Annotated in this window: 48 protein-coding genes (1 of these 48 running past the window's edge); 20 read left to right on the forward strand and 28 right to left on the reverse strand. The window is 57.6% G+C overall.

The features are described 5' to 3' along the window. Positions 1-67 precede the first annotated feature (67 nt). Positions 68-916 (reverse strand): archaetidylserine decarboxylase, encoded by an 849-nt coding sequence (asd, locus tag AC0L6S_RS13690; RefSeq protein ID WP_473424566.1) that lies wholly within the window; start codon positions 914-916, stop codon positions 68-70. A gap of 267 nt (positions 917-1,183) precedes the next feature. On the opposite strand from asd, the gene AC0L6S_RS13695 reads away from it, so the two are divergent. Further along, a protein-coding gene (locus AC0L6S_RS13695; RefSeq protein WP_473424568.1) for an IS3 family transposase occupies positions 1,184-2,298 on the forward strand; the annotation gives its coding sequence in 2 pieces (ribosomal slippage) (positions 1,184-1,436 and positions 1,436-2,298; 1,116 coding nt in all). A 71-nt stretch (positions 2,299-2,369) separates the two neighbouring features. Here AC0L6S_RS13695 and AC0L6S_RS13700 read toward each other — a convergent pair. The 3 genes from AC0L6S_RS13700 to AC0L6S_RS13710 all read right to left on the reverse strand — a co-directional run bounded on the left by AC0L6S_RS13700 (position 2,370) and on the right by AC0L6S_RS13710 (position 5,069). Further along, the gene (locus AC0L6S_RS13700) at positions 2,370-2,555 is read right to left on the reverse strand and encodes a hypothetical protein (RefSeq protein WP_473424569.1); all 186 of its coding nucleotides are present in this window, start codon (positions 2,553-2,555) and stop codon (positions 2,370-2,372) included. A 102-nt stretch (positions 2,556-2,657) separates the two neighbouring features. After that, complete coding sequence (locus AC0L6S_RS13705) at positions 2,658-3,662, reverse strand: AraC family transcriptional regulator (RefSeq protein ID WP_473424570.1); 1,005 nt, start codon at positions 3,660-3,662, stop codon at positions 2,658-2,660. A 399-nt stretch (positions 3,663-4,061) separates the two neighbouring features. Beyond that, complete coding sequence (locus AC0L6S_RS13710; protein ID WP_473424571.1) at positions 4,062-5,069, reverse strand: DUF2860 family protein; 1,008 nt, start codon at positions 5,067-5,069, stop codon at positions 4,062-4,064. Positions 5,070-5,327: 258 nt separating this feature from the next. Between AC0L6S_RS13710 and AC0L6S_RS13715 the strand changes: the two genes are divergently transcribed. Both AC0L6S_RS13715 and AC0L6S_RS13720 read left to right on the forward strand, forming a co-directional pair. Then, complete coding sequence (locus tag AC0L6S_RS13715) at positions 5,328-6,707, forward strand: DUF2868 domain-containing protein (protein ID WP_473424572.1); 1,380 nt, start codon at positions 5,328-5,330, stop codon at positions 6,705-6,707. Next, on the forward strand, positions 6,700-8,076 hold the full coding sequence (locus AC0L6S_RS13720) for a DUF3482 domain-containing protein (protein WP_473424573.1): 1,377 nt from the start codon (positions 6,700-6,702) through the stop codon (positions 8,074-8,076). Before AC0L6S_RS13715 ends, AC0L6S_RS13720 begins: the two co-directional genes overlap by 8 nt. A 16-nt stretch (positions 8,077-8,092) precedes the next feature. Here AC0L6S_RS13720 and AC0L6S_RS13725 read toward each other — a convergent pair whose 3' ends face one another. The 9 genes from AC0L6S_RS13725 to AC0L6S_RS13765 form a co-directional block, all read right to left on the reverse strand. Beyond that, positions 8,093-10,849: a hypothetical protein gene (locus tag AC0L6S_RS13725; protein ID WP_473424575.1), complete on the reverse strand. Its 2,757-nt coding sequence runs from the start codon at positions 10,847-10,849 to the stop codon at positions 8,093-8,095. Between the two features lie 238 nt (positions 10,850-11,087). Further along, a complete protein-coding gene (locus AC0L6S_RS13730; protein ID WP_473424576.1) occupies positions 11,088-11,597 on the reverse strand; it encodes a PEP-CTERM sorting domain-containing protein in 510 nt (169 codons plus the stop codon). Positions 11,598-11,791: 194 nt separating this feature from the next. Next, positions 11,792-12,688, reverse strand: a complete 897-nt coding sequence (locus AC0L6S_RS13735) for a PEP-CTERM sorting domain-containing protein (protein ID WP_473424577.1) — start codon at positions 12,686-12,688, stop codon at positions 11,792-11,794. 208 nt (positions 12,689-12,896) lie between these two features. Next, positions 12,897-14,456 (reverse strand): FGGY-family carbohydrate kinase, encoded by a 1,560-nt coding sequence (locus tag AC0L6S_RS13740; protein WP_473424578.1) that lies wholly within the window; start codon positions 14,454-14,456, stop codon positions 12,897-12,899. Between the two features lie 20 nt (positions 14,457-14,476). Beyond that, a complete protein-coding gene (locus AC0L6S_RS13745) occupies positions 14,477-16,078 on the reverse strand; it encodes a glycerol-3-phosphate dehydrogenase/oxidase (protein WP_473424579.1) in 1,602 nt (533 codons plus the stop codon). 28 nt (positions 16,079-16,106) lie between these two features. Beyond that, positions 16,107-17,705 carry an FAD-binding oxidoreductase gene (locus AC0L6S_RS13750; RefSeq protein WP_473424580.1) on the reverse strand — a complete coding sequence of 533 codons (1,599 nt, stop codon included), beginning with the start codon at positions 17,703-17,705 and terminating at the stop codon, positions 16,107-16,109. 186 nt (positions 17,706-17,891) lie between these two features. Continuing rightward, positions 17,892-19,322: a PepSY-associated TM helix domain-containing protein gene (locus tag AC0L6S_RS13755; protein WP_473424581.1), complete on the reverse strand. Its 1,431-nt coding sequence runs from the start codon at positions 19,320-19,322 to the stop codon at positions 17,892-17,894. After that, complete coding sequence (locus tag AC0L6S_RS13760) at positions 19,319-19,864, reverse strand: hypothetical protein (RefSeq protein ID WP_473424582.1); 546 nt, start codon at positions 19,862-19,864, stop codon at positions 19,319-19,321. The genes AC0L6S_RS13755 and AC0L6S_RS13760 overlap by 4 nt, the downstream gene beginning before the upstream one ends. A 16-nt stretch (positions 19,865-19,880) precedes the next feature. Continuing rightward, positions 19,881-22,004 carry a TonB-dependent siderophore receptor gene (locus AC0L6S_RS13765; RefSeq protein ID WP_473424583.1) on the reverse strand — a complete coding sequence of 708 codons (2,124 nt, stop codon included), beginning with the start codon at positions 22,002-22,004 and terminating at the stop codon, positions 19,881-19,883. Positions 22,005-22,159: 155 nt separating this feature from the next. Between AC0L6S_RS13765 and AC0L6S_RS13770 the strand changes: the two genes are divergently transcribed. The 5 genes from AC0L6S_RS13770 to AC0L6S_RS13790 are packed head-to-tail and all read left to right on the forward strand — an operon-like array spanning position 22,160 to position 29,813. Next, complete coding sequence (locus AC0L6S_RS13770; protein ID WP_473428597.1) at positions 22,160-23,503, forward strand: TolC family protein; 1,344 nt, start codon at positions 22,160-22,162, stop codon at positions 23,501-23,503. Continuing rightward, positions 23,500-24,723 carry an efflux RND transporter periplasmic adaptor subunit gene (locus tag AC0L6S_RS13775; protein ID WP_473424584.1) on the forward strand — a complete coding sequence of 408 codons (1,224 nt, stop codon included), beginning with the start codon at positions 23,500-23,502 and terminating at the stop codon, positions 24,721-24,723. Before AC0L6S_RS13770 ends, AC0L6S_RS13775 begins: the two co-directional genes overlap by 4 nt. Next, a complete protein-coding gene (locus tag AC0L6S_RS13780; protein WP_473424585.1) occupies positions 24,716-27,856 on the forward strand; it encodes an efflux RND transporter permease subunit in 3,141 nt (1,046 codons plus the stop codon). The genes AC0L6S_RS13775 and AC0L6S_RS13780 overlap by 8 nt, the downstream gene beginning before the upstream one ends. After that, positions 27,850-28,542: a response regulator transcription factor gene (locus tag AC0L6S_RS13785; RefSeq protein ID WP_473424586.1), complete on the forward strand. Its 693-nt coding sequence runs from the start codon at positions 27,850-27,852 to the stop codon at positions 28,540-28,542. Before AC0L6S_RS13780 ends, AC0L6S_RS13785 begins: the two co-directional genes overlap by 7 nt. Then, on the forward strand, positions 28,542-29,813 hold the full coding sequence (locus AC0L6S_RS13790) for a sensor histidine kinase (RefSeq protein WP_473424587.1): 1,272 nt from the start codon (positions 28,542-28,544) through the stop codon (positions 29,811-29,813). The genes AC0L6S_RS13785 and AC0L6S_RS13790 overlap by 1 nt, the downstream gene beginning before the upstream one ends. Positions 29,814-29,876: 63 nt before the next feature. Here AC0L6S_RS13790 and AC0L6S_RS13795 read toward each other — a convergent pair whose 3' ends face one another. Continuing rightward, the gene (locus AC0L6S_RS13795; RefSeq protein ID WP_473424588.1) at positions 29,877-31,319 is read right to left on the reverse strand and encodes a PhoH family protein; all 1,443 of its coding nucleotides are present in this window, start codon (positions 31,317-31,319) and stop codon (positions 29,877-29,879) included. Positions 31,320-31,832: 513 nt separating this feature from the next. On the opposite strand from AC0L6S_RS13795, the gene AC0L6S_RS13800 reads away from it, so the two are divergent. Then, positions 31,833-34,817, forward strand: a complete 2,985-nt coding sequence (locus AC0L6S_RS13800) for a thrombospondin type 3 repeat-containing protein (RefSeq protein WP_473424589.1) — start codon at positions 31,833-31,835, stop codon at positions 34,815-34,817. A gap of 85 nt (positions 34,818-34,902) precedes the next feature. Here the strand turns inward: AC0L6S_RS13800 and AC0L6S_RS13805 are convergent, their stop codons facing one another. Beyond that, a complete protein-coding gene (locus tag AC0L6S_RS13805) occupies positions 34,903-35,340 on the reverse strand; it encodes a hypothetical protein (protein ID WP_473424590.1) in 438 nt (145 codons plus the stop codon). 174 nt (positions 35,341-35,514) lie between these two features. Here AC0L6S_RS13805 and AC0L6S_RS13810 point away from each other — a divergent pair, with 174 nt between their 5' ends. Next, positions 35,515-37,488, forward strand: a complete 1,974-nt coding sequence (locus AC0L6S_RS13810) for a ribonuclease R family protein (RefSeq protein ID WP_473424591.1) — start codon at positions 35,515-35,517, stop codon at positions 37,486-37,488. Here AC0L6S_RS13810 and AC0L6S_RS13815 read toward each other — a convergent pair. The 3 genes from AC0L6S_RS13815 to AC0L6S_RS13825 form a co-directional block, all read right to left on the reverse strand. After that, positions 37,485-37,796 carry a hypothetical protein gene (locus AC0L6S_RS13815; protein ID WP_473424592.1) on the reverse strand — a complete coding sequence of 104 codons (312 nt, stop codon included), beginning with the start codon at positions 37,794-37,796 and terminating at the stop codon, positions 37,485-37,487. The two genes, AC0L6S_RS13810 and AC0L6S_RS13815, sit on opposite strands and share 4 nt — an antisense overlap. Before the next feature lie 178 nt (positions 37,797-37,974). Beyond that, on the reverse strand, positions 37,975-39,372 hold the full coding sequence (gene asnS / locus AC0L6S_RS13820) for an asparagine--tRNA ligase (protein WP_473424593.1): 1,398 nt from the start codon (positions 39,370-39,372) through the stop codon (positions 37,975-37,977). A 387-nt stretch (positions 39,373-39,759) separates the two neighbouring features. Continuing rightward, positions 39,760-40,704 (reverse strand): SDR family NAD(P)-dependent oxidoreductase, encoded by a 945-nt coding sequence (locus AC0L6S_RS13825; protein WP_473424594.1) that lies wholly within the window; start codon positions 40,702-40,704, stop codon positions 39,760-39,762. A gap of 108 nt (positions 40,705-40,812) precedes the next feature. Between AC0L6S_RS13825 and AC0L6S_RS13830 the strand changes: the two genes are divergently transcribed. Continuing rightward, a complete protein-coding gene (locus AC0L6S_RS13830; RefSeq protein WP_473424595.1) occupies positions 40,813-41,196 on the forward strand; it encodes a PPOX class F420-dependent oxidoreductase in 384 nt (127 codons plus the stop codon). A 171-nt stretch (positions 41,197-41,367) separates the two neighbouring features. Beyond that, entirely contained in the window at positions 41,368-41,499 is a 132-nt protein-coding gene (locus AC0L6S_RS13835) for a hypothetical protein (protein ID WP_473424596.1), read from the forward strand. A 17-nt stretch (positions 41,500-41,516) separates the two neighbouring features. Here the strand turns inward: AC0L6S_RS13835 and AC0L6S_RS13840 are convergent, their stop codons facing one another. The 4 genes from AC0L6S_RS13840 to AC0L6S_RS13855 all read right to left on the reverse strand — a co-directional run bounded on the left by AC0L6S_RS13840 (position 41,517) and on the right by AC0L6S_RS13855 (position 45,029). Continuing rightward, a complete protein-coding gene (locus AC0L6S_RS13840; RefSeq protein WP_473424598.1) occupies positions 41,517-42,143 on the reverse strand; it encodes a phosphoadenosine phosphosulfate reductase domain-containing protein in 627 nt (208 codons plus the stop codon). 156 nt (positions 42,144-42,299) lie between these two features. After that, positions 42,300-43,100 carry a ParA family protein gene (locus tag AC0L6S_RS13845; protein WP_473424599.1) on the reverse strand — a complete coding sequence of 267 codons (801 nt, stop codon included), beginning with the start codon at positions 43,098-43,100 and terminating at the stop codon, positions 42,300-42,302. 134 nt (positions 43,101-43,234) lie between these two features. Then, positions 43,235-44,389, reverse strand: coding sequence for an iron-containing alcohol dehydrogenase (locus tag AC0L6S_RS13850; protein ID WP_473424600.1), 1,155 nt, complete (start codon positions 44,387-44,389; stop codon positions 43,235-43,237). 4 nt (positions 44,390-44,393) lie between these two features. Further along, a complete protein-coding gene (locus tag AC0L6S_RS13855) occupies positions 44,394-45,029 on the reverse strand; it encodes an FKBP-type peptidyl-prolyl cis-trans isomerase (RefSeq protein ID WP_473424601.1) in 636 nt (211 codons plus the stop codon). 74 nt (positions 45,030-45,103) lie between these two features. Here AC0L6S_RS13855 and AC0L6S_RS13860 point away from each other — a divergent pair, with 74 nt between their 5' ends. Together AC0L6S_RS13860 and AC0L6S_RS13865 are read left to right on the forward strand one after the other, a co-directional pair. After that, a complete protein-coding gene (locus AC0L6S_RS13860) occupies positions 45,104-45,697 on the forward strand; it encodes a DUF924 family protein (RefSeq protein WP_473424602.1) in 594 nt (197 codons plus the stop codon). Positions 45,698-45,880: 183 nt separating this feature from the next. Continuing rightward, positions 45,881-46,555, forward strand: coding sequence for a hypothetical protein (locus tag AC0L6S_RS13865; RefSeq protein WP_473424603.1), 675 nt, complete (start codon positions 45,881-45,883; stop codon positions 46,553-46,555). A gap of 44 nt (positions 46,556-46,599) precedes the next feature. Here AC0L6S_RS13865 and AC0L6S_RS13870 read toward each other — a convergent pair whose 3' ends face one another. Then, positions 46,600-48,066, reverse strand: a complete 1,467-nt coding sequence (locus AC0L6S_RS13870; protein ID WP_473424604.1) for a dockerin type I domain-containing protein — start codon at positions 48,064-48,066, stop codon at positions 46,600-46,602. 151 nt (positions 48,067-48,217) lie between these two features. After that, a complete protein-coding gene (locus tag AC0L6S_RS13875; RefSeq protein WP_473424605.1) occupies positions 48,218-48,811 on the reverse strand; it encodes an NUDIX domain-containing protein in 594 nt (197 codons plus the stop codon). Between the two features lie 78 nt (positions 48,812-48,889). On the opposite strand from AC0L6S_RS13875, the gene AC0L6S_RS13880 reads away from it, so the two are divergent. Continuing rightward, entirely contained in the window at positions 48,890-50,176 is a 1,287-nt protein-coding gene (locus AC0L6S_RS13880) for a CinA family nicotinamide mononucleotide deamidase-related protein (RefSeq protein ID WP_473424606.1), read from the forward strand. 25 nt (positions 50,177-50,201) lie between these two features. On the opposite strand, the gene pdxH is transcribed toward AC0L6S_RS13880, so the two are convergent. After that, complete coding sequence (gene pdxH, locus AC0L6S_RS13885; RefSeq protein ID WP_473424607.1) at positions 50,202-50,840, reverse strand: pyridoxamine 5'-phosphate oxidase; 639 nt, start codon at positions 50,838-50,840, stop codon at positions 50,202-50,204. Between the two features lie 71 nt (positions 50,841-50,911). On the opposite strand from pdxH, the gene AC0L6S_RS13890 reads away from it, so the two are divergent. Next, positions 50,912-51,511, forward strand: coding sequence for a GNAT family N-acetyltransferase (locus AC0L6S_RS13890; protein WP_473424608.1), 600 nt, complete (start codon positions 50,912-50,914; stop codon positions 51,509-51,511). 7 nt (positions 51,512-51,518) lie between these two features. Here AC0L6S_RS13890 and AC0L6S_RS13895 read toward each other — a convergent pair whose 3' ends face one another. Next, a complete protein-coding gene (locus AC0L6S_RS13895; RefSeq protein ID WP_473424609.1) occupies positions 51,519-51,818 on the reverse strand; it encodes a hypothetical protein in 300 nt (99 codons plus the stop codon). Between the two features lie 206 nt (positions 51,819-52,024). On the opposite strand from AC0L6S_RS13895, the gene ggt reads away from it, so the two are divergent. Beyond that, a complete protein-coding gene (ggt, locus tag AC0L6S_RS13900; RefSeq protein ID WP_473424610.1) occupies positions 52,025-53,806 on the forward strand; it encodes a gamma-glutamyltransferase in 1,782 nt (593 codons plus the stop codon). Between the two features lie 20 nt (positions 53,807-53,826). On the opposite strand, the gene AC0L6S_RS13905 is transcribed toward ggt, so the two are convergent. Continuing rightward, complete coding sequence (locus AC0L6S_RS13905) at positions 53,827-54,384, reverse strand: methyltransferase domain-containing protein (RefSeq protein ID WP_473424611.1); 558 nt, start codon at positions 54,382-54,384, stop codon at positions 53,827-53,829. 113 nt (positions 54,385-54,497) lie between these two features. Here AC0L6S_RS13905 and AC0L6S_RS13910 point away from each other — a divergent pair, with 113 nt between their 5' ends. Together AC0L6S_RS13910 and AC0L6S_RS13915 are read left to right on the forward strand one after the other, a co-directional pair. Continuing rightward, complete coding sequence (locus tag AC0L6S_RS13910; protein ID WP_473424613.1) at positions 54,498-55,082, forward strand: peptidoglycan-binding domain-containing protein; 585 nt, start codon at positions 54,498-54,500, stop codon at positions 55,080-55,082. Between the two features lie 87 nt (positions 55,083-55,169). Then, positions 55,170-55,589, forward strand: coding sequence for a GNAT family acetyltransferase (locus AC0L6S_RS13915; protein WP_473424614.1), 420 nt, complete (start codon positions 55,170-55,172; stop codon positions 55,587-55,589). 103 nt (positions 55,590-55,692) lie between these two features. On the opposite strand, the gene AC0L6S_RS13920 is transcribed toward AC0L6S_RS13915, so the two are convergent. Continuing rightward, positions 55,693-56,484: a thioesterase family protein gene (locus AC0L6S_RS13920; RefSeq protein ID WP_473424615.1), complete on the reverse strand. Its 792-nt coding sequence runs from the start codon at positions 56,482-56,484 to the stop codon at positions 55,693-55,695. Between the two features lie 153 nt (positions 56,485-56,637). On the opposite strand from AC0L6S_RS13920, the gene AC0L6S_RS13925 reads away from it, so the two are divergent. Further along, positions 56,638-57,671, forward strand: partial view of a tetratricopeptide repeat protein gene (locus AC0L6S_RS13925; RefSeq protein ID WP_473424616.1) — the 5' portion only. 271 nt of this gene lie beyond the right edge of the window; the window shows 1,034 of its 1,305 coding nt (coding positions 1-1,034); it begins with the start codon at positions 56,638-56,640; the stop codon falls past the right edge of the window.

A 57,671-nucleotide genomic window follows, 5' to 3' on the forward strand; every position in this document is an offset into this window, starting at 1 on the left:
AGAAGCATAATCGGTACTCACACCCTGATACCGTGCTATTCAGGTAATTTATGGCGCGCCTAGTCGGCTACTGGTAAGAACCCAAGGCCTCACCCATTCGGGTGGAAGCGCCGGCCAGGTAGCGCTCATCGAAGTTCATCACGCCTTCGGGGAATAACAGGATCACGGTGGAGCCCAGCATGAAGCGCCCCATTTCATCGCCCTTGGCCAACTCTACCGGTTCCGGCAGATTCATATAATCGAGTGACAGCGGTGTCTTTGGCGGCGGCGCCACCTGGCCTGACCAGACGGTTTCGATACCCGCCACCACCATCGCACCAACCAGTATCATCGCCATTGGGCCGGATGCTGTCTCGAAATAGCACACCAACCTCTCATTGCGAGAAAACAGGCGATCGACATTCTCTGCCGTCGTGCCATTCACGGAAAACAGCTGGCCGGGAATATAGCAGGTGCCTGTCAAGCGACCCGCCACTGGCATGTGAACCCGGTGATAATCCTTGGGAGAGAGGTAAATGGTGGCAAACTGCCCACCCTGAAACTGTGCCGCTCTCTGGGCATCCCCCCCCAACAAGTCCTCCGCAGAGAAAAATCGCCCCTTGGCCTGAAACAACAGCCCGTTGGCAATATCGCCCAGCTGACTAATCGCACCATCGGCGGGACACAGGATATCGGCGTCAGCTAGCGGCCGGGCATCCTCGCGCAGTGGGCGGGTAAAAAAGTCGTTGAAGCAGGGGTAGCGGGTATGGTCGGGCTCAGCGGCCTCTGCCATATCCACACCATACTGTCGGATAAATTGTTGGATAAACCAATTCTTCAACCACTCGGGATGGCGCAAGCGGGCCAGAAATCCGGTGCAGCGCGATAGCAGGTGTTGCGGTACGATGTTTTGAAACAGTATGAAAATCTTATCCATGGGGCCTGGTGTCTCGTCTCGTTATCATCAGGTTTAACAATTGCCACTTCTTGGGGCGTGCTACTTTGGGCCGCTGAATCATACCATCAAACGGGGTTGCACCCCCCAGGTCAGACAGCAAGGAAATCGCCGAGAACTTGATCGTGCCGAGGTTGTGGAACCTTGAACGGGGTCGTGCCGCACTGGCTGGGTGCAGGCGTAAGCTTCCCCAACACGAAGACAGGACAAAAGTAGAGCTTTCTGGCATTTTATAGCTAGGAGGTTCACATGAAGAAATCAAGGTTTACCGAGAGTCAGATCGTCCAGATCCTGAAGGAAGCTGATGCCGGAATGCTGGTAAAAGATGTCTGCCGTAAGCATGGCATATCGTCACCAACCTACTACTCGTGGAAATCAAAGTACGGCGGCATGGAGGCCTCCGAACTCAAACGGGTTAAGGAGGTCGAGGCAGAAAATGCCAAGCTAAAGCGAATGTACGCAGACCTGGCCCTGGAAAACGCTGCGATGAAGGAGTTGATCACAAAAAAGCTGTAACACCGGCGGACAAGCGCGCGGCAGCTGACTATCTGGTCGATGAACAGAAGCTGTCAATTGCTCGATCTTGCCGGTGTGTAGGTCTTTCCAGATCAGCCTACTACAAGGTGCCTGAACACTGGACGGTGCGGGATGCGGAGGTCATCGCAGCATTGGCCAGGCTGGTGGAGGGGCGTCCGAGTCGCGGCTTCTGGAAGTGCCACAAGCAGCTGCGGCGACAGGGCCACCCCTGGAATCACAAGCGTACGTACCGGGTATACAAACTGATGCATCTGAACTTACAACGACGTGCCAAGAAGCGCTTACCCAAACGACAGCGGGTAGAGCTATATGTGCCAGAGCTGCCCGATACGGTTTGGTCAGCAGATTTTATGTCAGACTCACTGCATTCGGGTAAGCGATACCGCACGTTCAACGTGACCGACGATTTCAACCGTGAAGCGCTTCATATTGAGATTGATACCTCTATCACGTCCGCGCGCCTTGTCCGCGTGTTTGAGCAGCTTCAACGAGAGCATGGCTTACCCCAGGTTCTGAGGACGGATAACGGTCCTGAGTTCCTAGGGGAAGTCTTCACCGCATGGGCCAAGGAAGCAGGGATGGCGATTCAGTATATACAGCCAGGAAAGCCGAACCAGAACGCTTACATTGAGCGATTCAATCGGACCTATCGTGAGGAGGTGCTGGACCAGTATCTGTTCACATCGCTTGATCATGTCCGAGAGGCGACGTACTGGTGGATGATCGAATACAACGAGGAGCGGCCTCACGATGCCTTGGGCGATATGACACCGCTTGAAGCAAGACAACAATCCGCTGGAAACTCTATTTGTGAACTGTCTACTTGACGGGGAAGCTTACGCAGGTACATACGCCCGTGCCCGCTACGAAACCAGGCATATAACCAGCAACAACCAGACTAAAGATAATCAGCCTCTTGCCGCAAACGCAAAGCCCTCGCGTAACGCCGCTCCGCCTGCTCCACAACTTCCAGTAGTCGAGGCTCGGATACGTCACTACGCATGTCGGCCCACCAAACCGCAAACTCGCGCCAGAAGGATAGCTCCTCCCACGCTGCTTCAAGTTCCGGTTCTGCTAAATCCATTTGTATACACCCACTGTTTGGCAAAGGATGTATTTTATCGATTCGGACACATACCGACGTGACATCTCGCGCCAAATACTTGGCACGAAATGCCAGAGTATCTCAAGCGTACAGTCTGGATCGGTATTCTGCCGGTGGATTTCCCGTCCAGCGCTTGAATGCTCGAGAAAATGATGATGCATCGGAGAAACCGAGCATATAACTGATCTCGGCAAGTGGCATGCTCTTGTCGGCGATGTACTTGACTGCGAGATCGCGGCGCACTTCCAGCAATAGTGCGCGGTAGTTGGTCTCTGCTTCTGCCAACTTGCGCTGCAGTGTGCGCGGGCTGACGAACAAACGTTTGGCAATACTTTCTTCGCTGGGCGCACCCGAGGGTAAATCATCGACTATCGCCCTCTTCACCTGACTGATAATGTCTGGCCTGGAAAGTTCCCTCACCATCTCATCCAGCACTTGATCACTGCTGATGGCCAATTCCCGATTGGGCGCGGAAAACGGGCGCCGGGCATCTGCCAGGTTGAACGACAGCCTCGACATGGGTTGGCCAAATTTCAACGGACAGCGAAATACTCCGAAATAGTTGCCGGTTGTCTCTGGTTCCGGGTAGGTGAATGCGACTTCGGCGGGATCAAGGCTTTCATCCAAACCCAGTCTACAGAGCTCGACCATAAGCGATGCTCTGCTGTCTTCCATAACCCGGGTCGCCTCGCCCTGAATGCCGGGCACGGCGCTGAGGAAGTGCAATTGTCCGCCGCTTTCAGAAACGGAAATTTCGAGGCCGGAATTTACTATCGACACATAGCGCACCAAGCGTTGAAACGCTTCGACCAGTGTTGCACTGGAAAGGAAGGTGATACCCAATGCGTTGAGATCCAGCGGCGAGTAATGGTTGCTCACCTCCAGTCCGATACAGGCGTTTTTGGTGACTGTCGCCGCTTTCAAATAGGCGTTGGCAAGGCTCTTCACCGGGTAGCGTGTCCGGGGCTCTTTGATGAGCGAGGGATCGAGATCGCATTGTGTGAAAAACGTATCGGCATCAATGCTCTTGGCCTGCAGGTAGCGCCAAAGCGATCTGCCTGCTGACGCCAATATAGTGGCCTCCATACCAATTCTCCCTGAAATTTTCAGGTGAAAGTGTAGAAACGCTGTCGCACAGGGTCAAGTGATTGGCGCACCCTGCTATCGATTGCGGCTTGGGGGAACGACACAATGCCGCCTCGTCAAAACAAACGTGGCTGTTATGAAGCGAAGTGGAAAAGAGGCGCTCTTACTGGTGCTGGTTACGATATTGTGGGTAGCCATGGTTTTCCTCTATTGGCCCGTCGCACTTGTTTTTCTTGTCCCTGTAGCAATACATCTCTTCGGAAGAAGCTCCGAGGAGAAATATGCATCAAAGTTTGAGAAAGCCGAAGACGAGCAGGACAAAATTGAGAAAGATATGTAGAGGCACAAAAAAGCCCCGCCAGCCAAGCTGTCGGGGCTCACTGTTTGAAGCTCGTTAGACTAGAAACGACGACCGATATGCGCCGAAAACATAGCTACAGAGCTCTTGTTGAAGTCGATATCGGCCCTGTTGTCGGCCCACTGCACACCCACAGTAGTGAACCAGTTCTCCCAGCCGAAGGGGTCCGGGACACGGATTTCACTGGCCAGCATGTAAATATCCGCGTCATTCTTCTCGTTGAAGATCGGGTTGGTCTCGTCACCGTTCAGGCTCTGGTAGGCAGCCCTGTTCATCCACACGTATTTACCTGCGTCATAGGTAAGGCTGATACCCAACTCATAACCATCCTGCGCCATCGCGTTGCCATCCAGGTCGCGGTCGATATACGCGGCACTGGGGCGGACCATCAGGTTTTCCTCGGAAAAGTTCATCGCGTATCCCAGTTCGACACGGGTTAAATCACCCTCGCGATCCAGCAACTTCTGCTCGTTCTGGGTAAGGCCAAGCCCCTGGCCACTGCGCTCGTCATCGATATCCACTTTCCTGAAATTACCGATAAACTCCAGACCGGTGCCGAACATCTTGTCCCAGGTGATGCGACCACCGCTAGTTGTGCGCTCTGTAGAGCTGCGATTTGAGCCCAACTGGTAGGGGTTCTCCCAGACTTCCAGCTTGGCAGCACCCGGGGCGAGACCGGCCAGCTCGACGTTACCGATCGAGTCGAAATCATGGCGCACAGCCAATACCGTGTTGGAGGAGAAATCGAGCGAGTCTTCCACTGCTGTGCCCAGATAAATACGCGTCTTACCACCGGCGAAGGTATATCCGAGATTGTAGCCAAAGCTCGGAATGATGATGTCCGTCTGATCCGGTGAATCGTATTGGTAGATGTCGTCGTTACTCAGGTCAATGCTCAGGATTTCAGCCAGAAAGTTTGACTCAACCTGACCTCCTGCGGCACCTGCTGCGATAAAGCCAGAAAAACCGGCTTCCGGTGGCATTGCATCCATTGCCGATGCAGACATCGCCAGCGTAGAAACTGCCAGGGAAAGTGCTAACTTTTTCATTTTGTGATTCTCCATAACACGTTGTCAGATGGGAGGGATTCACTGATTATAGGGTTGCTTATACTGTGTTAACAGGGAAATCACTTGGTAATATTCCCCCCCCATTCAAGTACTGATTCTGTGCTTACGATTGCCGGCGAACGATAAAGTGCAGTCTGCTTGTGGTAGTCAGGGCCAACCCGCCAGCACAGCAGCGTCCGGGGTGCAGGCTGTCTCCGCAGCGGTTATGCTTCGGGTTTTGATGAAACAGGACACCGCGTGACAGAACCGACACCCCTGCAGCGTCTCTGGCTCACCGAGGCCGTGCGCCTACGCGAAGAACAGGCGGGCCCACTGGATGATGTAGAAGCCAACCGTCTCGCACGCAAGGCTGGAGGAGACCTCCCCACCCGCCTCCAGTGCCGCGCCGTCTGGCTGGCACAGCGCGATGGTTTGCTGGATGCCATGGAGCACTGGCTGCAGGGTGCTCGGCTGGCTCTTTATACCCTCATCGCCCTGGCTGTTGTCAGCGGTGCCGGCCTGGCATTTACCGCACTGGGCAATGGCCAGGCCCCGGTCAACGTATTTTGGGCACTGGGGAGTCTGCTCGGCCTGAATATTCTGTTGTTGCTTGGCTGGATTCTGGGGCTGGTTTTCGCTGGCGAACACAAAGCCAACCTCGGTCGACTCTGGATGTGGCTCAGTGAGAAACTCGCGCGCGATGCCAAGGCGGCACAACTGGCACCGGCGCTGTTACTGCTGCTTCAGCGGCGCCACTTGAATCGCTGGGCTATCGGTATTGTGACCCACAGTGTCTGGCTGCTGGCACTGCTGAGCGCGCTTGCGTTCATGCTTCTGCTGATGGCGACACGGCGCTATGGTTTCGTATGGGAGACCACCATTTTACACAGCGACACCTTTGTAACCTTCACTCAGGCTCTGGGCGCGCTACCCGCGTGGCTGGGTCTGAATGTGCCCACACCCGAAATGATTCGCGCCAGCGGCGACGCGGCACTCAATATTGAGAACGCCCGCCAGGCCTGGGCGGCCTGGCTGGTAGGTGTACTGTTGATGTATGGCATTGCACCGCGCCTGATGCTGGCGATCTTCTGCCTATGGCGCTGGCGCGTAGGCCGCCGGTTGCTGGAACTGGACCTGGGTTTACCGGGCTATGCCCAGTTGCGCGAACCATTGATGCCCAGCAGCGAACGACTGGGTGTCAATGATGCCGCACCAGATCAATTGCCCGACACACAGCTCGGCGCCACGGACCAGACAGGCACCGGAGCAATGCTGGTCGCCATCGAACTGGATGACGAGCAGCCCTGGCCCCCGGCACTGCCAACGGGGGTAACCAATGCCGGCATCCTCGACAGCCGTGAATCGCGACAAAACCTGTTGGAGCACATGTCGCGCCAGCCCCCGGAGCGACTGGTAATTGCCTGCGACCCTCGGCGCTCGCCGGACCGCGGCAGTCTGGGACTGATCGCCGAGCTGGCGCGAAATGCTGCGGCAACCCGTATCTGGCTGTTGCCGGCGCCACCCAACCAGACGCTGGACCATGAGCGTCTCGGGGACTGGCACACAGCGTTGCAGCACCTTGGCATCCCGATCGCGGACTACGCACCGCTCAACTGGCTGGAGAGCGGCAGTGAGTAGGCCATTGAAGTTGGCCGTGGTTGGCCATACCAACGTAGGCAAAACCTCGCTACTACGCACGCTGACCCGCGATGTGGGTTTCGGCGAGGTCTCTCACCGCCCCAGCACCACCCGGCATGTGGAAGGGGCGCGGTTGTCGGTAGACGGTGAAGCACTGCTGGAGTTATACGACACACCGGGGTTGGAAGATGCCATCGCCCTGCTCGACTACCTGGAACGGCTGGAGCGCCCCGGCGAGCGTCTCGACGGTCCCGCGCGTATCGCCAGTTTCCTGCAGGGCAGCGAGGCTCGCCAGCGGTTTGAGCAGGAAGCTAAAGTCTTGCGCCAGTTGTTGGCCTCGGACGCGGGGCTGTATGTGATTGACGCACGCGAACCGGTACTGGCGAAGTACCGCGATGAACTGTCTATCCTCGCCAGCTGCGGTAAACCGCTGCTGCCGATCTTCAACTTTGTCAGCAGCTCGGAGCAGCGCGAACCGCAATGGCGAGAGGCGCTGGCCCGCCTCGGACTGCATGCAATGGTGCGCTTCGACAGTGTAGCGCCACCACAGGACGGTGAACAACGGCTCTATGACAGCCTCGCACTGCTGCTTGAAGATTCCCGCGAGCAGCTGGCGCGGCTGGTGCGCAGCCACGAGATGCAACGCCAGCAGCGTCATACCAGCGCCACCCGTCTAATCGCTGAACTGCTGATCGACTGCGCCGCCTACCGTCACAGCGTGAAGAACGACAAGGAGTCGGAAGCGCACGCAGTGAAGGAACTGCGCAACACCATTCGCCAGCGCGAGCAACAGTGCGTTGAAGCCCTGCTTAAGCTCTATGCGTTTCGACCGGGTGACGCCGCCGCCTCCGAATTACCCCTGCTGGGCGGCCGCTGGGGCGATGACCTGTTCAACCCCGAGACCCTGAAACAGCTGGGCGTGAAGGTCGGCGGCGGCATTGCCGCCGGCGCAGCGGCCGGCGCTGGCGTAGACATTCTGGTCGGCGGCCTGACCCTCGGCACTGCCGCGCTGGCCGGCGCTATCGCCGGCGGCGCACTGCAGACCGCGCGCGGCTATGGCAACCGGTTGCTCGGCAAGCTCAAGGGCCGCCGCGAACTGACTGTGGATGAGAGTGTGCTGCGCCTGCTGGCCCTGCGCCAGCGACAACTGGTGCGGGCGCTCGACGCCCGCGGACACGCGGCCATGGACAGCATCAAGGTCTCGATGCCCACGGCGGACAAGTTGTGGCGCGAGGAAAAACTGCCCGATGCGTTACAGAAATCCCGCGCTCACCCGCAGTGGTCTTCGCTCAACAGTGCAGCAAGACTGACTCTGCCACAGCGGCAGGAACAGGTCGATGCGTTGGCGCAATTGCTGGCGCAGCAATAGCAGCCAGTCATCGGCCTCAGGGCAGCCCGTCAAAATTGGGGCGCTGAAAGACATACAAGCCGTTGGAGCCTGCAACATATATGAAGCTCTCGTCTGCAGCAATCGCACTCGGAGTATCACCCACCCTGATGGAATGCAGAAGATTTGGTTGCACCGGGTCAGTGTTGTCGATCACATCGATAAGCCCGGTAGAATCCATGACAAAAATCAGATTATCGCTGAGCGCAGCGCTCAACGATTTTCCGGAGGTGGCTGCCCTACTGACAAATGTCGGTGAAAGTGGATTACTGATATCGATTATTTCCAACCCGCCTAGAATTTCCACGTAATCAGGCGGCAGAAAGCTGCCTTGCAATCCATGAACGATCAAATCTGTCTGGTTAATATAGGCGAACCCACCCGCTATCGCGACATTCTCCGGGTTCCAGGGGTCGCGCCGCGGGCCTAACGTGGAGGTATAGGTGCTCACCACCACCGGTTGCCCGGGATTGGAAACATCAATAATGTCCAGACCTGAGCGATTGTCGAGCGCCAGTAAGTGATCACCCGCAATGCCGACCCCGATATACCGGGTTCTTTCGTCTGGCAGTGGGAAATTCGCGAGAGCCACCGGGTTGGCCGGGTCACTGATATCGGCAATCGACAAGCCCCGCCGGAAGGCCGCAATGAAAGCAATATTGTCCTGTATCACCGCCCCTGTTGCTGTAGTGAACGAACCTTCCATCGCAATGTTGCCGACCTGTGTAATAGACGAGGGATCGGAAATGTCTACGACGCGGGTACCCGGGGGACCCTTTGGTACCGACAACAAATCCGTGTTGCCATTCAGCAGCAAAGCCGTGTCACCATCCAGCGCGAGGTCATCTGTATTCTTTTCGTCTTCTCCCTGTGACAGGCTGATCACTTCAGGGCTAGTCGGGTCTGCAATATCTATCGCATACACACCGACGTCGGGGACCGCCAGAAAAGCGATACCATTACTGATGCGCAATCCGGAGACTATCCCTGCAGTGGGTTCGAAAGCCAGCAGGCCCGGGTCGATCGATGGTGTTGGCAGCGTGAGTGAGCGCAGGCCATCGGGCCCTCCCAGCAGGAAGGCATTGCCATTGGCGAGCGCGAAATCGGGCCGGGTAGAACCTGAAGTGCCAAATTCACTGCCGCGGATCGTACCAATACGCTCCGGTGCATCCGGGTCACCCAGTCCAAATCGAACCAGGTGATAGATCGGCGAAGTGGTAAGTGGGCTGGGTTCATCAATTTGTAAGCCGAATAACGATGACCCTGAAACCTGCAATGCACTGAGCTGAGCGTTAAAGGTCAGCCCCTGCCCTATGACTTTGATATCGGTTGGCACACTAACGTCCACAGTGAGTAACTCAGCCCGGTACGGTGACTCGGCGAAATCAATGAGGCTGAGATAGGCCCGGTCACCGCTCACTGCAACCGATATGGCGTTACCCGGGATATCGAAACGTCCAACCACCTGTGGGGAGTCGTCATCTACACCGTCAAGAACGACCAGCTCATCACCCGAGACACTTACATACAACAAGCCGCCCTGCCCGAAGGTAAAGTCGCGGATAACACCATCAAATACAGTGCTACTCAGTAACTCCGGGGCGAGCCGATTCTCAATGTCATAAATCTCGAGTTGCCCTTGGTCATCATCCCGAACGGCAAATGTGCTCACGTATAGCCTGTCACCTATGACGCGAGCTTCGCGCACCGCTGGCAAACCCTCATTGGGCACCAGTGCCACAGCAACGCTGCTGGTATCTTCAAGCGTCAGTATGCCTATCGAATCTCCAGCGAGATCAAAATAGTAAACGTAACCATCTGTGGTCGCGGCACAGTCACCTAACCTGATGCCGGAAAACGCAAATACCTGGAAGTCGGAATAATACGCAATGCGAGAGAGACTCCAGGGCTGGCTTAGATCGACAACCTCCAACGCCTCTTCCCCACAAATGTAAGCACGATCACCCGCGACAGATAACACCGAACTGAACACCTCTGTCTCAATTTCAGTGCTGCCTTGACCAGGCGGATGAAGTGCCAGGTATTCTCTGGATGTCCCAGCATGAACACTTTCCGTGAGGCCCTTTACCTCGTCAGCAGACATTCTAAGGCCCGAATCACTCCGTCTCGGCGACCATGCCAGTGCGTCCTGATAGTCGACGGCACCATCGCCATTGATATCGTCCCGCAGGAGTTCGTTTGCCAGAGGGGTCAGTTGCGCCAGCACCGCCTCCTGTTCCATACCCAATGCCAGCATATACCGCACACGAGCGTATATCGCATGCGTCAGGATATTGATCTTCCAGTCCTGCCCACGAATCTGCTCAGCAGTCAGCAACGCGAACAGCTCGCCATTCATCACCGTCGGAGTTGCGTCCACAACCCCGTCATCGTTGGCGTCAATATCGCTACCGCCGCTGACAGCAACAATATAGGGCCCATCACCAACAAGGCACTCATCATCAAACTCGATCAAGCCTGCGGCTTCCAGAGAATCACTGTCTGTCGTAATGGTGGTACATACCGGAACGGCGAGTGAACTCAGCGAGAAGAGATCGACGGATGCACCCACCAAAGGACCCAACAGTGCCTGACCAGAAGAACGGGTTTGTATATCGCCAGGGCTGTTATCGCTATTTCCGCCGTCACTACCGTCACTACAAGCAAAAAGCACTGAACACAGAAACAGCACGCCGAGCATTACAACTATTGGCTTGCACAAGAATTTGTTTTTGATTACAGGTAGGTGATTCACGCGTACTCCTCCAAAAAGCAGTTCATCACCAGCAAAACCTTCCGTTGGCTTTTCACTGCGCACAGCGCTAATGCAGGCAGAGCGTGCCGCACTTGGAACGAGCATATAACCACTTGGTAAATCGACCTACAACCTTTTTGTTTCTTTGACCTACTGTCCCATTGAGGTCGGCTAGAGTACTGATGCGTGATGCCAGGAGACCATACCCGACAGGTATGTGGTTGGTTGGGGGATACGTTCAGGACCAGCGCATTGCGCGGGGAGCGCGGCGGCGCCGCAGCGACATTACACCTGCAAGCCCAATGCTCATAAGCAACATAGTGGCCGGCAGCGGTACCGCAGCGGGCGTGTAAGTGTACGCAATGGATGACCTTAAAATAAGATCGTATTGCGGCTCTGAGGTGGACAGACAGTCAAAACACCAGGCATCACCGTGTGTGTAAAATGTGGGGGCATGGATAAAAACATCGAGCTCGGTCGTGTAATAGTCAGTTACCGAAGCGAACCAGTCAACGCTCGTCGGGTTACTGGGATTGCCCATAATCAACGTCGAGTGGCCGGTAGTCTGGATCATACCGCCTTGCGAGAAGGGCGCTACACGCGCCCATGCTGCTCCGTACAATTCACAGCCGGCGACTTCACCGCAGTGGAAGCTATCGTATACCGGAGCCATCCGCGTAATGCCTTCAAACCGCACGCTTGTGAGCGTTCCCAGGGCTGCATCAAAGGGATCAAAACTATGCGTCAAATATGTAGGACCCTGCAACCGGAGCGAATCGGTATACTCTTGAACAATCACTGCAGCCTTTGCCTGGATTGAAAGCAACAGCATCAGTAGAAACATTATACGTAGATGGCATTTCATCGGGAGAAAACTCCTTTTTCTGATGCTTTGAGTCCGGGAGAATGCGTGGCATCTCCCTCTAGCGGATAAACCACTTGCTAGCGCGTAATGACCCTGCGCCGCGACCAGGCAAGACCAAACAAACCGGCGCCTATCAGCACCAAGGGCGCGGGTACAGGGGTTTCACAGGGAGGCTGCCCAGGATTACCACAGGTGCCGAAAGTACTACTGCCCAATGTAGAGGATACCGAGGCGTTGTCAAACGCATCATTGGTGGTGCCGTGGTAAGCCACTGGCGTGAGTGTCTGGCCATTGGCCTGTAATCCTGCCGGCGCATAGCCTGGTGAGGAGTTATCCCAGATGCACCGTTTACCGGGGTCGGTGGGGCAGTCAAATGTTCCAGCAACCGTGTACAGCGGAGAGTTGGTGTCCACTACTGAGTAGGTTGACGACACATCGCCGACGAACGGATTGATACCAATACCTGCGTTTATCTGATTGATGCCCGACTGAAAGGGGCTGTGATCTGTGCCTAGTAAAAGTCCGCCAGTGCGGCCGTTGTCCATCAGCTCCAACGCATAATTCTGAATCCATTCAGGTTCCGCATGCCAGGGAAGGCCGGTCGCTGATGAAATAATTCTGCCGTCCACTATCAGGTTTTGCTGGGCCATTCCCAGCCCGTTGTACCAGCTGCTGATGTTTTGGTAGTTAGCCACTTGCGCGGCGTTGTTGTCCGCCCCGACATAGAGGTCATAAACCCACACCTGATCGAAGTTACCATAGTCATTGTATACCGCGGTATGCAGATCGCGAATTGTGACGTTGTAACCAGCCAGGGCATTCACATACCCGGCAATCTCGTTGCCGTCAATATGGTACGCCGCATGACTATTGGAAACATGGGCAAACAGTATTTCTACGGCCTGGGTCGATAAAGAGGTCAGAGAACAGATAATTGCGAGGCAGAGCTTTCGAAATCCGAATTGATATTTCATAACGTATTCCTCATTCACAAGCGAAGTGGCGCAGCACAGGTCCGGTGAATTACAGAGATAAAGAGGCAGGTTTTATGCCACAGATCACAAAATAACCGCTTATCAATGTGTTAGTCGTTTTGCGATTTCGGAAGAAATGACCATGTGTAAAAAATGCTGACAGAGGATGGCGCGAGAGCACTGAATCAACGGCACAACGCGTGGGAAACTAGAAGGGATAAGCTGTTATTTTTCGTATCGATCCATACAGAGGACTCAGCCGGTCATACATTTTTAGATAGACCTCTTTGTACAGCCTGTCATAAATCTCGACATTTTCAGCTATCGGCGTGAAAACCTCTCCCGGATGCGTCATATGCGCCAATGCCTCGGCATAATCAGCGTACAGCCCGACACCGACGGCCGCATTGATCGCCGCACCCAGCCCGGAGGTCTCATAGGTATGCGGTCGCTCCACCGCGAGTCCAAACACATCGGCCGTGATCTGCATCGCCTCATCGCTCTGCGAGCCACCACCGGATACCCGCAGCGTTGTAATGCGATGCCCGCTGCGTTTTTCCAGCCGCTCCTTGCCCTCGCGCAGGGCATAGGTCAGCCCCTCGATAATGGCGCGGTAGATGTGGGCGCGGGTATGAACATCGCCAAACCCGATGATGGCCCCCTTGGCTTCAGGGCCGGGGATGCGTACACCCGGAGACCAATAGGGTTGCACAGTAAGGCCCATCGCGCCGGCGGGCACCTCCTTAAGCAGGTCGTCAAACAGCGTCTCGGTCTCTACGCCCAACTCAGCGGCCAGGCGCGTCTCGCGCAAGCCGAATTCGCGCTTGAACCAGTTCACCATCCAGTAGCCGCGCTGCACAATCGTTTCGGAATTGTAGGCGCCGGGCATGGCCGCCGGATACGCCGGCACGTGCCGGATGGTTTCTATGTAGCGTGTGTTGGTGCTGTTGTAGGTCGCCGTGGTGCCATAACTCAGGCTACCCGTATCAGGCGTAAGACAGCCCGACGCCAGGACCTCACAGGCTTTATCGGCACCGGCAGAAATCAGCGACAGGCCCTCCGGAATCCCCGTCTGCTGCGAGGCCTCAGCGGTAATCGTACCGAGCGGCGAACCCGGGGGTACCAGTTCGGGCAGTTGGCGGCGTTTGATGGGCAGCGCACGCCACTTCCAGTCCAGCGGGCCAGCCCATTTGTGCCGCTTGAAATCGAACGGAATATACCCGACCTGGCTCGCCACCGAATCCACAAAGCGCCCCGTCAGCCGGTAGGTCAGATAGCCTGAGAGCAGCAGCAGTTTCTCGGTACGCGCCCATATTTCAGGTTGCTGATTCTTGATCCAGTGCGCTTCGGCCTGACTGCGAAAGAAGCGAACGGTTTCACTTTCACCGGCCAGCGCCAGCAGCGCCCCCCAGAGCCCCATACCCGGCAGATTCTCTTCAAGGCGCTGATCCAGCCAGACGATGGCCGGGCGCAGCGGCTTGCCCTCGCTATCGAGATTGACCACCGTCGCACGCTGCGTTGTCAACGCCACCGATTTGATCGCGCTGCGGGGGAAGTCCAACTGTGGCCAGAGCTGATTGCAGGCCTCGCACAATTTTTCCCAGAAATAGTCTACGTGCTGCTCGGCCCAGCCGGGATGCTCGGAAAAATACGGCTCGATATCCACCTTGCTTTTGGCGACCAGTTGTCCGTCAAGGTCGAACACCAGCGCACGGACACTTTGCGTGCCGTTATCGATGGCCAGTACATAGGCTTTATTATTTTCCATGACCTGTCCCGTGAAAGCCATTACACCGTTGGCAGGTAATAGTGTTTGCGCCAGATCTCACGATAGCGCGCCTCCTCAACCTGCCAGCGGCTCTCGTCCCACTTCAATTCGCTTTCGCAGATCGCTTTCAATGCGGGGAACAGTGATTCAGCCCCATTTTTCAACAGCGAACCGAGGCGCGTGCGCCGCAACAGCAAATCATCCAGATGCAGCACCGATTCATGACGCGCCGCCCAGCGACACTCAGCCAGACAGAACTGCGTATCCTCGATAAGTTCCCGCTCCGGCGCACTGGCCTGACTGAGCAACAACTGCGCGTTATTGCCATAGCGACCGATCAGGCGCTTGGCCCACTGCGCCTTGCTGGTATCGAGTTGCTCTGCGCTGATCTCAGGCAGTTGGAAAATGGCGTCACTGGCTTCCCTGACAGGTATGTTACCCAAAACCGGCGCTGCCGCCGCCAGCGCATCGAGGGCGATCAGGCGAAAGGTGGTGAGTTTGCCGCCGCTGACAGTCACCATACCACCGTCGACCCACACTGCATGATCGCGCCGCTCCTTGGAAGGGTCGGTGGACTTGTCCGAACCGATCACCGGGCGCACGCCCGACCAGGTAGAAATGATGTCAGCTTCAGTGATGCCGCGATCGGGGTACATCAACTGGATAACCTGCAACAGGTAATCCAACTCCTGCGCATTGATGCTCGCCTCCTGATCGACATCATCGCGGTGATCGAGATCGGTGGTCCCGACGACGGTCGCGCCCTCCCACGGAAAGATAAATACCGGGCGCTTATCGATGGGGTGAAGCAGCGACAGGGAGTCGGGTACAGGCAATCTTTGCCGTGGCAATACCAGATGGCTGCCGCGCAGGGGACGGATGCGTTTTTCCGGATTGACCTCATTGCGCAGGCGATCGGCCCAGGCACCGGTGGCATTGATCACCGCCTTGCAGCGCACCTCGACCTGCGCCCCGCTATCGATATTCTGCAACACCACACCTGCGACCTGCCCCTGCTGCTTGATCAGCGATGTCGCACAGGTGTAATTCATCGCGGCACCGCCCGCTGCAGTGGCCTCCTGCAGTACGCGCAGCACCAGCCGGGCATCATCGGTGACGGTATCGGTATAGTACATCGCACCGGTCAGGCCATCGGTACTGACGCCGCTGTAATGCTCGCCAAAACTCGCTGTACTGAGATAGCGATGATCCTTGATGCCCGCCAGTTTGTCGTATAGCCACAGCACCATAGCAAAAGGAATGCGCCCGGGGAAAACGCCTTTACGCAGCGTAAAGTGATAGCCCATCCGCTCCACCAGCCCCGGCGCTTCGCGCAGCAGTCGCTCGCGCTCGCGCAGGGAATCCCTGGTCAGTTTGATGTCGCCGTGGGAGATATAGCGCAGCCCACCATGAACCATTTTGGAGGAGCGGCTTGAGGTACCCCAGGCGTAATCGCGCTGCTCTACCAGCAGGGCTTTCAGCCCTCGGCGTGCAGCTTCGCGCAGAATGCCTGCACCGATAATACCGCCGCCGACAACGACCAGATCCCAATCCTGTGTGCCTTCCTCCAGCGACTGCCAAAGGCCATCGCGATCGGTAAAGCCGGTATGTTGCGCATTCATAGTTGAGCCTTGCGTTGACGTCGCGTAATCAGGGCAGCAGCTTGCCCGGGTTCATCTGCTGCTGCGGGTCGAACCCGGTGACCAGACCCCGAATCGCTTCGATGCCCAACTCGCCTTTCTCCGCCTGCAAATACTTCGCGTGATCCTTGCCCACACCGTGCTGGTGGCTGATGGTTCCGCCGAATCGGACAATGGCTTGCGCACCGGCCGCCTTGAGCTTCTCCCAGCGCGCCAGCGTTTCTGCATAACTATTGCCACAGCGGAAAATGTAGGTGGTATAGACACTGGAGCCCTGCCCGTACATATGCGAAAGGTGCGTAAACGCGTGCACCTTCTCCCCTTCATCCTCCAGCGCATTGGCGATATCACTCTGGATGCCGGCAGCGGCATCGGCGACACGCACCCAATCAATCGCCGTTTCCATCGTATCCACCGCATAGCCGGCATCCCACAGGCCGTGGCGCAGATACGGCGAACGAAAACGGCTGTGTTCCCATTTTTTCCCCAGCGCCGGGCCCGCGCCCACGCCGCCGTGGCGCTTGGCAATCTGCCGGGTCAGGCGAAGCGCCGCAGCACACTGCGCCTTCGAACCCGTCACGCCGAAGGTAAACATCACCTTGTCGTCGCCGATGCCACGCTTCTTCAGATACCATTCCAGCATCGCAATAACGCGCGCACTGCCAGCCAGCTTAAGCTGCGTAAAGGTTTCCATCTGGTTGCTCAGGCGCATCATGGATAACTGCATCTTGTTCTGCACGATTTCCCGCACAGCACCGAGTGCGATTTCCCACGAGGGGAAAAACAGCACGTGGAACGCCTCGTGTTCGGGCAGGGGCGTCACCCGCGCTTTCACTTCGGTAATGATGCCGAGGCGTCCCTCGGTACCGAGGAAAAATTCCCGCAGGTCCGGCCCGGCTGAGGTGGCGGGAAATGTGGGGATATCCAGCGTGCCTTTGAGCGTCTCTATACGTCCACCGGCAAACATCTGCTCGATGCGGCCGTAGCGCATGGATTGCTGCCCGCTGGAACGACTGGCCACCCAGCCACCGATGGTCGACAGCTCCCAGGATTGTGGATAGTGCCCGAGGGTATAGCCCTGCTCGGCCAATTGCGACTCGACTTTCGGCCCGATAGTGCCCGCGCCGAATGTCGCGAGCTGGCTTTGCCTGTCCAGCGCCAGCAATTTGTTCATCCGCGTCATATCGATGGTCAGCACCGGTCGATCGGATTTCTCCGGATTGATATGCCCGACCACGGATGTACCTCCGCCGTAGGGAATCACATCAATCTGGTGTGCCTGTGCATGTTGCAGCAGCGTGCGAACCGCCTCGCCACTCTCTGGAAATGCGACCGCATCCGGGCATACCCCCGGCTCACCACTGCGCAGAGCCAACCAATCGGGCAGGCTCTGGCCGCGCGCGTGTCGCAGGCGCTCCTCGGCATCAATACTATAGAGACTGTTTGGCGGCAGGCGAGATTCCGGCACCTTCGCCAGCGCCTGTTCGAGACTCGCATCCGGCAGCCGCGTGGCCTTGCCAATCAACCCCTCCAGAAAACCCAGCGCGGAACTGCTCAGTTCGTAGTCGAGATCGTTGCTGTCGTCACCCCAGCCGTTCCAGCGCTTCATAGTCCGCACCCTTTTCCGGTATCACTCATAGCTACCCGCTTCTTCATTGATGGCGAAAAGATTCGGCATTATAGAAGGCAGGGGCAAATGAAACCATGGGTAAACGACTGCGAGTCGGCTGTCAGAGTTCCTGCATCAGCTGTCCCAACGGCCAGTACAAGCGAGGAAGCGAGTCAATAATGGCGATCAAGAAACAGCGGACGCTCCGCGCCGGTACGCCAATACACCAAAAACGCCGGCCAAAACCAACAGACCCGCGTTGATGGTGAGATTACCCGGCAGGCCGAAATAATCAGCATGCACGATATAGTAATCAAGTAATAGCAGTAACAGTGCCGCTGCGCAGCCATACTGCAATATCCTGGCGCTCCTGTTTTCGTCTGCGACGCGCAGACACAGCACCATCGCCAACAGCCATACCAGCACAAACCCGCCAAGCGGGTTCATGCCAATAATCAGCCCCTGCAGCGCCGCTGCCACCAATGCCAGAGGCAAACCCCATACAGTGCCACACCACAGCGCGTTGACCCAGTCGCGCCCGCCGCGTCGCGCCAACCAGATATTGACCCCGGACACAGACACCACGGTCAGCGCCAGCCCCAACAGCAGGTAAAGCACTTTTACCGCACCGCCCCCGAACTGGCCAAAATGTACGCGATAGATAGAGTAGATCGCCTGGCGACCCGCGATACCATCGGAAAACCCCTGATGTCCCAGATAGCTGCCGTCAGCGCCGTACTGATAGATCTCTGAGTAGATCAGGCGCCCGGGCACGCGCGCGGCTACCTCCAGCAACTGCCCCCGCGTTCCCGGTTGCTGGATCATCAGGAATATCGGCTCCGCGTCCGGCTCCGTTTGTCGCAAATGGGCCAACGCCGTACCGATTTGCAGTCGCTGGACAGCTTCATCTACTACCAGATCAGCACCGTAGACATCCGCCACCAAAGCGTCCTGATCACCCCCGTAATACGCCGTGGCCGCCACCAGCGCGAGTGGCCCCAGAAGCCCGAACAATGCACCGGTGAGCGCGATCATCAGGTGAAAAGGCAGCCCCCACACCGAGAGGCGGTTGTGCAGGTCGGCCATTTCCAGCCGTCTGGAACCACCGCTGCGCAGCCGGAATGCATCCTTAAAAATGCGCGGATGGGCCAGCAGCCCGGAAATAATCAGCGCGAGTAGCATCACACCGAGGGCGCTGACAATGACTATGCCAACGGAGGTCGGCAAATGGAGACTGATGTGGAGATCCTTCAGCATCTCCGTCCAGGGTGCCGCAACTGCCGGCCCCAACGAGCCGTCCGGCTCCACAAACCACTCGTGATTCTCATCGGCCACATGGATGCGCGGCAACTCTGCAGTGGGCAGTACGATAAAAACGGTTTCCCCGACAGACTCCACACGCTCAAGGAACCCTGCCAGGGCACGCTGGAGAACCTGTTCGTCATACTGCATGAATTCCGCTGGCGCCGGTTGCTCCCAGCGCTCGAATTCAAACGCCAGCACCGCCACTGTCCCGGTCAGGCAGACCAGATACATCAAGGCACCCACCATCAGGCCGACAACAGAGTGCGCACTCAGGTTGCGCTTTACGAGGTCTGGAGAGGGAGACAATTTCATGGCATCAGGCCCAACCCAGCAACAACACATATCAGCAGTAACAACCCGGCAGTCCGGCCCAGCCGGTCGCCAGCACACACCCACACGACCGCTGCGCCCCATACCAGCGGAAACAGGAAGGCCGTCAGCACCATGCTGTTACCGCGGCTTGCCGCCTCCGATGCCAGTCCCACCAGCAGTGCACACGCGAACAGGCTGGCAATGCCGGCCAGTGGTCCGGCCACCAGGAATGTACCGAGTTTATGCATCGCGGTGGTAGCCGGCAGCGTCGCAGTATCCACTGCCCCATTGCCCGCCTTCGCCGGCTGGCGCTCGACATTGAAGGCAATCAACAGCCAGGCGGCAATAGACAGCGCCAGCAGTGCATAACTGACTGCGAACTCCACGCCAGCGCTCACTGACCAGACCACCGGGGAGAGCACTAGCAGCAGCCACCCTGTGCAGACCAGCGCGGTGCGCTGCCTGCGCCAGCTCAGGCGCAGCAAGACCACACCCGCCACACACAGCAGCAGGGCCAACACGCCATACAGATAGCTGGACATAGCCGCGGTTACCAGTCTAGAAAACGTAGCGGACTGTGCCGATCACAGTGCGGCGTTCACCGGGAAAGCAGTCGCCGCGCGCGAGACAGGTTGCCAGAAAATCCTTGTCGGACACATTATTGACGTTCAGCGCGAAATCCCACTCGCCAATCTCATAACCGACCATTGCATCGTAAAGCGTATAGGACGGCGTCTTGATTTCGTCCAGACCGCCGTAACTGTCACCCATGTAGCGCACACCGATACCGGCCTTAAAGCCGAACCACTCGTTGCTGGGGCGATAGCTTAACCACGAGGAGGCCTGCGTATCCGGCACGCTGGCAAGGCGGTATCCGTCGGGATTTTCGGTATCGAGATAGCTGGCATTGACCTGCCAGAAAAAGTCACCCAGCGACGCCTGGCTTTCAAATTCGACACCGCGGACCTTGGCCTTGCCCGACTGCTGCTCGAAGCTGCCCGGCAGAGCCGCCGGGTCAGGCAAGTTCGTCTGGTGAATATCGAAGACTGCCAGCGTCATCAGTGCCGGAAACGAGGCCGGTTCGTACTTGATGCCGGCTTCAATCTGCCGCCCCTCCTGAGGGTCCAGCGCATCGCCATTGCCATTGTCACCGATCACAGGCTCGAAGGTATCGGCGTAACTGATATAGGGAGCGAAGCCGTTGTCAAACTGATAGAGCAAACCCGCGCTGGCACTGAATGCAGAATCGCTTTGGGTCTCGAATCCGTTATCGGTCTGGGTCTCGTCGAAACGCAGACCCACGGTGAGAATCCAGTCCCCCAGGGTAAGCTGGTCACTGGCGTATACACCCACATCCTGCGAGCTGACATCGGGTTCCTTGACGTACAGGCTGTCCAGGTAATCCTGTGGTGGAATCCCGTTGGAGACCGGGTTGAATACATTGATCCAATACGTGTCGCCAAAGGTGCTGTCGGGCTGCTTGGTAAATAGGTCGTAGCCCAGCGCGTAGGCATAGTAACCCTGGTCACCGATAGTGACGTCCTGGTACTGCGCCCCGAGCATGACTTCATGATCGATGCCCGCCGTCGTAAAATCGGCGCGGAATCGGGCGTCGACGGCGTACTGCTCGGACGTCGAGTCGCCGCGATACCAACTGCGCGGCACCGTGCCATTCTTATACAGTGTGCCATCCGGGTTATACACATAGCGCTCGTCGGAGATGAACGCTGTCCAGGCCTGCTGATAGTCCGCCTGGGCATCGGTGTAGCGGGCGTTGACCTCCATACTCCAGATATCATTGAACTGGTGATTCAACAATACCGTGGCGGAATAGCTGTGGGCATCATACTTATCGAAGTTCGGGTCACCCATATAGGCATCGAAATCGATGTACTCGCCATTGGGCGCGGGGTACAAAGTGCCGTAGAGCGGCAGAAACTGCGCTGCCGCGTCTGCTTCGACATCGTTATAACTCAACAGCAGTGTGATATCGGTGTCTTCCCGCGGTCGCCAGGTGATCGAGGGCGCCAATACCCGGCGGTTGTCCTCGACATGATCAATCTGGGTGTCGCTGTCGCGATAGACGCCGATCAGGCGGTACAACCACTCGCCCTGGTCATCCAGCCGACCGGTGAAATCCATAGCGATCTCAGCGAAGTCGTAATTGCCATAGCCTGCGACTATTTCCCTGCGGGTTTCCTCCTGTGGCCGCTTGCTGACAACATTGATCAGACCGCCGGGCGAGCCCTTGCCATAGAGTGCACCCGCTGGCCCCTTGAGGACCTCGACCTGCTCAATGGTATAGATGTTGGGCCGCGGGTTATTGTAGTTGCCGAACAGGGATTGCAGGCTGTCCTGATAGACCGGCGCAGTCAGCCCGCGCACCAGTGGAAAGTCACCGCGGGTGGCAAGGCCGTAGGGCATACCGTTCACACCGGCGGTATACGTGAGCGCCTCGTCGAGATTCATTGCACCGCGATCGATAATCAGCTGTTCTGGCACGATCGCAACCGAACGCGCTGTTTCCATCAAAGGGGTGTCAGATTTGGTCGCTGAGTTGCGGGAGAGCTGCCCGATGACAATCAACTCCTCCAGCTGCGAAGCGGGTGGAGGCTCGACCTGCGCAGCCTGCACACCGGTGGCGGCAAGCAATGACAGTGCCGCGCAGAATTTAGTTTGCATTTGAAGTCCTGCTGGGAATGGTGGCATCTAATTAAAGTTAATAGTAATGATAACGGTTTTTATTTGCAAGCAAACGCAGCCATCACACCGCTTTAACCCGCCGTTAACCCCACGATCACTACTCTGGGCGCACGTTCAGTAGAAGCACCAAGGTGATGAGACTCCTCTTTCTATTTCTGGCCGCCGCAATGACAAGCGGCTGCGCGCTCACAAATACGTCCCCCGACTACCAGCAGCAGGCTGTAGTCGCGCGTGACAATGCCGCTGTCTGGCCGTCAGCAACCGCCGAACAGACACTCGCGCTGAATCAGTTGATTGAAAGCGAGGATCTGGACGCGCTGATTGATGAGGCCCTGCAGGCCAACCCAAGCCTGCAGCAAACGATGCTTTCGGTGGAGATTTACCAGCAGCAGTGGCGACAGGCGTTTGGCGAGCGCCTACCGGACCTCGTGCTGGCCGGCAGCGGGGGTAAAACAGAGGGCAATGGATCCAGCTTCGACAGCAGCCTCACCGTCAGTTGGCAGGTTGACCTGTGGCAGAGCCTGAGCGATCGCAGCCGCGCGGCGGGCAAAGACGTAGAACAGCAACAGCAACTGTATCAGGCCGCCCAGGATACACTCGCTGCCAATGTGATGGATGCCTGGCTCGGCCTGATCACTACCCAGCGCACCATCGCCATTCAGGAGAAGCGCCTGGCGACACTGGCCAGCAATGCGCAGTTCATTACGCAGCGTTATCGCAACGGTACGGGCAGTCTGGATGACATGACCACTGCGCGCACCGTGCTGGCCAGTGAACAGGCCAATCTCGAGTACTATACCGAGTCTCTGCAGCAACAACAGCGCGCCCTGCGCACCTTATTGGGACGCAGCCAGGGTGCGCCGGTAGCCGTGGCGGACACCTTCCCGAAGGTCATTGCGCCACTGGCGGATTTACCGGCCCAGACGCTGGCGCGCCGGCCGGATCTGCAGGCCGCCTACGCCGCGATAGAAGCCGCCAGCCTGCGCAGCAGTGCCGCCTATAAAGATCTGCTCCCCAGTATCAGCCTCGAAGCTGCGCTGCTGGACTCGGACGGTAACATCAGCAATGCGTTGTTGAGCGACCCCCTCTGGTCACTACTGGGGCAACTCACCGCACCACTCTATATGGGAGGGCAGTTGCGGGCAGCAGCCGAAATCGCCGAGCTGCAAACAGCGCAGGCCTACCAGAGCTACCGGGAGACACTGTATGCGGCGGTAACGGACGTTGAGAATGCGCTAGGGCAGGAACAGAGCCTGGCACGCCAGCAGGCGCATATCGAAACGGCGCTGGAGAACGCACACATCAACCTCGCCCAGTATCGTGCCAGTTATCGCTCAGGCCTGGCCACCATTCTCGACCTGCTCACGGTGGAGCAGGCAACCTACGATCTGGAAAACCAACTCAACGATTTACTGTATCAGCGTCTCAGCAATCGAGTCACGCTCGGTCTCGCGCTGGGACTTGGAGTCACACTATGAATACCCTGACACACTCACCGGGAATGCGCCGGCTGCCTCTGGTCATTGCTGCTGCAGTAGTACTGCTGCTGGTGCTGGCCTATCTGGGTTACAGCCTGGCGGCACAGGCACAGCGGCCCGCGCGCGAATCACACGCCGCAACGCCACCGCCCGATGTAAGTGTCGTGGAGCGGCTTCCCGAACGCTATCGCGCGCACGTAACTGCGTATGGCGCGGTGGAACCCCACTATGCACTGACGATGACCGCCAAGGTCAGCGGCTACGTCACATCGCTCTCACCCCAGTTTGAGGCCGGCGGCGTCATCGCCGCCGGAGATCTGCTGGCACAGCTGGAAGACAGTGATTACCGCAGTGCCCTGTCCATTGCCGAAGATACGTTGGCGGCCGCGCGGCTGGCAGTGCTGGAGGAGGAGCGGCAGGTCGTGCAGGCGCAGACGGAGTGGCGCAGCGCCGGCCTGGAGGGAGAACCGGATTCCGAACTGGTGCTGCGACAGCCTTATCTGGACGCCGCACGCGCCAGCCTGAACAGCGCCGAGGCCGGTGTAGACAGCGCCGCAACAGATCTGGCACACACACGGATCACCGCCCCCTTCAATGCGATGGTAATTGAGCGGCATGTCGCGCCGGGCAGCTATGTGCAAGCGGGGACAGAGATCGCAACCCTCTACAGCAGCGACCGGGTGGAAATCACACTTGCGCTGTCCAGTCAGGACTGGGCCAAATTACCGCCAGTCAACGAACTCAAGGACGGCGCATGGCCGGTACGGCTGCGCGATGTCGAAACCGGTGACGAGTGGACCGCCCACGTCGATCGCATCGAACAACACCTGGACAGCACCACCCGCCAGCGCGCGCTGATCGTGACCGTGGACAATCCGCTGGCACAGAGTACGCCACTGCTCCCGGGGAGTTTCGTCGAAGCAAAAATACCGGGGCGCAGTGTCGATGGACTCTGGAAACTGCCCAGTTCCGCCGTCAGCCAGCGCGGTGAAGTCTGGTATGTGACACCGGACAACACGCTCGACAACTTCGTCGCCGATATCAGTTTCAGCGAGGGCGAGAACGTGTATGTAAGCGCACCCACCACGCTCGCTGATACACCGCAGCGCGTGCTGCTGCACCCCCTGAGTGGCTATCTGGTCGGCATGCAGGTCACCGCCGTCGACCCCGCTGAGGCGCTAGCCTCAAACCCCATTCAGGAGAATAGCGACAATGGCTGACAACGACGCAAGCGGGGGTATTATCGCCTGGTTCGCCCGCAACTCGGTTGCGGCCAACCTGTTGATGATCATGGTCATCCTGCTGGGCGTGTTCTCGCTGAGTTCACTGCGCCGCGAGGCCTTCCCCAGTATAGAACCGGATACCATCAGCATCTCCATCAGCTATGACAGCGGCTCCGCGAAACAGTCTGAGGAAGGGCTGGCCATGAAGATCGAGGAGCAGCTTGAAGGGGTTTCCGGCATCAAGAGCATCACCAGCACTGCGACCGGCAGCGGCGCCACCGTGTCTGTCGAGAAGCAGTCCGACTATGACCTGGACACGCTGCTGACTGATGTCAAAGCCAAGGTCGATGCCATTTCGACCTTCCCTGCCGATGCCAAGAACCCGGTCATCGAGAAGGCGGAGCGCGAGGAGCACTCTCTGTGGTTGCAACTGTACGGCGATACCGACCGCCAGACACTGCAGCAGTTGGCAGACATGCTGAAAAACGATCTGCTGGCGGAGGACGAAATCGGCAGAGTCACCATCTCCGGCTGGCTGGACCCCATGATGGTGGTGGAGATCGACGAAGCGCGACTGCAGGCCTACGGCCTGAGTCTGGCGGACGTGGAGAATGCGATCAACGCCAGTTCCTCCACGCCACTGACAGCGGTGCTGCGCAACGATAATACCTACCTGCAACTGCAGGCTTCGAAACAGGCCTATACCGCCACCGACTTCGCGGCATTGCCGCTGATCACCACAGCCAGTGGCCAGCAGATACGCCTCGGCGACATCACTACAATTCGCGACACGTTTGATGACAACAGCTCAGTGCTGTCCCGGTTCAATCACCACGACAGCATTGCGCTGCAGGTACTGACAGCCGGCACCGGCGATATCTCTGATACGGTGAACGCGGCCCGCGCCGTCGCCGAGCGCTGGCAGGACAGCGCGATACTGCCTGCCGGGGTAGAACTGAGCAGCTGGTACGATCGCAGTACCAACATCAATGAGCGTCTGGATTTGCTGATCAAGAATGCTGTCGGTGGCATCGCACTGGTGTTTGTCCTGCTCGCACTGTTCCTCAATCTGCAGGTGGCCATGTGGGTTGCGGCCGGCCTGCCGTTTATCTTCTTCGGCACCCTGTTCCTGATGGGTGACAGCGTTATGGGGCTGACGCTGAATGCGTTCACCACCTTCGGCTTTATCATGGCCCTGGGGATTGTGGTGGACGACGCCGTGGTGGTCGGCGAATCGGTCTACACCGAGCGTTCCAAATACGGGGACACACTGGCGAATACGGTGATCGGCACACAGAAAGTGGCCGTACCGACACTGTTTGGCGTATTCACGACCGTGGCGGCCTTCTTCGCGCTTTCTCACATTGACGGACGCCTGGGTGTTCTCTACTCACAGTTTGCGATGGTGGTGACACTCTGCCTGATTCTCTCCATTATCGAATCCAAGTTGATCCTGCCGGCACACCTTGCGCACATCAACACCCGCAAACGCCCTGCCCGCAATCCGGTGTCCGCACTCTGGCAGCGTTGCCAGCATCTGGCTGACGCCAGCCTGAACCGACTCACCGAGCACTACTACAAGCCGCTGATCAAGTGGGCGCTAAGCCATCGCTATGCAGTGGTCATAGCCTTTATTGCACTGTTTGTGCTGGTGATGTCCATGCCATTCACCGGCGCTGTGCGCGTCAGCTTTTTCCCCGACATTCCCGGCGATACCGCTCGCGCCCAGTTGACCATGAGCAAGGATGCGAGTTTTGGCATGACCCACGCCAACCTGCTGTCGATGGAAGCTGCGGCGTACACCGCTGACCAACAGCTGAGCCAGCAGACTGATAAATCCTATATCGATCACCTGCAGGTGATGTCGGAGGCGGACCAGTCCGGCACGATCACACTGGAGCTGAGTGATGACGCCCCCTACAACATTAATGAATTCACCCGCCGCTGGCAGGTGCTGGTGGGCACACCGGAGGGCGCGCGCACCGTGGCGGTACAGAATACCCGGCGCCAGGTAGACGCGCTGCGCATCGAGCTTCGAGCCGACGATGACGACACGCTAAGCCAGGCCGGTGCAGCGTTTCGTCAGGCACTGGCCGACATCAATGGAGTGAGCGGCATCGATGACAACCTGCAACCCGGCCAACCGCAGCTGAATCTGGAGCTGACGGCCCAGGGCAAGGCGCTGGGCCTGACCACCGATGAGCTCGCCACACAGGTGCTGCAATCCTTCAGCGGGCAGGTGGTACAGCGCTATCAACGCAATGCCGATGAGATTGAGGTGAAGGTTCGCTACCCGGAAGCTGAACGTCGCAATGCTACCGATGTGATCAACGCACGCGTTCGCACCAGTGACGGCACGGTGGTACCCCTGTCCAGCGTCGCCCAACTCAGCTACGGCTATACACGCGACAGCATTACCCGTATCGACAACAAGCGGGCCGTCTACATCAGTTCAGACGTCGACAAGGAGGTGCTCTCTGCAACAGAACTGGTGGAGCGCTTGCGCAATGATGTCGCGCCGCAGCTGAAACGCCAGTTCCCGGGGCTGGACATCCATTTTGCCGGCGAGGCCGAAGAACAGGCGGAGACTGCCACATCCATGGAGAAAATGTTCGCACTCGCCCTGCTCGCCATCTATATGTTGATCGCCATTCCACTGCGCTCTTACGTGCAGCCACTGGTTATCATGATGGCCATCCCCTTTGGGGTAGTGGGTGCCGTACTGGGGCACTGGCTGAATGATCTTCCGCTGGGCATTCTCTCCCTGAACGGCATTATTGCGCTCAGTGGTGTGGTGGTGAACGACAGCCTGCTATTGGTGGCGCGGTTCAACGAGATTCGCGGCGAGCACAACAGCCTGCAATCTGCGATCACCGAAGCGTGCAGTAGCCGCCTGCGCGCGGTCTTGCTAACCTCGGTGACAACTTTTGCCGGACTGATGCCACTTCTGGGTGAGACATCACTGCAAGCACAGTTCCTCATACCCGCCGCCGTTTCGTTGGGCTATGGCATTCTGTTTGCTACAGTGATTACCCTGATACTGATACCGGCACTGCTGCGCATACAGCATGATATCCACCGCGCACTGCTTAAACCCTTTTCACGAGAGCTGGCCCAACCACTATGTTGAACGTTCTGCTGGTAGAAGATGACATCGATCTGGCTGCGACGATCGTGCAGTATCTGGAACTCGAGGATATTCACTGTGATCACGCCAGCAGTGGCGTCGCCGGCCTGCATTTCATGCGACAGAACCGCTACGATAGTTTACTGCTGGATATCAACCTGCCCAGGCTGGACGGGCTCTCCGTCTGCCAACAGCTGCGCGACGATGGCGATGATACACCGGTGCTGATGCTTACCGCTCGCGATCAGCTTGAGGACAAGATTCAGGGATTCAAGGCCGGCACCGACGACTATCTGGTAAAGCCGTTTGAACTGGAGGAACTGGTGGCACGCGTGCAGGCGCTCGCTAAGCGACGCAGTGGACAGAGCCGCGTGTTGCAGTGTGCCGACCTGATCATGAATCTCGACAGCAAAACAGTGTCGCGTTCAGGGCGTGCGCTCAAATTGTCGCCCACAGGCTGGCGCCTGCTCGAGTTGCTACTACGCAACTCGCCGAAGGTACTGTCCAGAGAGGCCATAGAACAGTCACTGTGGGGCGATGAGCCACCCGACAGCAACAGCCTGAAAGTACATGTGTTCAATTTGCGCAAAGCCATAGACAGCGCTTCCGAAGCCGATCTCCTACACACTATTCCCGGACAGGGGTTCGCCTTGCGCGATGTTTCCACGCTCGCGAAGGATGCAGTGTAATGCGGTTTGCGCTCAGTTTACGCTGGTTTGTGTGGCTGACCTTCCTACTGCTGACACTCACGCTGGTCACCGGATACTCCATGCTGTCGGCGGATTACTTCATACGCGGCATGGACAATATCACCGCACTGCAAATGGAGAGAGCGGCGCAGAGCTATCTCGCGGCAACGCCAAAGGATAAGCGCCTGCAACCGGAAGTCGTGCTCGACTATACCGTGTTCCCGAGGTGGCAGCAGGTACCCACAAAGCTCCGCCAGCAATTCGAGGCCGCAAAAAAGCAACCCGACCAGTTGCTGAAGCTTGTCAACAAAAACGAAGACGGGGGCAAACACTCCATCGATTTCCTGTTCCACTACAGCCGTGGCGGCGATAATGTCTACGTCACCTATCGCGTCTCTCCGGATACCGTTTCGACAATGGTGAGGAACAATTCACGCGCCAATCGCGAAAAACTGCTGATGATAAGCATCGCCGCTGCCATGGTGCTATCACTGATAATCTGGCTGCTACTGCGGCGCATCTCGCAACCTGTCAGTCGACTGGTGGACTGGACCAGTGCGCTTGACCCCGGCTCACTGAAAACTGATCCGCCCGACTTCACCTATCCGGAACTCAACAATCTTGCGCAACTAATACGCAAAAGCCTGTCATCGGTGCAGGAAAGCCTGGACCGGGAGCACCGTTTCCTGCGCCATACCAGTCATGAGTTGCGCACGCCGATATCCACGTTTCGCAACAATGTTGAGCTGTTGCGTAAACTGCAGTCACACAACTCGCAAGTAAGCGAACAGGAAGCGCGGGTTATCGACCGACTCGACCGCTCCAGCCTCACCATGAAGCACCTCACCGAAACACTGCTGTGGTTAAGCCGCGACAGTGCACAGTCTCCGCCCACGCATGAAGTTGCATTGCACGAGCTTATCGCACAGCTCACGAGTGAAGTAGAGTACTTGCTGAAGGACAAACCGGTCGAGGTGGTTCTGGATACTGCTCCCTGTGCGCTGGTACTGCCGGAAACCGTGGTGCGCATCGTCGCCGGCAATCTGATTCGCAACGCGTTTCAACACAGCTGGAAAGGCACGGTGACAATCCGCCAGCGCGGCGCAACAATCGAGATAAGCAATCCCTACGAGCCGACGACAGGCAATGACGACCTGGGATTTGGGCTGGGTTTGAACCTGACAGAACAGTTGTGCACAAAACTGAACTGGATGTACACCAATACCGCACTGGATAGCGAACGCTGCGCCACAGTGACGTTTACCCATTAGAAGCGAGGGTATGCGCCGCAGGCACACACTGCATCAGCATGCACCTGCGTTGCAACACACGCGCTATAGGTTCTCCTCAGCAAATGCCGCCAGACGTGATCGGACAATCCCGTTGACGTGCATGATGCCCGCGTGAGGATAGGCCTTGCTCTTTTCAACAAGGTACGTCAGCCCAGAGGTCAGTGGCGAAATATACTTGTTGTCGATCTGGGCCAGATTGCCCAGTACCACAATCTTTGAGTCGGCCCCGACCCGGCTGATCACGGACTTCAGCTGGAACTGGGTAAGGCCCTGCGCCTCATCGATGATCACATAGGCGTTGTTAAACGAGCGCCCGCGCATGAAATTGAGCGACTTGAACTGGATGTTGGCGCGCTCCTTGACGTAGCTGATACTACCGTTACAGGACTCATCGGCACCGTGCAGTATCTCCAGGTTGTCGTCGAACGCCGCCAGCCACGGCGCCATCTTCTCCTCCTCCGTACCCGGCAGAAAGCCGATTTCCTCGGCAATTGGCGGTGTGGAGCGCGCGACGATCAATTTGCTGAACTTGCGCTGCTCCAGAATCGCGTGCAGTCCATAGGCGAGGGCCAGCAGGGTCTTGCCGGAACCCGCGGGGCCTGTCATTACCGTCATATCGACACCGTCGTCATCCAGCAGGGACATCGCCATCGCCTGCTCGAGATTGCGCGGCGCCAGCCCCCAGAAGCGCTTATTCATCAGGCTGTCGCGACTGTCGCAGCGCAGGTAGACAAAATCCCTGTCGACGCGCTTCACAAACGCCATGAATTCCTGGTCATCATGGACAAACATGTTCGGGTAAGCCTGCGGCAATGACTTGAGCGGGATGCGGTGCAATGTACAGTCGTCCTCGCGCAAAGTGTCAACCTCACTGATTGTGGACCAGAAATCGCCGCTGATATGCTCATAGCCGGTGGCCAGCAGGTCGATGTCATCGAGCACCCGATCGCGGCGATAATCCTCGACGTGCATCAACCCGGAGCCCTTTGCCTTGATGCGCATGTTAATGTCTTTAGTCACCAGGCAGATGAACTCTTTGGGGTTTTCCGCCTGTAACCTGAGTGCCACATTGATAATCCGGTTGTCATTGGCCTGCGCCGGGGTACCGTCGAGGTACGGCACCTCCGTATTATCAGCCAGTTGTTGGTCCGGGTAGATTGCCAGCGTTCCCGGCGCAAAGTTTTCCAGCGCAGTTCCGGGCACCGGCACGCCCGCCTGGATTTCCTGCGGTGAGGCGGCCTCAACAACTTTATCGATCATATTGATGGCGATGCGAGCCTCTCGGCTCACGGTTTTATCATGGCGGTCCTTGATATGATCCAGCTCTTCCAGCACGGTCATGGGAATGACCAGGTGATGTTGTTTGAAGGCCGTGACGGCCATCGGGTCGTGCAACAGGACGTTTGTATCCAATACGTATGTTTTCTTGATGACAGGTTTCAGGGGTGTGGTTTTTTCTACACGCAGGGTAGAACCTGAGTCCATAAGGAAATCCTCATAACAATTTTAGAAAAAATAGGTGGGAGAGTTTGTAGCGAAAAGCCCGATACGTCCGGTCGGGTGAAGCGTGGCAGGAAGAGTATTGTAAATATTCTGGAGTAGCTTTGGAGGGTGTAAGTAGCCCCAGCTGTCGATACACACTGGCGATAATGTTGTGCTTGTGTTGTGGCACAGGACAATCAGCGAAAACCCGATTGCCTGATGCCCCGAAACTCATCAATGGCACACCCCGGCGGATTGCAACCGCATACCTCGATTATTAAACCCGCCGGGTCAGACTGTCAATGCCGACCACCAAATAGACCGACATTTCCCTAATTTTGTGTCAGCTTATTTTACACTCTCTACAGCCACTTTTTTTAACTTGTTGAAACTACTAAACAAATCATCACGGCATGATTTTTGCCTAAAACCCCGGACGTGATAAAGTTACGCGGCATTAAAATAATTCAAATACGTCACGGGCAGCCTCGCTGTCCGCCATTAAGGATACTCCCCATGACCTATTGCAGCACTACTTGCGGAACTACGCCCGTCGGTTCGTCATCCGGATTGCGCGATTTTTTTGTCTGTCTGGCCCTGACGGCCTGTCTGGTAATTGCGGCCACGCCTGCGCTGGCCCAGCCTTCATTTATCACCTTCGAAAGTGGACCGGTACGCCCGGTGGCCATCAGCCCCAACGGCCAGGCGTTGGCAGTTGTTAACACACCGGACAACCGCATTGAAATATTCGGTGTTCTGGCCGGATCACTGATCCCCCTTGGCTCCGTGCCAGTGGGCATGGAGCCGGTAGCAGTGGCAGCCCGCTCTGACACGGAATTCTGGGTGGTAAACCATCTGTCCGACAGTGTCAGTATCGTCGACCTGTCTACAACGCCATTTCGGGTAAGTCGCACACTGCTGGTAGGTGACGAACCCCGCGACATCGTATTCGCCGGGACTGAGAACGGAGGGCAAGCCGTTGAGCGCGCATTCATTACAACAGCACACCGCGGACAGCACCGTGAAGACCCTTCAATAGCCTCGGTACCGGGCGCAGGCGATCCGCAACTGATAACACCGGGCATCGGCCGGGCAGACGTATGGGTATTTGATGCCACCAACCTCGGAAATACCGTGGGCGGAACGCCGGTTGAAATTCTTAGCTTCTTCGCTGATACACCACGTGCTCTGGCGGTGTCCCCGGATAACACGACTGTCTACGTAGCTGCTCACCACTCGGGAAACCAGACGACCGTCATCAACGAGACATCGGTCAATGGCAATATGCCTGGCCCCAATCAAAATGCCTTTGGCGATGATCGCCCGGACACTGGCGCCATCGTGAAGTTTGATGGCACCAACTGGCTCGATGCAGACGGCACTGACTGGAGTAACTTCGTCAACTTCAACCTGCCGGATCACGATGTTTTCTCAATCAATGCCAATACGCTGGACGCAAACTCAATAGCAGAATACGACCACGTGGGTACGATCCTGTTCAACATGGCGGTCAACCCAGTGACAGGCCGGGTCTATGTGACCAATACGGAGCTGCCCAACCACATCATATTTGAAGGCCCGGGAAACCACGGCGGCAGTACTGTTCAGGGGCGCCTCTCTGAATCCCGCATTACCGTTTTGAACCCCGCCAACGGCAGTGTGGACCCGCAGCACCTCAATCAACATATTGATTACGACCAACGGCATACTGATCCGGGCGCAGACCATGCGGCTATCAACGCGCAAAAGCATCACAGCCTCGCAACACCGCTGCAACCGGTGGTTTCCAGCGATGGTTCCAAGCTGTACGTAGCCGCCTTTGGCTCAGCAAAAATTGGGGTATTCGACACGCCGGATATTGAAGCGGCAGATTTTGAAACCAGCTTCGACCCCACCGCAGAAAGCGGCAACTACATCTCCACTGGTGGTGGTCCCGCCGGCATGGTACTGGATGAAGCGAATAATCGCCTTTACGTACTGACGCGGTTTGCTAATCAGGTCGAAGTCATTGATCTGTCCAACAACAGCATTGTAGAGACTCACCCCCTGCACAACCCCGAACCACAAGGCGTGGTAGACGGGCGGCCCTTTCTCTACGACGCGTTTGCCACCTCCGCCAATGGCGAAACATCCTGCGCCAGTTGCCATATTTTCGGCGACATGGATCAACTCGCGTGGAACCTCGGCAACCCGGATGAACATGTAACAACAAACTTCCAGAAAGCCTCACCGGGGCTGCCTCTGGGTATCGACGCCACCTTTCACCCTATGAAGGGGCCCATGACAACCCAGACACTGCGCGGCATGTCGACTCACGGCGCTCTGCACTGGCGGGGCGACCGCGTTGACGGCTTCCTCGGGCAGGACGGCTGCGCGGAACCCACCGGCTCACACTGCTCTGAGATATTCTCGTTCTTCAATTTCATTGTTGCCTTTGAGGGCTTGCTGGGCATGCAGGGCACGATTTCGACAGATGACATGGTGAAGTTTACGATTTTCGCTATGGAATTAACGTTGCCGCCCAACCCCATTCGCGCGCTGGATAACTCACTCGATGCGACTCAACAGGCCGGGGTGGACGAGTTTTTTACCGCCTTCAACGACGGCGTGGCAGCCTGTGAGGGCTGTCATGAACTCGAGCCAGAGAATGGGTTTTACGGCACTCGGGGCGACCAGTCATTCGAAGGCGAACCCCAGTCCTTCAAAGTCGCGCATATGCGCAATCTGTATCACAAAATTGGTATGTTCGGGCACTCCTCGTCCGATATCAGTTCCGATACCGACGGGCATCAGGGTGATCAAATCAGGGGCTTCGGCTTCCTGCACGATGGCTCTCACGACACGATTGAGACATTCCTCTCGGCAGGCGTGTTCAATACCAACAACGACGAAGAACGCGTTCTGGCGGCATTCGCCCATGTCTTCCCAACTGATCTGGCACCGATAGTAGGGCAACAGGTAACGCTGACTGCAAGTAACAGGGCAATTGCAGATCCCAGGATCGACCTGCTCATTGAGCGTGCTAGCTCTAATTTCCTGTCATTTATTCTGGGTGGTACAACAACGGAGTGTGAAGTGATTGCCAAAGGTACGGTGGGAGGAGAGCCCAGAGGCTGGCTGCGTCAGATCAATGGGTTGTTTATCTCCGACGTGAACACTGTTCACACCGATGCGCAGTTGCGAGATCTCGCAGCCGTGGAGGGACCCATCACATACACCTGCGTGCCTCCCGGTTCCGGCGAGCGAATGGCGATCAACCGCGATGGCGACAGTCACCTTGACGGCCTCGACAACTGCCCTTCCGTTTCCCATGAAAACCAGGTGGATAGCGACAACGACGGCATAGGTGATGCCTGTGATCCCTTGCAGGACCCCGATACCGACGGTGACGGCTGGCCTGACAAACTCGATAACTGCCCGAAAATTGCAAATCCCGGACAGGAGGATGAGGATTCCAACGGGCGCGGTGACGCCTGCGAAAATAGTCCTATCGGGTGTTAGCAGCCGGGTATAAACGCCTATCGATGGTATAGGTGAATTTCAGGGGCCTCTGGCCCCTGTTTTCGTTATGGGCTCCGATATCAACTCACGGCGCCCGCCACTGCGCGGGGCTGCATTGCCACTGCTTACTGGCTTTTACGATACGCTGCTCAGGGGTGACCCTGAATATGTGCGTCTCGCCTGATGGCAACATCAGGTATGCCGCCATGGTGGGCGAGCCCGCATCACTGAAGTACGACAGCACCTGTACAGGGCCATTTTGACCATAAATCACCGGCTGATCTGCGACACCTCTGGCGCGCGCTATATTCTCACTGCCCAACCACAGTTCCAGTGTAGGCAGGCCCAACCGCTCCGTACAGGTGTAATAGGTATTTTCGGGGCTTTCAGACCATGTTACGCCGGCCATAAAATCTTCCTCCCCCCCTGTCGTGCCCTCGACTTTCGACAGCACATCATCCAGCCGGTCTCCGCTTGCAAGGGGGGCCGCAAGCAGGGAGAGAATCAGAATCCAGTAGTTCATAGCTTTTCACTTGGTAGTGTCAGTCGGTAAGGCTGACATTCATAGCGCAAATCCCCCGCATGCTCAAATAGAAAAAGCCAACTTGACTGTACCTTTCGACTATAACGCACTGACAGCCGTGGCGATTTCAGCTACGATGCACAGCCTATATTTTTAATTAAAGTTGTCCCACGAATGCTCAGCCAGGATACCCTCTCGCAACTGCAAGGCCTGAAATCGCAAATGGAGGCCGAGAAAGAGCGCGCCGAAGCGGTTATCAAGGGCACCCAGGCCCGCTATGGGTTTGCAGTGCTTGACGATGGGCGGGAGATATTCATTCCGCCGCAGGAAATGCTTAAGGCCTTTCCCGACGACCGGGTCAGGGTCTGTATCAGGCCCACCAAAGACAATAAAACCATCGCCGACATTGAAAAACTGGTGGACAGCCCACTCTTGGACTTCACCGGACGCTGTGTCCGCAAGGGCAAAGCCGTCTTTGTGGAGCCGGACCTCAAACAGCTGAACCGCTGGTTGTTTATACCGCCGCAGGCGCGTAACGGCGCCAGGGAAGGTGACTACTTGCGCTGTGCAATCCTGCGCCACCCTATTCGCGATGGAAAACCACAGGCCAAAGTGCTGTCTGTGATCGGCGATGAAACCACACCTGGTATTGAAAACCTCTACTGCATTGCCAAATACCGGCTGGCGAATACGTGGAGCAACGCCGTCAAAAAGGAGGTCACGGAAATCAGGTCGAAGCCCTCGCCGCTGGAGACACAGAAGCGCCGCGATCTCACCGACCTGGAGTTTATCTCCATCGATTCAACCAAAACACTGGATATCGATGATGCGCTATACGCTGAAATAAGCACCGATGGCTGGGTGCTGTTCGTCGCGATAGCCGACCCCACCGCCTATATCGGGAAGGACTCCAATTTGCGCCGCGATATGGCCGCGCGGGGCACCTCCGTGTACTTTCACGGCGATGTTCTGCCGATGCTGCCGGAGGAGCTTTCACAGGATACCTGTGCATTGTCCGAGGGTGTCGACCGCGCTGCACTGGTGTGCAAAATCGCCATCAGCGACAGCGGCGAGATCGGAGACTTCGAGTTTATCGAGGCCACCGTTCGCTCGCGTGCCAAGCTTTCGTATTTTGCCGTTGACCGCTACCTCAATGGCCAGTATGACGAACTCATGAGCCACGCCTCTCCGCTGGAAACGCTTTACCAACTGTATAGGGCATTGCGTGCGCGCCGCGAAGAACACAACCTGGTGATGGAAGATCGCCAGGAATATCGTTGGGTCATGAACGACGAAAAACAGATTGAAACCATTGAGCCGACAGAAAAGCTGCTCTCCCAACGATTGGTGGAAGAGTGCATGGTTGCCGCCAATCGCTGTGCTGCGAGCTTCCTGGCTAACCACAAGGCCAGAGGGCCGTTTGTGTCACACCCGGGGTTTCGCACCGACCGTAGTGATGAGGTCAACAAGTTTCTCAGCCTGCATGCACCGGAGTTGGCGCAGCTGGATCACACAACTGTCAGCGGTTATCGCGATATCATGCGCGGCCTCGCAGCTTCCGGGAACCCACTGCCCCTGCGGGCGATGGTTAACCGGTTGCTGACACGCGCCGAGCTGTCCAGCGAGCCAGAGCCGCATATGGGCATGGCATTGGACTACTACACCAATTGCACTTCGCCATTGCGCAAATACGTGGATTTTCTGGTCCACCTGCAGATCAAAGCGGCACTGCAGGGCACCGAAGCCAGTCATGTCGACCCTCAGACGCTGGCGGAACTGAAGCTGCGCCTGGCTGCGTCCCGCGCTGCGACAATGGAGGCAGAGCGCTGGCTGGCCAGCAATTACCTACAGCGCGTCACCCGCGACAACGCTGTCGTTTTCGATGCCACAATTACCCATGTCACCAGTAGCGGGTTCTCCGCCAGGCTCGAGGACAATGGATTAACGGGATTCGTGGATTTACGTAAGGATCCGGAAAAGTTCAGCTACGACAAATGGACCGCAAGCCTCACCAGCACCACCCGCCGGTTCCAGTTAAACCAGAGCGTCCAGTTGAGCTTCCTCGGTGCCGATGAAGACGGCTCTTTTCAATCGCTGTTCAGCCCTGTCGCAGATTGTGGGCTGAAACCCGCCGTCAAATCGGACTAATCGGCCCGCGGAGACGGCGGCACTTTACTGCGCACTGCCTGTGATGCTGAATTCCTGCAGCTGGAGAGATAAAGCTGTAAGCCCGACACTAGTTGTATCATCTCGCGCACGCCCAGATTGCGTAAATAATCGCCCATCTCCATGCGACTGCCGCCCATGACAGCGGGGTCCATCGCCTGAAATGCGGCGATAATGGATAGCTCCTGCCGAGTGTAGGCCTCATCACCAAAAATCAGCTTGGTGAAAGTATTCACAATCGCCATTTCAGTTACCGGCCCCTGTTCCTTTTCTTTGAATGCGCGTCGCATCTGAACTGCCCCCGCCGCCCATTTTACTTCCGGACGGCTCTTCTCCATGAGTATTCAGTATGACTGAGGCAAATCACTATTCTGATCATAATTCAGGCAATTTTGCACAAATGGAGGCAGAATTGGCGACAGACACCCAATTTGGGTCAGGATTTGTCGCCGTGACATGGCTGCAGCGCTAGAAAATAGCGTGCCCGGGCGTGCGTGGGAACGGTATGGCATCCCGCACATTATCCATACCAGTGATGTAGTTAAGCAGGCGCTCAAAGCCCAGACCGAAACCGGCATGGGGCACGGTGCCGTAGCGACGTAGATCTCGGTACCACCACAAAGTCTCGCGCAGGGACTCATCCATACGAGAGTCGAGCATATCGAGGCGCTCCTCACGCTGCGCGCCACCGATAATTTCACCAATACCAGGCGCCAGCACATCCATCGCGGCCACCGTTCTCTCATCGTCGTTCAGACGCATGTAGAAGGCCTTGATATCCTTGGGGTAGTTCATCACGACAACCGGCCTGCCGACATGCTTTTCCGTCAGATAGCGTTCGTGCTCCGAGGCGAGGTCCAGCCCCCACTCCACCGGAAACTCAAAACGCTCACCGCTGTTTTTCAGGATTTCGATCGCCTCGCCGTACTCCATGCGCTCGAACGGGCTGTCGATGACACCGCGCAGGCGCGCTATCACACCCTCATCAATATGCTGCTGGAAAAAAGCGATATCGTCTTCGCGCTCCTCCAGCACGGTGCCAATCGTATGCTTGAGCAGACTCTCGGCGAGTGCGGCATTGTCATTGAGATCGGCAAACGCCACCTCTGGCTCCACCATCCAGAACTCTGCCAGGTGACGGCTGGTATTGGAGTTTTCCGCCCGGAACGTAGGGCCGAAGGTGTACACCTTGCTCATCGCCAGGCAGTAGGATTCCACCTCCAGTTGCCCCGACACAGTGAGGAAGGACTCGGCGGCAAAAAAATCCTGCTCGAAATCCACCGCACCGTGATCGTCGCGAGGCAGGTTGGCAAAATTGAGCGTGCTCACCCGGAACAACTCCCCGGCGCCTTCGCAATCGCTGCCGGTGATGATGGGCGTATTGATCCAGTGAAACCCATTGCCGTAAAAATAATTGTGGATGGCATTGGCCAGTGTGTTGCGCACGCGCGTGATCGCCCCGAAAGTATTGGTACGCGGCCGCAGATGGGCCTGGGTACGCAGGTACTCAAAGCTGTGGCGTTTCTTGGCAATGGGATAGGTCTCGGGGTCATCGACACGGCCAATCACTTCAACTGCGCTGGCCTGTATTTCCAGGCGCTGTCCCTTGCCCTGGGATTCCACCAACTCACCACTGACAGCGACGGCACACCCTGTGGTCAGGGTCAGCACCTCTGACTCGTAGTTGTCCAGTGTATTGGGCACCACCGCCTGTATCGCATCAAACGCAGAGCCGTCGTGTACGGCCAGAAACGATATCCCGGCCTTGGAATCGCGCTTGCTGCGCAACCAGCCCTTGACGGTAACCTGCGAGCCTTGGGGTACTTTGTCGCTGAATAGTGTCGCGATGGAAGAGTGTTCGGGCATTGGTTTGGTCTTCTATGCTTGGGAGATTGAATGTCGCGTAGATTACCTATGGATGAGGTTCATTGCCACTCGGGGACAGCGGGTTTGCTGCTTTACAGCGTTTCGGGGTTCTGTTCCACCCGAGGGCTGCGTGGGTACTTTACCATTACACCGCTATGGGGTTGTGCGCCATTTGAGGCCTCAGGGTAACAAGCCGCCCGTGCCAGACTGCACGAGGCAGGAGAGTCTGCCCCTGTTTATGGGCACGCCGACCCCAAGCCTGCAGGGAAGGGTTCACGGCGCGTCCTGCAGGGGCGGCTCCTTACCCGGAGGAGGATCCCGCTGTGTAAAAGGTGCTCGCCAATGCGGTATCAGGCTGGGATAGGTAACGGACTCCGGGAGCTGGCATCAATAGTCGAAGGACTGTCCTACCAGTTCCTCGGACAGCAGCCAGAGCCGGTCTGCCGCTGCCTGATTGACGGCATAGGATTCCACGCCAGTGCTTTTACCCTCTACAGCAGCTGCAGCTATCTGGCAGTCCTCCAGATAAATGCCACCGCGCCCCGAGAGTTGTGGCGATGACGCAGCCCAGACTGTTGTGGCCGCGCCCTGCTCCACAGATTTGAATTCCAGTTGACCAGTGGGGCTTTTCTCATTCAGCGCGACAAGATCTGCCTCCTCCATATGACGACCGAGGTTAGTCCTGATAGTCCCCGGGTGAACAGCGAATGCGCGCACACCCCGTTCGCGGGTGCGCAGATCCAGGGCTACAGTGAACAGTATATTGGCGGTTTTGGACTCACCGTATGCCTGCCATTTGTCGTAGGGCCGGCGCAAGTAGGAGGGGTCTTCAAAGTTGAACCGCGCAATCTTGTGCCCTGCAGAACTGAGGTTGATCACCCTGCCGGGGGCCCCGTCCAGCAGCGCTTCTGACAACAGCCCGGTGAACAGGAAATGGCCGAGGTGGTTGGTGCCGAACTGCATTTCAAAGTCCTGCGCGGTGCGCTGCAGCGGGCAAGCCATCACACCGGCGTTGTTGACCAGTAACTGGATTTCGGAGTGATACAACAGTATTTCTGTGGCGGCGTTACGCACACTGTTGAGATCCGCCAGATCCATAAGCTGTGTGAGCAGTTGCGCATCCGGCTGCGCTTGCAGCAACTGGGCTGCAGCAGCTTCCAGCTTCTCTTCGTCGCGTGCGACCATGACCACGGTCGCACCCGCTGCGGCCAGCGCGCGACAGGTTTCTATACCTAACCCGGAGGACGCACCGGTAACGACGGCGAGTTTACCCTCCAGGGAAATACCCTCAATTACCTGATCGGTTGTGGAACTTGCATCAAAGCGGTTCATTCTGACGTTTCCCCATTTGTTTCAGTACAAGTATTGTGACCTCTGGCGATTACCGTTTAAATGGCGGCACCGGTCATAGACCACTGCTCTAAGCTTACAGGTTTTTTTATGAACGCCAATGACACAAATTTAGTAGACAATGGCAGCTACATCAGTTTTGCCACCCGCAAACGCTCCGGTGACTGGGTCGCCACGCCTGTCTGGTTTGCGCCCGATCAGGGCAACTACTATGTTTTCAGCGCCGGCAATGCGGGCAAGGTGAAACGCCTGCGCAACTTCAGCGAGTCGCGTATTGCACCGTGCACCATGACGGGTAAACTCACCGGCGAGTGGCGGGACACACACGCGTTTCTGCTCGACGATCCGGCAGATCAGACCATCGCCCTGAAGGCACTGCGGCGCAAGTACGGTTTGCAGATGCTGGGGGCAGACTTTTTCTCGCGGCTCTCGGGAAAAATGGGGCGCCGCGCGTATATCCGCATCGAACCCTAACCCATCTCGCCCGGCGTTTTTTCAGCGCGGTTTACGCGCACACGGGTCAACCCGGATTGCTGGTCGAGGCACGACCATGATTTGATCTGCATCAACTCCCCACGTTCAGGAATTTTGCAAACTATTGCTATCGCAGTATTTCAATAAAACTGAATAAGCGGGAGTATTGTTATGACACAGCACCTGTCAGTGAGCGACGCACAGGAAGATAGACGCACTATGCGACGCCTGGGATTAATCGTGGCCGCCTTTATTGCTTTCACTGCCGCGATGGCACTGGGTGTGGGCATCGTACTCGGATAGTGCAGCGAACGGCCTGCTCAGGCCGTGGTATGCAAGCCGCACTCGCGGCCGTCAAATACCTTGGTGGGGTCAAAGTAGTGCTTGCAGGTAGGGAGTTCATGGCGCGCCATGTACGCTTCCACATCGTCTTCTGACCAGTGAAACAGCGGCGCGACTTTGATGATGCCACGGCCATCCATCGACACTATATCCAGGCTCTTGCGCAACTCCGTCTCCTCGCGGCGGATGCCTGTCAGCCAGATTTCAGGCTGCAACTCATCCAGCGCACGCGCGAAGGGCTCCAACTTCACCTGCCGGGTGAATTCCTGATGGCGCTCTTCTTCATCCACGGTCGGAATCCCCCCCATGATGGCATTGCGCCGCTCCGAGGTCATTTCAGGGGAGTAGACATGCATGTTTAAATCCAGATCCCGAATCAAACGCTCTGCCACAACATAGGTGTCGCGCAGATTGTAGCCTGTATCAACCCAGACGGTGGGCACTGTCTTATCGATTTCACTGACCAGATGCAACATCACCGCCGCATTGCGCCCCATGCTGGTAGTCGCAATCGTCTTGCGGCCCAGACTCAGTGCCCAGGTCACAATCTCAGCAGCACTGGCGTCGCGCAAACTGTCATTAATGCTGTCAAGATCCAATTTCAAGCGGCTGTCATACCCGAATATCAAGCGTTAGGGTGGGCACTTTATAGAATCAAAAAGGGAGTTACAAATAACCAGGAAGAATAACGATATAGCTAATTCTCCGATACGCCCAACCACTGCCCGGAATACAGCGGCTCATGCCCGATGATCAGCGGTTCAAGCCGCCGCCCGCGCCGCCGACTTCTCCAGTTCCGTATGCAAATCGAGAAACTGCCCGGTCAGCTTGTGACTGGGTGCCATGTCGATCAGCGGTCGGTGTTCACGGTGCGATTCTTTCATCTTCACCGAGCTGTTGAGGTAAGTCTTGAACACGGGCAGCCCCTCGGACTCGAGCTCCGCGACCAGTTCACCAGGCAGTCTTGCCTGCGAGTTGAACTGGTTGATGATGACGCCCTCTACTTCCAGCTCGGGGTTGTGATCCTCCTGCAACTCGCCGATATTATCCAGCAGGGAGTACAGGCTCTGGCGCGCAAAACTGTCACAGTCGAACGGAATCAGTACGGTATCGGCTGCTATCAACGCGGATTTGGAATAGAAATTGAAGCTGGGCGGTGTATCGATGTAGACCCGGTCGTACTCTTCGTTGAGTTTTTCCAGCGCGTCGCGCAATTTGTAAATCTTGTAGCGCGACTCCAGTTCTTTTTCCATATCGGCCAACACCGGGCTGGAGGGCAGCAGAAACAGGTTCTCGTACGGGGTTTCCCAGACAAAGGAATCGGGGTTCTTGCGCATTTTGCGCGAGCCCACTGTCTGCCGATACAAACCGGCCACACCCTGCGCCTCGGCAGGAAAGGCATCCGCGTCGATCTCACCTACCAGATAATGCGTGGTATTGCCCTGTACATCGAGGTCTATCACCAGTGTGCGATACCCCATAGCCGCTGATATCGCGGCCAGATTGCAGGCAATACTGGTCTTGCCGACCCCACCTTTTTGATTGAATACGACGCGTTTCATAAGCAGATGACCCAGCTGGATTGGTGAAAATGGCTGCTCTACTAGTGTAAACAATGGTGCTCAGTAATGTAAGCGCCAGTCCTGGTGAAACACCGAATTTCTCGCCGCGAAGTGCTTTTCACAACTGTCCGCTGCTACCAGATGTCCCGGTACAGTTGCACGATTTCCCGCGCATCAGGGATACGCGGATTATTCGCTGGCGAGCCCGAATCCAGTGCCTGTGACGCCATCAGTTCCAGCGAGTCAAACCATACGGCGTCCTCGATCCCGAAGGCTTTTGGCCCGGGCACCTGCAAGTCGTCTGTCAGGGCATCAAGGGCATCGACCAGTTTCGTGCAGGCGGCCTGATCGGTGTCCGTCGGCGCGGCCATCCCCATATAACGCGCGCATTCGGCGTAGCGCTGTGGGGCATGCTCGACTGTCCACGCAGTGATGCGCGGCAGCAGCATCGCGTTGCTCAAACCGTGGGGCACGTGGAACAGCGCACCAATAGGTCGGCTCATGCCGTGAATCAGGGTCACCGAGGCATTGGCGAAGGCGATACCGCCCTGGGTCGCCGCCAGCATCATCGCCTCGCGCGCCTGCCGATTGTCGGGCTCAGCGCAGGCAGTGCGAATATTCTGGTAGATGGTGCGCATCGCGGTGAGCGCAATACTGTCAGTAAATGGGTTGGCCTTGCGGCTGGTGTAAGCCTCCAGCGCGTGGCACAGGCTGTCGATGCCGGTGTCGGCTGTGAGCCGGTAGGGCATGGTCAAGGTGAGTTCATAGTCCACCAGCGCCGCCACCGGCATCAGTCCCAGCCCCATACACAACATTTTTTCCTGTGTATCAGTATCGGTGATGATGGCCACGCGCGTGGCTTCGGAGCCCGTCCCGGCCGTGGTAGGAATGGCGACAATCGGCAGGCCGGAGTCCACCTGCCGCGGCACCTTGTAATCCCGCATAACACCGCCGTGCTCAGCCAGTACGGCCACCGCCTTGGCCGTGTCAAGGGAACTGCCGCCACCGAGCGCCACCACACAATCGAAATTGCCGGCGCGCAGCTGCGCGAGCGCGGCATTCACGCTGTCCGTGGTAGGGTCCGGTACGCAGTCTCCAAACAGGCCATACTCGATACCGGCGTCATCCAGCGGCGCCTGCAGTTGCGCGTAGTAACCGCTGTCGACCATATACGGGTCTGTAATCAGCAGGGGCCGCGACAACCCCAGCTCGCCAAGTGTCCCCACCAACTGGCTACTGGCACCCGCACCTACCCGCAGGATACGCGGCAGATTGATGTTCGCCGCCAAGCTGTCAGCCCTTGATATCGATCAGGTGGATTTCAAATACCAGTGCCGTGTTGGGTGGGATGGCGTTGCCCGCACCCTGCTCGCCGTAGGCCAGCTGCGGCGGACAGGCAATGCGCCACTTGTCACCCACCGACATCATCTGCAGGGCTTCAGTCCACGCCGGAATCACCTGGTGCACGCCAAATTCGGCGGGCTCACCGCGCTGTACCGAGCTATCGAATACGGTGCCATCAACCAGCGTGCCGTGGTAGTGGGTAACCACGGTCGATTGTGCGCCGGGGCTGGCACCGCCGCTACCGGTCTCCAGCACTTCGTACTGCAGGCCGCTATCGGTGGTAGATACTCCGTCGCGCGCCGCGTTGGCTGTCAGGAATTGCTCGGCCAGCGCGGCGCTTTTAGCACCCATCTCCGCCGCCTTTTCCTGCTGACGGCGCTGAATCACCTCGTAGCTGGGGTTGATCTCTTCCTGGGAGACCGCTGACTGCTGGTGTCCGTACCAGTGCTGGATACCGGCAACCACAGCTTCCACATCCAGGCCGTCAAAATCATTGCGCAACAGTTGATTACCAAATTGCAGCCCAAAACCATAGCTGGCTTTTTGTTCGTCAGTGTTCAGTTCGACTTCAGGAAGTAGTGCCATAAGTAAATTCCGCTATCATGAGTTCAAAAGAAGGGACGCACTCTAACATATCAGGCCAAAAACGGGGGCTCACAGTGACGCAGAATACCATCGATGCCATTCACAACTTCTGGTTCGGGGAGCTGGATGAGGCCGGCCTGTGTAAGACCGAGAAACACGCACTTTGGTTTGGCGCCAGCGAAGCGACCGATACATTCTGTCGCCAGCAATTTGGCGCAGCACTCGAACAGGCGCTGGCAGGGGAACTGCAGGACTGGGAGGACACAGATCGCGGGCTGATGGCGCTGGTGGTGTTACTGGATCAGTTCACGCGCAATATTCACCGCGGCACCGCACTGGCCTTCGCCGGAGACCCACTCGCACTGGCGCTGTCAGAAAAGACAATCGCCTCCGGTCGCCACCTGACACTGCCCGCGATTCACCGCGTGTTTCTCTACCTGCCGCTGGAGCACTGTGAAGATGTGGCGGTGCAGGAACACAGCGTTGCGCTGTTCGAAGCATTGGCTGCGGAGTCCGAAAATCCACAGTTTGCCGGCTTCAGTCGCTACGCCATCGCCCACCGCGATGTAATCGCCCGCTTTGGCCGGTTTCCGCATCGCAATACGGCATTGGGACGGACATCCAGCGCAGAAGAACTGGCCTATCTGAAGGAGCACGGCGGTTTTTAGTGCAGCGGGAAACCGGGTAAATCGGTGTCATGCTATTCCAACTCGCAGCTATAGCCCGACTAATAGTTTCTCGATTAGCGGAATACCGACTACACTCAAGCTAAGCGGCAGGTTTAACCGAGCAAGCAATGGGTGCGGCTCAGCTACCGCAAAGACATCAGAATAAAAAATTGGAGATCAGGGATGACGCATTTTACGCATTTGAGCCGTCGATTTTCGCTATTCGCACTGCTAACCCTAAGTACCTGCGCCTTCGGCAACCCTATTATCGCCGGCAAGGAGTGGATGCAGCCACTGGCAACACGAGGAACAACCTGGAACGAGTTCAACGCCGTGTGTGCGGGTGGCACCTGCTCCGGACGTGCAGATAGCAGCGGGCCCGACCTGACCGGTTGGACCTGGGCCAGCGCCAGTGAAGTCGGCGAACTCTTCCAAATGTTTACGCCCTTTCCCGGAGGCATCGCCGAATACAATTCGACAAGCTACGATATTCTCCAGCCATTTCTCGACGCTACCGGCTTTGTCCCAACCTTCGAAATTGAGCTCGGTACAACCGCCAACGGCTCGTTGGTCGGAGGCGTCACTTCAACGCTTGACCCCGCCACCAACTCGCCGAACGGCGGCATAATCGCCAGCGGATTTTCCAATTTTCTCTTTGTCTTCCGCGGCACCCGAATAACCACACAAATAAACATGAGTCCGGATGGCTCTGATTTACTGGATAGGGGCACTGGCGGCTGGCTTTACCGCGCAGCGGGTACCGGGGTACCCGCACCAGCAACTCTGCCACTGCTTGGATTGGCGCTGCTGGGTTTGGCGTGGACCACGCGCTGGGCTAACCGCACATGTAGGGTGTGAGCTCAACCAACAGCGCTAGTGCGAAACCAACGCACCGCGAGAACTCATAGGCCCATACCCAGCATCTGACGCTGTAAACTCAACAAGTCCGCGAGCGTCACGCTCGCATCACCGTTCACATCACAGAATACCTGCTCGTTCACCGAGAGCAGCACGCTGCCATTCAAGTGGCGCTGCAACAGCAGGATATCTCCAAGGCTGGGGCCCGCAACGGGGTCCACATCGCAGTTTGCCTGCGAGACGGCGGGGTCGGATCCTCCAGCCACCTCATCGCCATCGGAAACCCCATCGCCATCGCTGTCGCTGTCCAGCGGGTCGGTGCCAAAGCCCAGTTCCTCACCGTCCAACAGCCCGTCGCCGTCACTGTCATCGTCCACGGGATTGGTTCCCAGTGCCACTTCTGCGCCGTCGAGGAGGCCATCGTCATCGCTGTCGCTATCAAGCCGATCTGAGCCGGTATCGTTACCGTCCACGAACACGCCCGTATTGGTTTCGACGTCATCGATCAAGCCGTCGCCGTCGCTGTCCACGGGGGGTACCGAAGACACAACCAGCGAATTGATACGAAACGTTGTGTTGCCAATGGTGCCACGCGCCGGTGTCCCGAGCCGGAAAGACATCACCTCGGTGCCGACAACATACTCCCAGTTCGACAAATCACCCCCGGTGCGCTCGGCGTTGTTTTCATCGATGACTGTGACGCTGCCGCCATCGAGCGACAGCTCCGCTCTCTCACTGGTCGCTATCGGCTCAAACAGATCCAATACAACGCTATCGAGCATCACACGCTCGCTGAAGGCAAAAATAAGCGTCTCGCGCGAACTGCCCGTCCAGTAGTTGTCAACAGCGCCATCGTCCGCAAAACCGGTATTGTTACCCAGGCCAGAACTGCCCTGCGTCACGCTGCCCGAGTTTGCGGAAATGGTGAGCGTCACTGAATGGCCGTTACCGGGGTCAAACGTATACTGGGTGGGTCCACCGGAGGTAAGGTCAATTGTGGCTGGCGGCCCCGGCGGCGGTGCACCCCCGGTTACCAGCGTGAACACCTGTTGGATATTGGCGCCGGAATTACTGTCCCGCACAGTGAACGTAGTCACGCCCAAATAGGACAGGTCAAAAGCGATCGGGTCGGTCAGGAAGGCGGTGCCAAAATCACTGGTGACACTGCCGCAACCGTTCACCAGCCCACCGTTATTGGTACAACTGATGAGCTGGCTACTGCCGCTCACAGCGTCGAGACTTCCCGATGCATAACTGCCCGATACAGTGGCCACCGTTTCAACGGATGTGTTGGTAAACCCCGTCACCGTGGTGGAGTTCAGATTGAGCGTGAGTGTGCCGGCATTGGTATCCAGTGTTGCGGTGCCGCTGCCGCTGCCCGAGCCGGAAGTAATCCCCGACACGGTGATAGACTGACTGACACTGAATGTCGTTGCCAGTGCGGCATTTACCGAAAGTACACAGACTGCCAGCGCAACCAACGCGCAAGTAGGAAAGGGCTGTGGGCGCATTGGTGCGCGTCCTCTTATTATCGTTTAACGTGTGCACGTTTCGCCACACTGGAAACATCCGCTCCCAGTGAGCCAGCTAGAGTTGCCAGGCCACTGACGGGCAACTCGAACATACCACAAAAAAACGCCGCTGCGCCCCAAAAAACCGTTGTCACGAACGGCGGGGCACCGGCTGCAATTCATAGCGGTTCTCGGTCATCTGTGCCTGCCATACTTCGAAGCAGCCGCTGTCGAGATCATCGTAGGCCTGTCGGATGGAATCATTCACCTGCGGATAGGCAAGCTCCTCCCAGGGACACTCCTCTCGCGCAAAGAAACGGCAGGCCATGGACTCCACGCCAGGTTTACACAACGGCGACTCGACCGCGGCCCGAAAGCCCACATACAGCTGATTGATGAAGGTGATGCTGCCGCACATGTATAACTGCAGCCGCTGCGGTGGCAGTACCACGCCGGCCTCCTCGCGCAGCTCACGCGCAGCGCCTTCGGCAAGGGTCTCACCCTGCTCCAGAAAACCGCCGGGAATCGCCCATTTTCCGCGCTGCGGCTGCAGCGCGCGCTGCACCCACAGCAGACGCTTGCCGCAGGCAACAAACACCGTGACGACAACGCGCGGATGCGCGTACAGTGGCGCCTGACAACGCTGGCAGAACCAGTGATTTCGCGCCCCTGCTGCGACCACATGCCGCAGCAGGGGGCCGCCGCAATCGGGGCAGAATTTCATGTCGGCGGTCGGTGCGCTCATAGTGCCCCGACGATAGCACTTTGCCTTGGCAAAAGCATTGCGGCTATGCTGACGACCTGACAGACATAAAGGGCTTCCATGAGCAACTCCGAACTGAACGTACAACTGCTGCTCACCGGCAATGAAATCATGAGCGGCGACACCGTGGATTCCAACTCCGCGATGATTGCACAGCGTCTGGGCGAACTCGCTATCGGCGTCTACCGCAAGGTCACCGTGGGCGACGATGTACCGCTGTTAACGGCCGAGTTAACCGCGATGTGCGCCAGCGCCGATCTGGTGATCGTGAACGGCGGACTGGGGCCCACCATCGATGATCTCACTGCGGAGATTCTGGCGGCCGTGGCCGGGGTACCGCTGCAGGAACACCCGCAGGCAGTGACACACTTGCAGCAGTGGTGTGCTAAGCGCAATCTGACCCTCAACGCCGCCAATAGGAAGCAGGCAATGCTGCCGGCCGGGGCCGCCATTGTCGACAATCCTGTCGGCAGTGCCGTGGGCTTTGAACTGAGGGTGGGTAAATGTCGGGTGATCTGTACACCCGGCGTGCCGAGCGAGTTGCGAGCCATGCTGGATGGCATCGTGGCCGACCTCGCGGCAACACTGCAGCGACCTCTGGAACGCAATATCCTGCGCCTGCAGACATTTGGTTTGGGCGAGTCCACCGCGCAGCAGATCATCACGGACAATATTCCCGACTGGCCGCAGACCGTGGAACTGGGCTTTCGCGCGGGTGCGCCGCAGATGGAGATCAAGCTCAGTATCAACAGCGCCGCAGCGCGTGATGCACAACAGCATTGCCGCGAGCAACTGCAGCAGTTATTCGGTGATCACATTATCGGCGAAGGAGATACCACTCTGGCGCAGCGCGTACTGCAGTTGTTGCGCGAGCGCGGTGCCACACTGACGACGGCAGAGTCCTGTACCGGCGGACTGATCGCCTCCCAACTCACCCGCGTACCCGGCTCCTCAGAGAGCTTCCACGCTGGCTTTGTCACCTATTCCAATGCGATCAAGCATTCGGTACTGGGTGTGCGTGAGGAGACCCTGGCCGAGCACGGTGCGGTCAGCGAAGACGTTGTGCGCGAAATGGCGTTGGGCGCATTGCAACGCGCCAGCGCGGACTACGCGATTGCCGTGTCCGGCATCGCCGGGCCCGATGGCGGTACTGCAGAAAAACCGGTGGGCACGGTCTGGCTCGCCTGGGGTGATCGCGACCATATTCGCGCACGCGGCTTGTGTTGGCCGGTGGAGCGCACACTGTTCCAAACCATGATCACCGCCGCGGGGCTGGATATGATTCGCCGCGTATTACTCGGTATTGAGGAGGAGCCACGGTATTTCGGACAGCGGCGCATACGCTGATCAGCGCAGCGTTGCACGCCGTGTATCAGGGCTGCAATTGCTCGATAGTCCACTCCCTTTGAGCGCCGCGCCGATAGACGAAGCGATCGTGCAGACGGTGTTCGCCGCCCTGCCAGAATTCCAGCCGCGTGGGCCGCACGCGATAGCCACCCCAGAATTCCGGCATCGAAATTTCACCGTCGCCGAATCTGTCGCGGATCTGTTGTGCCTGCTTTTCCAGTGTTGCGCGATCAGAAATCGCCCTGCTCTGTCTTGATGCCCACGCCGCTATCTGACTTTCGCGCGGCCGTGTCGCAAAGTAAGCTGCCGACTCAGCAGTGCTTAATTTTTGTGCAGTGCCCGTCACAATGACCTGACGGTCCAACACATTCCACGGGAAGTGGATGCTGACGCGCGGCTCGCCTTCGATCGCGCGTGCCTTGTCGCTGTCGTAATTGGTGTAGAACACAAAGCCGCCCTGGGATAAGCCCTTCAGCAACACAATGCGCTGCCGGGGCAAGCCCTCCTCGTCCACTGTGCCCAGCACCATTGCTGTCGGGTCGTTTAGCTCAGCGACTATCGCCTGTTCCAGCCAAGTTTCGAACTGCCGCATTGGACAGGCATCGAGCATGTCCCGGGTGAGGCCGGCGGCAGTGTATTCGCGTCGGAATTGCTCGTATCGCACTGTTATATCCTGCTAGGCTATCAGCGGGTATAGTAGCCGCCGGGCAATGCAGAGGCAAAGTTTCCGAGAGAATGAATACGGCACCAACAATTCGCGACGCGGTTCAGACGGATCTGGATTTCCTCGTCGACACACTCAGCGATGCCTTTGCTGAAGATCCGATGTTCAACTGGTTGTTTCCCAGCACTCGTCTGTACCCGGCTTTCTTTCGCATGCTGGTCAAGGATGTGTATCTGCCTCGCGGTATCGTGCATATGGATGATGAGGGTCGCGCTGCTGCCCTGTGGTTGCCGCCCGAGGAACGCATGAAGATTGCGCCGCGCGTGCCCATGCTGCGTTTTGGCCTCAAATTGCTGCGGTTGAACGGGATGCGACCGGTGTGGCGCGTCCTGCGGCAGAGCTCCATCTTTGCCAGACACCACCCGAAGGAACCGCACTACTACCTGCAGTTTATTGGCTGTACGCGCAACGAGCAGGGGCGCGGCATTGGTGCAGCGCTACTCAAACGCGGCATCCAGATCTGTGACGAGCGCGGTATGCCCGCCTATCTGGAGTGCTCCAATCCCCGCAATATCCCCCTGTACGAACGCCATGGCTTTGCTGTCACAGGGCAGCAGGCGGTGGGCAGTAACGGCCCGATGGCCTGGTTTATGTGGCGCGATCCGCGCTGAGCTGACGTCAATCTTTGGTACTTGGATAGACCGGGGCCCGTTTCGCCATCGCAGGAATCTGCGGGAAGGTGAAAAAATGCTGCCAGTCCTCGCCAAAATCTTGCGCAATACCACGGCCATAAACGGACTGATAACAGCGATCCATCGCGCCCGACAGTGACTCCGGCGTCGCTACGGACATCAGTACAGCGGCCTCCATCATGCCCTCGGTGCGAAGCCGCTCGGTGGGTGAGACATCGTCACCGGCCGCCAGTGCAGAGAACATGGTCTGCCAGCGTTGCTCGAGTTCGGTTTCCAGTACCTGCATATTGCGTACGCTCCCGTTGTAAGCCTGCCCGCCCGCTATCATAGTAGCCAGTAGTGGCTTAGGTTGGCATTTGGCCTGAGCCAAGCGCCTGAGAGGCTCATCCGGTCGAACGCCAACCCGAGCCACTGCCAAATGACCTCATAAGTATGCGTGGCAAATCAAAACAGTTAAAGTCATGCCTTTGCGATAACTGAGGAGCCTCGCCTGTGACGGTTTTGCGGCATACACTTTTGTTTCTGGGCCTGTTGGGCCACACCCTGTTGCCATACGCTGCGCCGGCACCGCAGGCGGGCGCAGCTGCTAGTCCGGCTTCGACAGCCGCCACCGAGGCCTCTGAACCCATTATCGATTACCGCGAGCGTTTCATCCCGGTGGTTGCACGCCACGGCATGGTGGTGGGGCCAGAGCAACTTGCGTCAGAGGTCGGCACACAAATCATGCAGCAGGGCGGCAATGCGGTAGATGCCGCTGTGGCGACAGGTTTTGCACTGGCCGTGACCTATCCCCGCGCAGGCAACCTCGCCGGCGGTGGTTTTATGCTGATTCACCTCGCCGACGGTAATCGGCAGACACTGATCGACTACCGCGAGAGCGCCCCCGCCGGTGCCACCCGCGATATGTTCCTGAATGCCGATGGAGAGTTGGACCGGGGCCTGGAATATTTCAGCCTGCAGTCGGCGGGCGTACCGGGCACTGTCGCAGGGCTGCTGTACGCACAGGACAAATACGGCACGCTGAGCCGGGAACAGGTACTGGCACCTGCCATCGCACTGGCCAGGGAGGGCTTTCCGGTATCGTTTGCACTGTCCTTTGAAATTGCTGCCAGCGCGCAACGCCTGCGACAAAACCCGGCGGCGGCGAGCCTGTTTTTCAAGCCCGATGGCTCTGCCTACGACATCGGCGACATCTGGCGGCAGCCCGATCTGGCGTGGACGCTGAGCCAGATCAGCGCGCGCGGTGCAGACGGTTTCTATCGCGGCGAGGTAGCACAGCGCATCACCACAGAAATGGCATCCGGGGGTGGCCTTATCACGGCCGCAGACCTCGCTGATTACCGTGTCGTCGAGCGGCAGCCTGTGCGCGGCACCTACCGGGGCTTTGAAGTGGTCTCCACGCCGCCGCCATCGTCCGGTGGCGTGCACATCCTGCAGATTCTCAATGTGCTGGAAGGTTATGATCTGCAGGCGATGGGCCACAATTCCGCCGACTACCTGCACCACCTGACAGAAAGCATGAAACTGGCGTATGCCGATCGCAGTCTCTATCTGGCAGACCCGGACTTTGTCGATGTACCGGTTGCACAGCTGATCGACAAGGGCTATGCCAACCGCCAGCGCGCGCGCATCGACAGCAAGCAGGCGACACCCGCTGCCGAGATCGCACCCGGACGCCCGTTCAACGCGCAGAGCACAGAGACCACTCACTACAGTGTGGCCGACCGCTTCGGCAATGTTGTCAGCAACACGTACACCCTGAACTTCAGCTTCGGCTCCCACATTGCCGTACCGGGTACGGGTATGCTGTTAAACAATGAAATGGCCGACTTTGCCGCCAGCCCCGGCAATGCCAATGCCTTTGGACTGGTGCAGGGTGAAGCCAACAAAATAGAGCCGGGTAAGCGCCCGCTCTCCTCGATGAGCCCTACTATTGTGCTGCGCGAGGGCAGGCCCTGGCTGGCCACCGGCAGCCCCGGCGGCAGCGTGATTATCAGCACGGTATTGCAAATGGTACTGAACGCGATGGAGTTCGATATGAATGTCGCCACCGCGGCGGCAGAGCCCAGAATCCACCACCAGTGGATGCCCGATGTACTGCGAATGGAAGAGGGCTTCAGCCCGGACACTATCGCCCTGCTCAAGGCTATGGGCCAGCCGGTGGATATCGCCGGGCGCACCACCGGGAGCACAAACTCCATCATGCTTGAGGACGGCTGGCTATACGGCGCGACCGATGCACGGCGGCCCGGCGGCTGGGTAGCGGGTTATTAAGCGCACAATACGGTGAGGGGTCAGCCTGGCGGCTTTTGCGCCACCAACTGCGCGATGGCCCGCGCTTGCCCACCGCCGGAATCGCGCTCAATGCCCTCGAAATCGTACAGGGTTTTCCACTGTCCAAAGCGCTCTCGCAGCTCCCCGGGGCGCAACAGAAAATCGGGATTACGGGGTCGGCCAATCGCGGCCTGCTGCAGCGTAAACGTTTCGTAGATAAGCAGCCCGCCGGGTACTACCGCGCTCTTGATGTCCTCCAGCAAAGGGCGGTGCAGATAGCGGAATACCGCAATAGCACCAAACCTCATGCCCGCCAGCGGACGCGCACCGGGGGTTTCCAGATCCACCTGCCACAGGCGCGCCCTGGCGCGCTGCGCAGCCGGAAAATCGGAGGATAACTGCAGCCTGATTTTTTCAAGGCTCGCACTGTCCCGATCAGCAAAAACTACCGGGATGTCGTTGGCCAGCAGAAAAAGGCCATTCCTGCCCGAACCACACGCGAGGTCCAGAACCGGCGCCGCAGCACATGCCATTGTGAGTTGCTGCAAGTGCTGTGACAGCAGTTTCGATACATCCAATTGATTATCCCCACGCGCCATAAACCGGCAGAATACTTGCCCTAGCGCAACAATGACAATCCCTCGCCGCCGCCTATAATGGGCGCTAACATTTTACTGTGCGGGAGTATGGGATGAGGGACTGGAAAGTAATCGCCGCAATGTTGGTACTGGCATTTTCGCAGGCGGGGACTGCGTTCAGTGATGAACTCGTACAGATCGTACAGCAGGACTTGACCACACTAGGCTATGAAACCGGCACAACCGATGGTGAGGCTGGCACCAGGACGATCATTGCCGTTTCCAAGTTCCAGGCCGAACACAACATGGAGGTAACCGGAGAAATTACTCCCCAGCTGGCCGGTGCGATACAGGCAGCGATCTCCCAGCAAAGTGAATCCGCCGTCGTGGGGGTGGCGGTAAGCGCAGAAGTCACACCAGAGGAGGCGCAGGCCGGCCTCAGGGCGCGGCAGGAAGCCTGCTTGCTGGGAAAAGTCGAGGCAGCACAGCAAGCCGCTAACAATCAAAGCGGGCTGGGGAAGCTCGTTAGCGCCGTTACCCAGACAACACCAAAGTACACAGGTGCCGAATTGGTCACCCAGATTCAGGACACTGCTGGCAAGATCTATGCTGCCAACGCCACGATGGGCGACCTGAAAGGAGCCGCCGCCGACCTGGGCATCTCGGACAGCGACATCGATGCCTGCCGGAATCCGTAATTCCCACTCCAAACCAGGGTGAACTGCTGAACGACTACCGGGCATCCGCCTGGATGGAGGAGGTTTCAGGCAGAGCGCGAGGGCGAAATGCACATAAGACCGTTTAGAGAGAGTGATCGGCAGTCTGTCATTTCACTGTGGCAGGCCTGTAACCTGACTCGTCCATGGAACGATCCCGATAAAGACATCAACAGGAAGCTGGCGGTGCAACCTGAATTGTTTCTGGTCGGCGTTGTGGATGGAAATATTATCGCCTCCGCCATGGCCGGCTATGACGGCCATCGAGGCTCGGTGTTCTATCTGGCTGTCTCACCCGCGTGCCGAAAATCGGGGCGCGGTCGGGAACTTATGAATGAAATCGAAAAGAGGCTGACTGCGATGGGTTGCCCAAAATTGAACATTCTGGTCCGCAGTGCGAATCAGAGTGTATTAGACTTCTACCATAAGCTTGGATACACAACCGACGATGTCGTCAGCTTGGGCAAGCGCTTGATTGCAGATGATTAACAATACGCGCTTGGGAAACTCATTGCCCGCTGAGAAAATATCGAGCTTTGTGGCATAAACAAGCTCTCCGCGGCGGCGCAGCACACAGGCTACCAATACCGCCTCAACGCTTACGCAGCCTGACCTTCGCCGTCTGCCGGCTGATCGCAACCAATTGGCCGGTACTATCCCAGTATTCACCGTCCTCCTCGATCACACCTTTGGACATATGCCGTGAGGCGAGCCGCACCTGCAACGGCCCGGGCGCCGGATGAGCGCGCACCTGCACGGTGAGCTCCACCGTGGGCACCCAGCCAACAGGGCCGTACACGGTAAAAACGGGCGGAGGGAAGGCGTCAGCGAACATTAGCAGGCCGATTGCATCGGGGTCGGCACCATCACTGTGACGCACCCAACCACAGAACGCGCCAGAGCCATCGGGCTCACCCCTGTTGAAAACCTCTGCACCTGAAACCAGCCGCGTCTCTGCTCGGTTGCGAAACTCCAGCCCCTTGTCCGGGGGCGACACACACTCCTCCCATGCGGGAAACTGCGGCCTGTCGGCGGCTGACCAGCTCTCGCCAGAAAGCTTATCCAACGTGGTATAGGCAGCGGTTACCTTCACCTTGAGCTCACCCTGCTGGTACATTTTGACCTCGGCGAAGCTGGTACTGCGCCCTCCCCCGAGAAACTCCACATAACAGTCGATAGGCCCCAGTTGCGTCGGAGCCAGATAAAATGCGCTGACCGTCAGTGGGTCCTTGTGTGGTAATACCGCCTGCAGCGCACGCCCCGCGACTGCGAGCACATAGCCGCCGTTGGGCACCTCGCCAATACGCCAACCCTCGCACAATTCACCTCGAAAATGGTGATCGCCAACCTGTTCTATAGCGGTTTCCCGCGCAAACTGTCCCATAACTCTCCCTTTTTTACTTGCCCACACCACCGGCCATTAGCACACCTCGGCGGGCGGGTATTTTCTCCGCCTGCCGCAGTAATGTATAGTCCTGCAGAACCTTGCAACACTCAGCCAATCACGGTAAAGACGCATCGCCACAGGGGGTGCACGATGAATACACAGTCCATTGGCGACAGCCTACTGCGAATCTTCGCAATCTCTCTACTGCTGGCGACTCCCTTTGCGCGGGGTCAGGAGGTTGTTGTAACGAACGCACTGCAAGGCCCGCACGACGCCTCGCCTGACAGCGCCCCGATAGTTGTGCAAGACGATACGCCAGACTACGCCAGGGAGCTGCCGGCTGCGCATGTCACATCCTCACACGAAATCATGGCGTACAACCGGGCGATAAAGGAGGCCGAATCCCGCGAGGGTGCCTACGGTAGCAGCCTGTCGGAGTCGATGCTCGGCCTGGCCCGGACTCTGCAGGCCCAGGGGCGACACGAAGAGGCTATTGAACACTACAAGCGTGGCATCCACCTGGCTCGCATCAACGAGGGCCTCTACTGCCAGCAACAGATTCCGATGTTGCAGGGGGAAATCGCCAGCCACAAAGCCCTGCGAAACTATGCCGAGGCGGATGAGCGCCAGAACTACCTGTATCGTGTACAAAGCACTGCTATCGGCAGCAGCCCGGCACTGGTAGCCGCGCTTATGGATCAGGCCAAATGGCAGTACGAGGCCTACCAACTGCATCTGGGGGGAGAAGATTATGAGCGCCTCATCAATATGTGGGAGCTTTACCGCGTGGCGTTCAGTGACATTGTCACTCGGGAGGGGGAGACCTCACCCAACTTGCTGCCCCCCCTGCACGGCATGTTGCAGGCCCAGTATCTGATATCCGCCTACGATATTCCGCCCTCCACACCGGTTTTTGATGAGGATGGATACGTCGACGAAGGGCTCTTGCGGTTTAAGGCCTACCACCACCAGAGCTATAAACAGGGCAATGCCGTAATTGAAGCCATCTCGGCCATCAACCGCGAGAACGGTGCCGGGGGCAGCGCCTCCTACGCGCAATCATTAGTGATGCTGGGCGATTGGCGCCTGTGGAATGGCAAAACCGACGCCGCGCTGACGGCCTACCGGGAGGCAAACATGGAACTTGCGCGCGAAACTGATGCCCAAGAAAAGGCACAACAGTT

Source organism: Halioglobus sp. D3-4 (assembly GCF_055809315.1).

What these genes read in the sequence shown, in the direction of transcription:
- asd (WP_473424566.1), bottom strand. Translation starts at nt 916, where the DNA reads ATGGATAAGATTTTCATACTGTTTCAAAACATCGTACCGCAACACCTG.
- AC0L6S_RS13700 (WP_473424569.1), bottom strand. Translation starts at nt 2,555, where the DNA reads ATGGATTTAGCAGAACCGGAACTTGAAGCAGCGTGGGAGGAGCTATCC.
- AC0L6S_RS13705 (WP_473424570.1), bottom strand. Translation starts at nt 3,662, where the DNA reads ATGGAGGCCACTATATTGGCGTCAGCAGGCAGATCGCTTTGGCGCTAC.
- AC0L6S_RS13710 (WP_473424571.1), bottom strand. Translation starts at nt 5,069, where the DNA reads ATGAAAAAGTTAGCACTTTCCCTGGCAGTTTCTACGCTGGCGATGTCT.
- AC0L6S_RS13735 (WP_473424577.1), bottom strand. Translation starts at nt 12,688, where the DNA reads ATGAAATATCAATTCGGATTTCGAAAGCTCTGCCTCGCAATTATCTGT.
- AC0L6S_RS13740 (WP_473424578.1), bottom strand. Translation starts at nt 14,456, where the DNA reads ATGGAAAATAATAAAGCCTATGTACTGGCCATCGATAACGGCACGCAA.
- AC0L6S_RS13745 (WP_473424579.1), bottom strand. Translation starts at nt 16,078, where the DNA reads ATGAATGCGCAACATACCGGCTTTACCGATCGCGATGGCCTTTGGCAG.
- AC0L6S_RS13750 (WP_473424580.1), bottom strand. Translation starts at nt 17,705, where the DNA reads ATGAAGCGCTGGAACGGCTGGGGTGACGACAGCAACGATCTCGACTAC.
- AC0L6S_RS13755 (WP_473424581.1), bottom strand. Translation starts at nt 19,322, where the DNA reads ATGAAATTGTCTCCCTCTCCAGACCTCGTAAAGCGCAACCTGAGTGCG.
- AC0L6S_RS13760 (WP_473424582.1), bottom strand. Translation starts at nt 19,864, where the DNA reads ATGTCCAGCTATCTGTATGGCGTGTTGGCCCTGCTGCTGTGTGTGGCG.
- AC0L6S_RS13765 (WP_473424583.1), bottom strand. Translation starts at nt 22,004, where the DNA reads ATGCAAACTAAATTCTGCGCGGCACTGTCATTGCTTGCCGCCACCGGT.
- AC0L6S_RS13770 (WP_473428597.1), top strand. Translation starts at nt 22,160, where the DNA reads ATGAGACTCCTCTTTCTATTTCTGGCCGCCGCAATGACAAGCGGCTGC.
- AC0L6S_RS13775 (WP_473424584.1), top strand. Translation starts at nt 23,500, where the DNA reads ATGAATACCCTGACACACTCACCGGGAATGCGCCGGCTGCCTCTGGTC.
- AC0L6S_RS13780 (WP_473424585.1), top strand. Translation starts at nt 24,716, where the DNA reads ATGGCTGACAACGACGCAAGCGGGGGTATTATCGCCTGGTTCGCCCGC.
- AC0L6S_RS13785 (WP_473424586.1), top strand. Translation starts at nt 27,850, where the DNA reads ATGTTGAACGTTCTGCTGGTAGAAGATGACATCGATCTGGCTGCGACG.
- AC0L6S_RS13790 (WP_473424587.1), top strand. Translation starts at nt 28,542, where the DNA reads ATGCGGTTTGCGCTCAGTTTACGCTGGTTTGTGTGGCTGACCTTCCTA.
- AC0L6S_RS13795 (WP_473424588.1), bottom strand. Translation starts at nt 31,319, where the DNA reads ATGGACTCAGGTTCTACCCTGCGTGTAGAAAAAACCACACCCCTGAAA.
- AC0L6S_RS13800 (WP_473424589.1), top strand. Translation starts at nt 31,833, where the DNA reads ATGACCTATTGCAGCACTACTTGCGGAACTACGCCCGTCGGTTCGTCA.
- AC0L6S_RS13805 (WP_473424590.1), bottom strand. Translation starts at nt 35,340, where the DNA reads ATGAACTACTGGATTCTGATTCTCTCCCTGCTTGCGGCCCCCCTTGCA.
- AC0L6S_RS13810 (WP_473424591.1), top strand. Translation starts at nt 35,515, where the DNA reads ATGCTCAGCCAGGATACCCTCTCGCAACTGCAAGGCCTGAAATCGCAA.
- AC0L6S_RS13815 (WP_473424592.1), bottom strand. Translation starts at nt 37,796, where the DNA reads ATGCGACGCGCATTCAAAGAAAAGGAACAGGGGCCGGTAACTGAAATG.
- asnS (WP_473424593.1), bottom strand. Translation starts at nt 39,372, where the DNA reads ATGCCCGAACACTCTTCCATCGCGACACTATTCAGCGACAAAGTACCC.
- AC0L6S_RS13825 (WP_473424594.1), bottom strand. Translation starts at nt 40,704, where the DNA reads ATGAACCGCTTTGATGCAAGTTCCACAACCGATCAGGTAATTGAGGGT.
- AC0L6S_RS13830 (WP_473424595.1), top strand. Translation starts at nt 40,813, where the DNA reads ATGAACGCCAATGACACAAATTTAGTAGACAATGGCAGCTACATCAGT.
- AC0L6S_RS13835 (WP_473424596.1), top strand. Translation starts at nt 41,368, where the DNA reads ATGACACAGCACCTGTCAGTGAGCGACGCACAGGAAGATAGACGCACT.
- AC0L6S_RS13845 (WP_473424599.1), bottom strand. Translation starts at nt 43,100, where the DNA reads ATGAAACGCGTCGTATTCAATCAAAAAGGTGGGGTCGGCAAGACCAGT.
- AC0L6S_RS13855 (WP_473424601.1), bottom strand. Translation starts at nt 45,029, where the DNA reads ATGGCACTACTTCCTGAAGTCGAACTGAACACTGACGAACAAAAAGCC.
- AC0L6S_RS13865 (WP_473424603.1), top strand. Translation starts at nt 45,881, where the DNA reads ATGACGCATTTTACGCATTTGAGCCGTCGATTTTCGCTATTCGCACTG.
- AC0L6S_RS13870 (WP_473424604.1), bottom strand. Translation starts at nt 48,066, where the DNA reads ATGCGCCCACAGCCCTTTCCTACTTGCGCGTTGGTTGCGCTGGCAGTC.
- AC0L6S_RS13875 (WP_473424605.1), bottom strand. Translation starts at nt 48,811, where the DNA reads ATGAGCGCACCGACCGCCGACATGAAATTCTGCCCCGATTGCGGCGGC.
- AC0L6S_RS13880 (WP_473424606.1), top strand. Translation starts at nt 48,890, where the DNA reads ATGAGCAACTCCGAACTGAACGTACAACTGCTGCTCACCGGCAATGAA.
- AC0L6S_RS13890 (WP_473424608.1), top strand. Translation starts at nt 50,912, where the DNA reads ATGAATACGGCACCAACAATTCGCGACGCGGTTCAGACGGATCTGGAT.
- AC0L6S_RS13895 (WP_473424609.1), bottom strand. Translation starts at nt 51,818, where the DNA reads ATGCAGGTACTGGAAACCGAACTCGAGCAACGCTGGCAGACCATGTTC.
- AC0L6S_RS13910 (WP_473424613.1), top strand. Translation starts at nt 54,498, where the DNA reads ATGAGGGACTGGAAAGTAATCGCCGCAATGTTGGTACTGGCATTTTCG.
- AC0L6S_RS13915 (WP_473424614.1), top strand. Translation starts at nt 55,170, where the DNA reads ATGCACATAAGACCGTTTAGAGAGAGTGATCGGCAGTCTGTCATTTCA.
- AC0L6S_RS13920 (WP_473424615.1), bottom strand. Translation starts at nt 56,484, where the DNA reads ATGGGACAGTTTGCGCGGGAAACCGCTATAGAACAGGTTGGCGATCAC.